This window comes from Coleofasciculus sp. G1-WW12-02 (assembly GCF_040219735.1).
Taxonomy (GTDB): domain Bacteria; phylum Cyanobacteriota; class Cyanobacteriia; order Cyanobacteriales; family Coleofasciculaceae; genus Coleofasciculus.
In genome coordinates this window covers 1-57,671 of record NZ_JAVJRX010000031.1, presented here as the reverse complement: position 1 = coordinate 57,671, position 57,671 = coordinate 1, and the positions used below count along the sequence as shown (strand labels likewise).

Below are 57,671 nucleotides of genomic sequence, written 5' to 3'. Positions count from 1 at the left end.
GAAAAGCATAGCTAACGGATAGAGTTTGACCCACGCTTGCACCCCCTCTACCTTGTAGTTTCAGTGAATCTTGGATATCTTCTAACCATACCGGATCTCTGGATAATAACTGGGTAATCCGCTGATTGGTTTCCTCGATTATAATTTTCCGTAGTTCTTCCCTGGCTTGCTGATGCGCTTGATTAAGAATGCGGCGGATAATTTCGGTTTTGCGCTTCAGGGTTAAGGTATGGGTGGCTTCCGCTACATCGTCTTCGGCTTTTGTGATCAGGAATTCTAACTCCTTCAGACAATCCGTATCCTCACTCGGTTTGCTGTGAGGCGATCGCTCAATTTCTTGTAGGCGTTGGTTACACTGATCCAATTGTTCTCGTAGCTTATCTAGATGCTGCTTTTTCGCTTCTAATTCAGAGTCTCCTTGTTTAAGACGTTCCTCTTCCAGAGAACGCAATTCGGTTTTGAATTCATCTCGCTTTCTGATTAATTTTTGTAACCCTTGCAACTGTTCCTGAAGGTCTTGGTGGTACTGTTCTGGATTTCCACCACAATAATCCGCAATATCCGATTTAATCCGATTTAGCACCCCAACTTCATCCTCTCCCAGATATTTCTTGGCGCGATCGCGAACCGCTTGACGAGTCATATCATCCATCTGGCGTCCACAGACACATTCTGGCGCCTCAGCTAGTTCTTCAAAAAATTCCTTGGATGTGGAGGTAGGTAATTTAAGATGGTCTAAATTAGCTTTCAGGTTAATTAAAGATGCAGCTAAACCAGGAATGAGTCTTTGCGGGTCTCGCATTTTCTCCGTTGTTTTTTCCACTTCCCTCTCGACAACTTTTTCCGCCTGATCAAGCTGAACTTTTATCCTTTGCAAACGAGTGCCTATATTTTTATCTTTGCCCAATGCTTGGTCATAGTCTTGCTCCGCATTCTGTATACCTAATTTCAGTTTAGACTGTTGTATCTGTAAAGCGTCTCGCTCCCTTTTAATTTTATCCCGCTTAGTTTTCAGCCGATTTAAGTTATTTCGACGCCGAGTTAATCCTTGAGTCGATTTCGAGCTAGAATTTTGAGCTAGAATTTTGAGCATGACGTTCCCAATTGTCCTGAAAGTGATAGGCAGCTTTTTCCAGTAACGATAACTGAAATAGAGAATCTATGGCATCCCGGGCGCGAGTTTGTTTCGGATTAAGTAACGTGTTGGCAAGTTCTCCATCAAATACAAACAGATTGACAAACTCTGGATTGAGAAACTTTTTAATTTCTAGGGGCGGTAAAAAGCCATCTCGAATCCCAGAACCATGACTGGAACTGGTGCGGTAGGTAACTTTTCCTTGAATGAAGTCAAGATTTAACTCAAATGTGAGTAAGTTGTCATCTATCCCTAATTTGACTACAAATTGACCCGATTGAGTTGAGTCACCACTACGCTGAAATTCGCGAATCTTTTGGCTATTCCACTCTCGTGCAGCCCCTGAGAGTGTAGCCCGTAACATATTCAGTGTGGTCGTCTTACCCGTCCCGTTAGGCATCTGTACTAATGTCACTGGATAAGGCGTAGTGTTATTCTCTGGACAGAGATTTATTTGATGATCAGGACATCGTAAACCGGAAGCAGACCAACCTAAGAGAGTAAGTTGTAGACTCATTCTAATTCCTCAGAAGTATCAGTTTCAATGGCATCTAATATGGTTTCTAGGAAAACTACAATATCATCTGGTTTTGATATGCCATCAGATAACTCTTCTAGCAACTTCATTGTCCCAACAACCAAGCTAAACAGGCTAATCTATCGCGCACAACTTGCTCAAACTCTTGGTCTAATTCGCGCAAAAGCGTATCAGTAATCACATCCCGGCGTTGCTTCAATCCTGTCGCGATCGCATCAGCATCATCTGGCGACAAATAGGGAGAAGCCACCAACTGCATCGTTCCACCCGAACGAATAAGCGCCGTAATTCCTCTCGCCGCCGCCGCCATTGAGGTACTGGAGAAAAAGCCAACGGCTCGTTTGTAAACAGTAGCATTTTCCAGACAGGGGAGATAGAAATCGCGAATAATATCAACGCGATCGCTACGATATTCATCCTGAATCGATAAATCGCTTAACCCCACTGTCATAGCCTCTCAATCTAGACTTTCTTCATATCTTCATATATAGCAATTCTATTGGAGATGTGAAACTCACGGGTGTAGACAAAGGGAACAGGGAAGATTAGGAGTTAATTTTGCACCGTTTCCTTATAATTTAGCGATCGCGTGGTATAACAGAGACGATTATCCACCGTAAGCTGACTGTTCAAACCAATGAATCCTCTCATCCTCGGCTTTGGCGTCAAAGGAGAAAAGGGTGCTTTGTCCTAGACATCGCCGATAATATAATTAATTCAGTTGGCTAACACAGCGATGGAAACTCTAACCCTGAACGTACCCCCTACCGTCGGCTTAACCGACGAACAATTTTATCAACTTTGTGTGGCGAATGAACAATGGCGCTTAGAACTCACCGCTGATGGAGAATTAATTATTATGCCCCCAACAGGTGGAGAAAGTGGCATTAGCAATGCGGGTTTGACCGCTAAAGTTTACAATTGGAATGAGCAAACCCGACTGGGAAAAGTTTTTGACTCCTCCACTGAGTTTCGCTTACCCAATAATGCCAAACGTTGTCCCGATGTATCCTGGGTAATTCGGGAACGATGGGAAGCATTATCTCCTGAACAACGGCGACGTTTTCCTCCCTTATGTCCAGACTTTGTAATTGAACTTCGTTCTGAAAGCGATTCGCTGAAAAATTTACGTGCCAAAATGTTAGAGTACCGGGATAATGGTGCTCGTTTAGGTTGGCTGATTGATCCGCAAACGCCCCTAGTGGAAATTTATCGACCTGCTGTTGATGTAGAACAAATCAATTTCTCTATTGACGAACCGCCTACCCTTTCAGGGGAAGATGTTTTACCAGGATTTGTTCTCGATTTAACGGTTATATTGAATCCTTAGATTTCTGCTTCAATCCGCTTTATAGCGTTTCTCCTTCTGTGGGCGCAAGCCTTCATCTGTGTCAACTTAAGCCATAACTCGTTGCCCATTCTAATTTTCAGCCACCGGAGAAGGGCGGGTTTAGTTAAGTTATCAGTTTTTGCGATAAGTTATCTGTAAAACCCGCCCCTACAGCACCCTTTGTATGGGTTCACCTCACGGATTTAGGAACCGTTATAGAAATCGGCTTAAATCAAACTCATCTTCAGGAACTTCTTGTTTAAACCGTTGTGCATTCAAAACTAATAATAATCGCTCTGAATAATTCACCGCCCCCCGCAACTCGTCTCGCAATATCTCCAACCCCCCATGGGCATATTCTTCAAAAATATGAATCCTTTCCTCCTCTGCTTTGGCGTCAAAGGAGGATAGAATCTTAGCATCTTTGGTTTCGACAAGTGCCAAAAGTTTAATCAATGCGTCATATCCCCTCGACACAAATATCTCTAACCCAATCGGTGCGGGTTCTTTCTTCGCAATCGTCCCCAGAGGCGATCGCTTCTTGCGCTTAACCCCCAACGCCGCTGCAAATGCGATAACGTCAGCATAAGTTTGAAAGGGTCCGGTTGTCTCGGCTGATGCGGTTAACGCTTTGACTAAATCGGCTTGATCCTTGGCAATTCGGATGCGATTGACACCCATTCCCGTGACATCCTCTTTCGTCAGTGAACAGTGAACAGTGAACAGTGAACAGTTAGCAGTGAACAGTGAACAGTGAACAGTGAACAGTTAGCAGTGAACAGTTAGCAGTGAACAGTGAACAGTTAGCAGTGAACTTCCCCTGCTTCCCCTGCTCCCCCATCTCCCTCATGGGGATTGGGCGAAGCATTTGCGTTGGGATATTGGCATAAAACCGAGACATCTGAGCGCAAATGCTTCGCCCCTACTGGGTTTGCTGAATGTAGAGTAAAATACCCCGTGCGATCGCCTGGGCGATTTGGCTGCGAAATTCTGGTGTGGCGAGTCTCGGCGCATCCTCAGCCCCGGTAACAAACCCCACTTCCACTAACGCAGAAGGCATAGAGGTTTGCCGGATCACATAAAATCTGCCTTGTTTCACGCCGCGATTCCGCATCCCTGTACTCTGTAATAAACTGTTTTGAATCGCTTCGGCTAGCCCTCGCCCATTGCTATAGTAATAGGTTTCCACGCCATTCACATCGGGACGACTCATGCTAATCGCATTCGCATGGATACTGACAAATAGGTCAACATTCGTTTGTTGTGCCAGTTGAACTCGTCCTCTGAGGCTAATAAATCGGTCATCCGATCGCGTCAATATCGTTTGTACACCCTGTTGTTCTAAAATAGCGGCAACTTGGAGAGAAATAGGCAAAATCACGTTTTTTTCCTGCAAGCCACCAATCCCCACAGCGCCAGGATCTTTACCCCCATGTCCCGGATCAAGCATTACCACAACGCGACTATTGCGAACCCCAGGAAATACACTCGGCGGCGGTGAAATCTGTGGCGGTAACCGTTCTGGCGGCGGTACAGGAAGCGAACCCGTTGGCGGTAAAGAGACTCTCGTCTGTCGCAGGGGAAGTAACAAGAGTTGATCGCTGGGTTGATTGAGTTCCCCAACCTGGGTATTTCTATCCGGTTGGATGACAATCACAACCGTGCGCGGATCTTGCTGGCGCAGTCTCACCTGGGATAACGGACTATTCACGCCTAGCTGAGGTCCTTGAACTCCTTGTGCAAGTTGAGCATCTGGGATGGTAATTTGGAACTGGTTGGTGTTGGTATCCCAATTGCCCCTCGCCCGAATCCGTCGATCCGCCCGGATTAACAATTGAGTGCCGTTTTGGGCGATATCCACCGCTTCAATGGTGGCGAGAGTCGTAGCCGCCGTCGGTTCCCGATCGGATCGTCGCGCTGATAAGCCATCAAGCTGCGACGCCGAAACTCCCCTGGGTAGTAATACCAAACCCCCAACGGAGCTATAATTCATCTGCCAGTCGGGACTCTCGCGATTCACGTTTAGCGTGATGCGAGTTGGGGATGAGGAACCCGACGGTTGAGATAATTGAATTTGGTTGACCCCATACCGATTCACCGACACCGTTTGATTTAGTAACGCTGGGGGTAGGGTAATTCCGTCCACCTCAAACTCAATTGTCCCGCGATCGCGACTCCGTTGCACCTGAATCTCTTTGGCTTCCCCTTGATTGGTGCGAATAAAAAACCCATCCCGTGTCACCTGAATCGGATCAAGTTGCACGCTTGACTCTGTTGTGTCAGCAGAGGATTCTGGTGGTGTGGGACGAGGTGCGGCTTGGGGGGGAGGATTTGTCGGCGGTACGGGACGAGGTGCGGGTGCACTGATAAGCTGCGGCGTAGGTAGTTGCACAAACCACTGTCTCGGTGACGCCCCACGAAACTGAATCTGTTGGGGGTCTATAGTATAACCCGGTGCAATTTCTACCACAATCCGAGTCGTCTGGCTGTCAAACTGTCCCACCCGAATTTCGCGAATCCCTCCTCCCACAGACTGGGTGACGCTGGGACGTCCCAACGTCGTACCGGGTAAATCGATAACCAGGCGCAGGGGATTAGGAATCAGTTGGGCTGTGGGTTGAACAGTACCATCTGTGGTAAATTCCAGTTGATTTTGACTTGCATCAAATCGCCACAACAGAAGTCTAGCGGCTTGTGCAGGTAATGAAACCAGAATTGTACTCCAGAAGCTAATAAGTAGCAGTAGCCACTGAATTTTCCTCATTCCCCTACCCTCACGATTAATCGTTTAACTGCCAATTGCTTGTTCAATTTCAGCCTGGTCTAGTTTACGTCCAATTAGCACTAACCGAGTTTGGCGAGATTCGCCGTTGTGCCACAGTCGATCATAGAATGAATCGAAGCGATTGCCGACTCCCTGCAAGACTAGGCGCATGGGTTTATTGGGTACAGACACAAAGCCTTTGATCCGGTAAATCTCCTGCTGTTGCACTAGCTGTTGCAGTTTCGCGATTAGGGTTTGGGGTTCAAAGGCTTGATCGGATATAAATTGGACTGAATTAATCTCCTCGTCATGGTCGTGGTCTTCCTCGGTATCATGATGACTGGGACGGCTGTCTAAATTATCTTCGACGGCGGCGTTAAAACCAAGCAAGAGTTCAGGCTGAATCTGTCCCTGATCACAAGGGATAACCTTAACGCCTGTGGGTAATTGATCCTGTAACCAGTCTTTGATCTGAGTCAGCGTCGCCTCATCAACTAAATCAACTTTCGTCAGTAAGACTAAATCCGCACAAGCCAATTGGTCTTCAAAGAGTTCCTCAATCGGGGTTTCATGGTCTAAATTCGGGTCAGCTTTGCGTTGGGCTTCTAGGGCGTTGATGTCACCGACTAACGTTCCTGCGGCTAACGCCTGACAATCCACTACCGTGATTACTCCATCCACAGTAGCACCGTTGCGAATGGGAGTCCAACGGAAGGCTTGAACTAAGGGTTTGGGTAAGGCTAATCCAGAGGTTTCAATTAGCATACAATCGATGCGATCGCGCCGCTGCAACAGTTGCTGCATTGTCGGGAAGAATTCTTCCTGAACCGTGCAGCACAAGCAGCCATTGGTCAGTTCCACAATATTATCGTTAGGATTGTCCTCCTCATCGCAAATTTGACAGGAACGCAATAACTCGCCATCAATACCCACTTCACCAAACTCATTCACCAGAACCGCTATTTTACGTCCTTGGTTGTTTTGGAGTAAATGGCGCACCAACGTGGTTTTGCCAGAACCGAGAAAGCCGGTAATCACAGTTACGGGAATTTTATGCATGATTATTTAACCTCAGGATAGGGGTGGAATTCGTGCCAAAATGCCTTTTTTTAGGGGTTCAGGTCGTTTCGACCAAGGCAATAAACCGTCGGGTTGGCTATGGTATAAACTGGCACAGTCTAAGATAGCTGCTGCTGTTTTGGGTAATGTCTCTACATCTACGGGTAAATCTCCAAACAGGTAAGTGTGTTTAGATGGTGCAGCTAAAGAAACAGCACAAGGACGACTACAAGCACTCATACATTCAACAGGTTGAATTTTAAATTCATCCCGGAGTGACCAGTTTTGGTAGAGTTCCTGCAAGGGTTCTAGCAGTTTTTCGCCACCACTTTTACCAATGCGCTTGCCGTCTTTCCAGGTACTGGCGCAGGTTTTACAAACAAATAAAGTGTGTTGATTCATGTTGATTCATGTTGATTCTACATTCGTACATTCGTACATTCGTACATTCGTAGGGGAGAAGCATTCGCGCACAGATGTTTCGGTTTTCTATCAACCTCCCAACGCGAATGCTTCGCCCAAACTTAACCCGCAATCTGTTGTAATTGTTCTTCCAGTTGACGAATCGTTTTCGGAAAATGCATAGTGTTGGGTAAGGACAGACTTGACACCAATACCTGCCAAACCTCCCATAAAATGGGGACATCCAGGTGTAATTCAGCTAAACTACTGCGTTGGCTAAAAATATCTTGTGCTTCTCCTGACATGACCATTTTTCCTTCATGTAAAATCAAAATCCAATCTGCCCATTGATAGGCAAAATTTATATCATGGGTAGCAATCAATAGAGTGGTTCCAGCGGCGTGAATCCGTTCTAACTCCTCCAGAAGATTGCCCGTTTGCACGCTATCTAAATAGGCAGTCGGCTCATCTAATAATAATAGTTCAGGTTGTCGTGCCATCACCCCCGCAAGAGCAACTCGCCGTTTTTGTCCTAAACTGAGGTGATGTAAGGGTTGATCGGCTAAGTCTTGTAAGCCAAATTCGGCTAAGATTTGCCCAAGCCGCTGCTTGATTTCTGCCTGAGATAATTTTAGATTATACAATCCATAAGCAATATCCTCTGCTACCGTTCCGGCGACTAATTGTTGTTCTGGATCTTGAAACGATAGTCCGATTTTTTGTCGCCACTGATTTAGGGAATAGCGGTCGTATTTTAATCGCTCCCTTGCCCAGCTAATTTGTCCCTTCTGGGGTTTATAGAGACCATCGGCTAAGAATAATAGTGTTGATTTTCCCGACCCATTTTGACCCAGTAAGGCGATTTTTTTTGTGGCTGTAATGGAAAAATTTAGTCCATTAAGCGCGGGTTTTTGTCCACCTGGATAGGTATAATAAACATTTTCAAATTTTAGTAATTTTTCGCTCATACAGTTATCATTTCCTTTTAGCTGGTAACCTGGATCTTGCCCTGGAGCCTTGTCTCTACCACAGTCTAAGTATTCAAGTTGTAAATATACAGGTGAATCAAGGGAAAACAGAATAGGGAACAGGGAATAAATAACGAATGACATAAGACGAATGAAAACTAACAAACTCAACTCCTAACAATCCCCCACAACCCAAAACTGCCTCCAGCGCGTAGCGTTTAGAGTAGCGATAGTGATGGAGTAAGCCGACGGGGAATTCCCCAGTAAAGCCCCGTGCGGCTAATCCCAGTGAAAATTGATGATAGCGTTGTAATGTCCGCAAAAATAGTTGTCCAACCAGTAGTCCTAAACTGTGCATAGTTAAACGCCAGGTGCGATAGCCATTTCGCGCCTGTTGTGCCAATTTCAACTCTTTTGCTGTTTTGAGTAAGATAAATACAAAGCGATACATTAATAGAAGTAGATCCGTGAGGATAACTGGTACGTTCAGCCGTCGCATAGTCTGCACAATTTCGATAAAGGGAACAGTACAAAGGATAAAAAATAGACAAGACATACAAGCAAGCGATCGCATGACAACAACGCCAGCTTGTTGACTACCGCTGCGACTGATATAGAGATACCAGGAACCGAGATTAATACCACCCCATTGATCAGTTTGGGCAAACTCAATTTGAGTCATGGGGGCGATATTCACGACTAAAGCAGGTAAGCCCATGAGTAAGAATAGAGAAGCTAGTGCGATTAACCTCAAGTAAACTCGGCAGCGAATTCCGGCATAACCTACTGTCCATATCCCCATCCATAGAATAATCAAAAATTGAGTCGGTGCATGGCTAAAAAGAGCAATAAACAATACCACCAACGCGAAGATCAATTTCTGGGCGGGGGGAAGATAACGCAGACGATTCCGGTACGCGATCGCATCAATTTCGAGAGTCATGTTAATTTATTCAGACTTTTGATTCCGTTCCGATCGCCCTTTATATCGTCCAATAACAAAGCCGACAATTCCCGAACCAATTGCCCCCTGGGAAACAAATAACAGAGATTCCGTTTCGCCACCAGGCAGTTCAATTAAGGGTTCAAACCAAGGTTCATAGTCAGGATTAACCTCGCCAATTACGGCTTCAGCTTCACCATCAGCCCCGCCAAATTCCGAGTCCTGAACAATTAACAGTGGCACAACGGCTAGAACGACTACTCCCAATATCAATAACCAATTATTCCACCCTATTTTTTCCATCCTCACGTTTTAAGATCCTCCTTTAACCAAATTCAACAGGGCTAATTCCTCGCGACTATAAGACATTAGCCAGTTCCACACCAAAACGGTTAATAATCCTTCACTAATTGCTAGGGGAATCTGAGTCACCGCGAAAATTCCGGCAAACTTGATAAATGAAGCCATAATACCCCCAGTTGCGGCTGGAAATGCCAGCGCTAACTGGAGAGACGTAACCAGATAAGTGAGCAAATTCGCCAAAGCGGCGGCTAGAAAAATAGCGAATTTCTGCGCCCCACTCACTTGCATAATTAAGCGATAAGTGCCATAAGCCATAAAAGGTCCGACAACTGCCATAGAAAAAGCATTCGCCCCCAATGTTGTCAAACCACCGTGTGCCAGCAGCAGCGCTTGAAACAGGAGAACTAAACTCCCCAGTACACTCATACTTAATGGACCAAACAACACCGCGCCCAATCCCGTTCCTGTGGGATGGGAGGAACTTCCCGTCACCGAAGGAATTTTTAAGGCTGATAAGACAAAGGCAAAGGCACCCGACAGCGCCAGCAGCAATTTCAATTCCGGGTTTTGCTGCGAGATTTGTGTCATTGAACGCAGTCCGAGAAGAAAAAATGGCAGAAAGACAACCCACCAGAAAATTGCCCAACCTGCGGGTAAAAAACCTTCCATGATATGCATAGCAAAGGCAGGCTGTGGGGCGAAGATAATTAAACCCAAACTCAACCCAGCGATGAAAACTAGATTGATTGTCCGTTGTTTTCGCTTCATTGACAACACTGTTTTCCTCACTGATGTTGCCTGCGGTGAAGGCTTTTTCACCGTTTTATTGTTCATCATAATTTTCTTGGTTTGGTCAATTGACCAAAAGTTTCTTTTTCCCTAGGGCGATAGCTTCCCTAGTCGTTGAGAGAGCAGGTTGTAAATAGCTTGATGCTAGGTGACTCTAAATCTGTAACTATCTAGCGATGGAGTCCCGATTAGACGGAAAGGGTAATCCTACCTCAACCTATTGGTCATTAATTCAAATTCAAGCCACCTCAGTTTATCTAATCGTGCCTCTGGCATTAGGGCGTTCTGTAGCGATCGCCTCACCCATTCTAATTGTGGCAAATTTAGACTATGCACCATCCGTACCTCGCAGATGAAGGTTAATGTTTCTTCCACGTCGGCGGGCATTCTGACTCAGAAACCCTAGCGAATTTCATCACAGTTGCGGGACAGCGCCGGATTTACACCGAACTTTCCCCATTACCTCTAATGGCTGATCCCCATTAGAACCGACTTAGATTAATACTCTACCATGTCGGTTCTGCGATTTGGGGATTGGGGATTGGGGATTGGGGATTGGGGATTGGGAATTGGGGATTGGGGATTGGGAATTGGGGATTGGGGATTGGGAATTGGCGATTGGGAATTGGCGATTGGGCGAAGCTTATGCGCTCTTGTGTTGGCATAAAACCGAGACATCTGGGCGCAAATGCGAGAGCCCCTACAAATCTGCCAGACGTAGCATGCTACGTCTGGAACATTGCTCCCTCATCTCCCTTGAATTACCACAAAACCTGTGTCAAAAGTATAAGCTGGTTTTATAGAGATGATTAGCTCAATCTATAAAACTTGGGATTATCACTCTAGAAGAGTAGTGGGATTTTGACCGGGGAAGAACATGATTAAATCCTGGATGGTAATTGGGACTGTAACCTTGTTAGTGGCGTTGGCTGGTAGCTGGTTAACATCGGATGATGTCCGATGGTTCAACCGCCTGCGCCGTCCCCGATGGTTAACCTTTGAGTCGGCGATTCCTTTCATCTGGACAGTTATTTTTATTTGTGGGGGATGGTCAGCTTATGTGGTATGGGATACTAATCCAGGGCGCCCTCAAACGTGGCAGATTTTGGGGTTATATTTGCTGGTGGAAATAGTAACAATTGCCTATACGCCAGTGATGTGCCGACTTCGCAGTCTCAAGGTGGGTACGATGATTGGGGGGACGGGGGCTATATTGAGTATTATTTTGGCACTTTTGGTTTATCCTATCTCAGTTTGGGCATCGGTTTTGCTACTACCTTATATGATTTGGAGTCCGATTGGAACCTATACGACTTGGGCGATGATTCGGCTGAATCCCGAAGCAGAATAGGTGTGGATTGAAGCGTATTTGATTGGAAATATATCACCTTTGGTTATCGTGTAGGGGCGGGTTTCACTACTATCTTTTCGGTGACACCCAGATGTGACTAAACCCGCCCATACTTGACCCTTCGCTTCTCGTGAAAAGAGCTGTAGGGTGGGCAAGAGGTATCAAGTTTTAGGAAGTTGACGAGAATAGCACAGTGCGCGATCGCACCATTCGTAGTCGCCACTGTCTTCGCCTCACAGGACATGGATTGCTGCTAAAATTCAGCGGTTAACGATTACCTTGTGCAAATGTTAGCGGTTTTGGCAAATAATAGTTGACCAGGATGAGTCTAGGTATTGTCAATAAATTCTATTTAATGCAAACTTAGTTGGGTATTGATCAAACCATTCATCCGACTTAATTGTCGTACCTTGACCCACCCTACCTTTGACGACTCGATTGGAGCATTCTTTGCTGATGAATTTACTCAGAGGTCGATTGCAACGCTTAACCCAACAGTTACCTAATTTAGTTGATCAACTCCCTGATGAAAGCTTGGCAGACGCCTGGAAAGTTCTACAACCGCTCTATTATGACTTGTATATGCTCTCCGCCATGCAAGAGTCCATGCGAATGATTCGACCCGGAGATGCGATGACCCGCGAAGAGGCGCTGCGACTGCTTAATCTGCCCTAAAATCTTCGCAGAAAGATTAGAATGATTCGTGGGGAATCAGAATATATCCTGTGAGCCTAGAAGTACGCTATGCGCGGTCTTTCCTACAAGATCTCAAAAACTTAGAGTCGGCTGCCTATCAGCAGGTCTATGAGATGGTTTTTGAGAAGTTCATGCATCTCAGAAGCATTCACGACCTGCCAGGGCTTCACCCCATCGGCTCAGATGCTATTTTTTACCGATTTACCATCGATAACTATATGGTGGGGATTGAAGTGACGGGTCACATCGTCAAGTTTTTGCGCGTGTTGCCCAAGCCGTATATTTGAGGACGCAGCAGGCTTTCAGAAGGCAGGGGCAGAGGGAGCAATGTAGAGCACGTAGCATGGCACGTCTGGGAGCAGGGGAAGAAGGGGGAGCAGGGGGAGCAGGGGGAGCCATTGGAACACCTGTTGGTAGGGGAGGGTTGAGGAACGTAGGCGAAGTATTCTCGAAGAGTTGCAACCTAGTAACCCAACTCTTCATACGGCTCATAAGACTAAGCCACTGAAAAAGGAAAACTGACAACTGATCCCCGGACAACATACACTTGTGATTGGTAAAAACAGGAATTTGAGAAGCTACTTATGGACGCCGCTGCACTCTGGCAACGCTATCAGGACTGGCTCTATTACCACCAAGGGTTAGACTTTTACCTCGACGTCAGCCGTATGCGATTTGATCATGCCTTTGTCGAGGCGATGCGACCTAAGTTTGAGAAAGCGTTTCAGGATATGGAGGCATTGGAGGGGGGCGCGATCGCGAATCCTGATGAAAATCGGATGGTGGGTCACTATTGGTTACGAGATCCTGACATAGCGCCAACCCCCGAACTGCGTCAAGATGTCCTCACAACCATAGAGAAGATTGAATCCTTTACCTCGAAAGTCCATAGTGGTGCGATTCATCCCCCAGGTTCATCTAAATTCACCGATATTCTTTCCATTGGCATTGGCGGATCAGCATTAGGTCCTGAGTTTGTCGCTGATGCCCTTGCCCCTAACATCCCACCCCTAGCAATTCATTTTATAGATAACACTGATCCGGCGGGAATTGATGCCACAATTGCTAAACTGCAAGACCGTCTGGCTAGCACACTCGTCTTAGTCATTTCTAAGTCCGGAGGAACGCCGGAAACCCGCAATGGTATGATTGAGGCAAAAAAAGCTTACGAATCCCAGAAACTAGACTTTGCTGCCCATGCCGTGGCGATTACGGGTGAAGATAGTACTTTAGAGAAACTGGCAAAATCCGAAGGGTGGCTGGCAACTTTTCCCATGTATGACTGGGTAGGAGGACGCACCTCAGAAATGTCAGCGGTGGGACTGTTACCCGCTGCACTGCAAGGGATTGATATCCGCCAAATGCTGGCAGGTGCGAAGGAAATGGATAGTGCCACCCGTGTCCATGATCTCCACGAAAACCCGGCGGCGTTGCTGGCACTCTCCTGGTATTTTTCTGGGAATGGTAAGGGTGAAAAAGATATGGTGGTTTTACCTTACAAAGATAGCCTGTTGTTATTTTCCCGCTACCTCCAGCAATTAGTCATGGAATCCTTGGGTAAGGAAAAAGACCTCGATGGTAATACTGTACATCAGGGAATTGCAGTTTACGGCAATAAAGGCTCAACGGATCAACATGCTTACGTGCAGCAGTTGCGCGAAGGGGTTCCCAATTTCTTTGTCACCTTTATTGAAGTATTGCACGATCGCGAGGGAAATTCCCCAGAGGTAGAAGCGGGGGTAACTTCCGGTGACTATTTATCCGGTTTATTACAGGGAACCCGAAAAGCCTTGTATGACAATCAACGGGATTCAATTACCGTGACAATTCCCCAAGTCAATCCTCGCACGGTTGGAGCACTGATTGCTTTATATGATCGGGCTGTGGGATTATATGCCTCCCTGGTTAATATCAATGCTTACCATCAACCTGGAGTAGAAGCGGGTAAAAAAGCCGCCGCTGCGATTTTGGATTTACAGAAACGGGTAATTCAGGTTTTGAAAGATCAAGGAGAACCCATGTCTTTATCAGAGTTGGCACAAAAAGCAGGGGCGAGTGACCAAATAGAAGCCATTTATAAAATTCTGCGCCATCTCCACACCAATCAACGGGGTGTGGTTTTAGAAGGAAAACTGGGAGAACCGAGTAGCTTAAAAGTGTCTGCTGTTTAATGCCCAAACAACCACGTCCCCGTAATAAACCTTCTGCCTTTTTCTATATAGCAGCAGACAGATAGCTTGAGACAAATGAACTTGGGTAGAGACGTTCCGCCGGAACGTCTCTTATTTTTGTAGTTTGCTTAGAGTTTAGGTTGAATAACTTCCCCTAACCACTGCCACCAGCTACGATTAGCCTTCATCTTAGTTCTGAGAATGGATAAATTTTTCCGAAAAATAGCCGTATTAGGATGATCATCTCCTAAATGCTGTTCACTCAAACTTAATGCCTGAACCAATAGTGATTCCGCTTCTCTGTAGCGTTTTTGAGAATTGTAGAGTCCCGCTAAATTGTTGATGCTAGTCGCGACACCCGGATGGCAATTGCCTAAGAGAGATTTTCTTAGCTCTAAGGATTGCAAGTAAAGGGGTTCAGCTTCACTGTAGCGACCTTGAGTATAGTACAATAATCCCAAATTGTTGAGGCTACTGGCAACATCAAGATGGTAATTGCCTAAGAAAGATTTTCTCAGCTCTAGGGCTTGCAAGTAAAGAGGTTCAGCTTCACTATAGCGACCTTGAGCATAGTAAAGTCCTGCCAGATTATTCAAGCTAGTAGCAACATCGATATGATGATTACCTAACAGATGTTTTCTCACCTCTAAGGCTTGCAAGTAAAGAGGTTCAGCTTCACTGTAGCGACCTTGAGTATAGTACAATCCTGCCAAATTATTCAAGCTAGTAGCAACATCAAGATGTTCCTCGCCAAAAGCGGCTTGGGCGATGAATATGCAGTGCCTAAACCAGGATTCTGCCTGCTCAACCATTCCCTGATGCTGATAAAATCTGCCTAAGCGATCAAATAGCCAAAGTAAATCTGTTAATCCTTGACTATAGAATTTGCCCAAACTATCAAATAAGCAGAGTGAATCCTCATCCCTTACGGCTGATTCTAGGGTTTGAACTATTTCTTGAATGTGAGGCAGTATCTCTTCCAAGAACGTGATCTGTTCTGGGGTAGGAGAATCAGGAATTGGCTGAACCAGTTCAACAACAATAGCGGTAAAAGCCTGCCTGAAGTCATCAGCATGGAGTTTTTTGAAGGGTGGTGCTTTGTTCTTGCTTTTTGGGGAAACTCCTGAATTGGTAATTTGAGAGTTGTCTCGTTGACACGAACAGGTGGGATTCGTAATCGGAAAATGGAGTTGCTGATCAATAGGGCAATTTTCACCGGAACCAGGGACGTCAGCATAAGAGGAGAGGAATGAATGCCATTCTCTGGGAGGTGGCGTCTGCTGAGTTGAGTAGTCGTGGGAAATTGGTTTTGGTAAAGGCTGACTATCCGGTTGAGGTGGCTTGGGGATTGGCTGGGACAACGGTTTGGGAAAAGGATAAGGAGGATGAGACACAAAAATGGCGGGTGAATCTAACGCCTCCAATTTTTTGCGAAAAAACTCCCGAATTAAGGGCTGAACTTTGTAGCAACCTTGGCGATTTGCCACCGACTCAATCAAACGCCACTGATCAAGTTGAGTTTGAGCTTGGTTGAGATCTGCCTGTCTCCAGTGCAAGAAGTCACTAGCAGATTCTAACCATTGCCAACGCCAGAGGGTTGGGGCAAATAAGCTCAAAAGTTGACTTACTTGTTGGGTGATGGGATTGAGTTCTCTCCAGACGTATTCCAAAAGGGTATTGATTCCCCACTGGAGTGTCGGCTGGCTTGGCGGTTTAGTTGTTTGATCAGGATATCGCTGCGCTTCGAGGCGTTTGAGTATATCGGTTAAAGACAAATCGGGGTGTTGTGCTAAGTATCGCCCGACTAACTCTATGCCTAACGATAGATATCCCAGCCATTCACACAGTAGAGGTAAAACTTTCTGTGCGCCCCGATCCTGCAACATGCGTTCTTTACCCAGTAAGGCTGTCAAAAGTTTCCACGCTTGTTCTGGTGACAGCACATCTGGGGAGTGATCCCCTTTCCCGCCTTGATCTGGCTGCTGCATTGTCATATTTAATCGTTCAGATAGAGTCTGAGCGCCATTTGGGTACTCAATGAGCTTGTGCGATCGCATCCTCTGGGATAGCCATGCTGGTGTCTGAATTGGATGAGCTGAACCTTGCTTAGCTAAACCGCGTCCAAGCATTCTCCCCTACAAAGCGTGACAATCTACTCAGCAAGGAGTAAGGGTTCTGGCTTGCTGTTACACGATGGTAACTCGCTCTTTTTTAGTGATGAGTGGTTTCCATTTTCCAGCAAACGCGGCGAGCCTCCCACCCTTTTACCCGCTTTTGTGCCAAGCGCTAGAGGAGTTGCCCTCTCAAAGGCGCTCAAAACCGTAAGACACTGTAAAACAGGTAATACAGTTAACATTGTATGATAATTTACTCAAACGCTGCAATCAACTTCGCGCCGAGAAGCCATTCAAGTATTCGGGAAGAATCAATACAGCACTTTTCAGTTGAGTAGAACACAACCTGAGTCAGCTTGTATAAGGTTTTAGACTATAAATTTATGTGACTGAATACTTTGAATTAAATCTATTGGCGATCGCGCACAAACGCTGATCAAGAATAGTCAAGCTTTGTTGAGCTATTTCCTGAGGAACACCGCCATAAAATGCCTGAGCAATCCCACCTGTAATACAGGCAAGCGTATCACTATCCCCGCCGATAAAAATAGCATTCCGAATGGCATCTTCAAAATCAGTTGATTCCAGAAAAGCAATCATTGCTTGAGGGATAGAACCCTGACAAGAAACCGTTGCAGGTTCTAGCTGCTCAATCTGACGATTCAAGTCATAGTCAAATGTGGTTTCAACATAAGACTTTATCTCTACCTTACTATGACCTGTGCGTGCTAAAAAAATAGCAGAGGCTGTGGCTTGTGCGCCTTTAATCCCTTCAGGATGATTATGAGTCACCTCAGCACTGCGTTTAGCTTCCTGTAACACAGTATCGAGATCATCAAAGGCAAAACCAATCGGACTAACTCGCATGGCTGAACCATTACCCCAACTATTGTAAGGTTCAACCTTATCCGACATTCCCCACGCCTTAAAATTCTTACCATATCCGGCATTCGGATACAATCGGCAGTATTCCTTGAGTTTCTCGGCGTACTTTCCTGATGTGAGAAGGGTATCAGCTACGGCAATAGTGAGTACAGTGTCATCGGTAAAATAACGCCTCGGATTAAACAGATCAAAATTTTTAGTTTTGATACTGTGTCCTTCATAAATTGAGCCAACAATATCTCCAGTAATTGCACCTAACATACATGGTTTTTCCTAATTGCACAACTAACTCACCTAAAACCAAAATATTAGGTTTCCCGATTCAATGCGGACATCATCGCCTGTTGACTAACCAGTTGATAAACTTCCCGAAAATATTGCATGACACGACTATCAGCCGCTGCTAAGGGGAGCGCCCCTAAAACATCCAATACAGTGCGATTGTCTGGAGGAGGAGTAATTACAACCAGAGAGGGATCAAGAGGTTCTTCGTATTGCCAAAATTGCTCAAGTTTAACTGGAACAGAAACGGCTGGTTTTCCTTCATTTTGCTGATTATCATCTAATCGACTGGATTTAACCTCTGATTGACTTGATTTGGACTCAACCTCTGCTTTCTCCTCAGGTTTTAGTTCTACACCCCCCGTACTGCGTAAGCGACGCAAATCATCCAGAATTTGCGCTTTAGTGCGTCCCCGTAACTGGAATAATACAAAGGGATCTTCACTAAATCGATCGCCTAATTGATAGTAAATTGCACCAATATGTTTACAGGGGTTTTGCGGATCAGGGCAACTACATTTTGAATGAATATCCGAAAGGGTGAATGGAAATAAACTCAACCCATTAGCGGTGAACACCTGTTCAATATTTTCCGGCATTTCTCCGGCTAATAATTGAGCCGAATAAATACATTCTTGCGCCATAGTTTCCACCACATAACCCCAGTCTTCATCGGTAAACGGGTCAATTGATAGAGAAACTTGATAGGGATCGGGTTCTGTTCCTTGTACCCGTGCCAACACCTGAGGACCTTCAAACTCAATACTGAGGACATTGCCTTCTTTGGCGTATTTGCGGGCGCGTTCCAAACGCTTTTTAAAGCGATAGGAATTGAGTAAGTCTATCCAGCGTTGCACCCACCAGGGAGAAGTTTCAATTTCGTAGGACTGCATGATTTATAAATACCGTAGGGTGGACACTGCCCACCAGCCTGGCAGGAGTGTGCCATTCAGCTTAAGAGTATAATCACTAATATCATATCAGTTTGGGTCCTTCGTCTATCATGCCCATAGTTATGGGGACAAAAAGTTACCCTTCTATACACAACTGATATTACCGAACGTGGTATGATTCATGAGAATTTATGGAAACCGACAGCTAAAAACTTTACCTGGACTAGAAACCCGCCCGACACCCGCACGGGTACGGGAGGCGGTATTTAATATCTGGCAAGGTGCGATCGCACAATGTCGTTGGCTGGATCTCTGTGCGGGTACAGGTGCTATGGGCGCTGAAGCCCTCTGTCGCGGCGCATCTTTAGTGGTGGGGATTGACATAAAGGGCAAAGCCTGTTCTATTATGCAACAGAATTGGCAGTACGTTGCTCAGCCTGAGCAAACTTTCCAGGTGGTGCGGGGAAATGTGGTGGGGCGATTAAAAACCCTGGCTGATCAGCAATTTGACCGGATTTATTTTGATCCCCCTTATGCCAGTGATTTGTACAATCCGGTTCTAGAAGCGATCGCCCATTATCAACTCTTGGCGGATCAAGGTGAATTAGCGGTGGAATATAGCCCTAACTACTGGACACCTCAACCCATTACCCCCCTAGAAATTTGTCGCCAGAAAGTCTACGGTAACACAGCCTTAGCTTTTTACCGTCTCAGGGGGAAGGATGAGAGTTTTGACCCTTGACGACTTTCGAGGGCATGGCGCGTGAGTTAACTCCCCCATCTCCCCCATCTCCCCCACCTCTCCAACCCCTAACCCAAGGGCTGGGAGTGTTGTTGATTATAATCCCAATTCGTTCCCCCGCTTATATTGGAGGTAGGCGGCGACAAATAATCCAGCCAAAGTCACAGGGATTAAGCCGAGAACAATTCCCGACAGCAGTGGTTCGATCATGATCGTTCTCCAAAGACTAAGTTTTTTTACTTGTTTCTCATCCTACTAGGTGAGATGACCCAATTGCTACTCAATACCAGCAAGACCAGGAATCAGCCACTTCCAGATTGCTGGCTGCACTACATCCATGATTCCAACTTGCTTACTTAGTCTGTAAATTTTAAGCTATGTTTATTAATCGACATACTTCTTTCCAATCTGTTACACTATTACCCTCCTGGGTAACTCTACCTGTGTTGCAGTGTAAGTCCAGTTTAACTTTGTTCAGAAATTCTCAACTTGGCAGGAGATCCCTTGGAGAACCAGCTTGACCAACCTCAAGTCTTAGTTCGGCGGATTACCATGGTGGTACTCGCGCTACTGTTCGTGATCGGCATCAGTATCTTCGGATTTCAGATGCTGCAAGTTTCCGATCCTTATATGCAGAAAGTTTTGTCCCTCAACGGTGATCCAGTTCGAGGACAGGCTATTTTTGAAATCAACTGTGCAGATTGTCATGGTATGCAAGCTGATGGCAAGGTAGGACCTAGCTTACAGCATATTTCTAAACACCGATCGCCGAGTGGTTTGATTGAGCAGGTGATTAGTGGTCAAACCCCCCCGATGCCAAAGTTCCAGCCTAGTCCTCAGGAAATGGCAGACTTGTTAACTTATTTGGAAAAACTGTAGGTTGAATAATGAATTCCCTTGTCTTTTGTGTACTACGTCTGTACGGATGAATAGCCTTTGTTTTGATGACTTCTGTAAGCCGTCACCCCAGCGATCGCGGATAGAAGTAGCCATCCTAAGGTATTCACCCGTAGGTCAAAGAGCGTGACATCCAGCATATTGAATAGGATACAGCCACCGAATGCGACTAAATAACTAAAGACGATTAATCGATCGCCACTTGAGAGCGATCGCGCTTTGTTGATCCAGAGAACGCCTTGCCCGAAAATCCAGCCAACTAAGCCACAAAATAGGATTGTAGCCGGAATACCCGCTTCAGCCGTCAACATCAGGATAAGATTATGGGGATGACCTAGCCACAGATCCATCTGCTGTTCGTAAAGTAGCGTGAAATTCCGCAATCCCCAACCAGTCCAAGGGCGCTGCTGAGTCAGGGACAAAGCAAAGCGCCATTGGGTTATCCGCATCAACGCCACGGGGCGATCGGGATGAAGCTGATCGGTGAGTCGCGCCCAAAAGTAAGCCGGAACAATCATTCGCAACCTTTCCCGTAAGGGTGAGGGACCAAACGCCGCTGATGGTACAGCGACAGCCGCAGCGACGACTATCCCCACTAAGAGGCGCCAGCCTTGGTAAAGTGCAAAAGCCAGACTCGCGACAATCACCCCACCCCAAGCATTTCGGGAATGAGTGAGGATAAGCGCGATCGCATTAGCAATTTCCACCCCAGTTAAAAATAAGAGAACTCTCCCTGCTTCCCCCAGAAGGGCGGGTTTAGTTAAGTTATCGGTTTGGCGCCATAAGTTATCCGTCAAACCCGCCCCTACACCGCCTGCTTCCCCAGCTCCCCCAGCTCTCTGCTGTCGCCAAGCTTGAAACGTCTCAATCCAGAGCCCTAATCCTAAAGTAAAGACAATTTGCAGATAAGCCGCCAGGATATTAGCGTACATGAATACCGAAGCCATGCGCCCCGGTGGATTTCCTTGGGCTTCTAATACCCAACCCAACAAGGCGGGAAACTGGGGCGGATGCGCCCAACCGAGAAATAACTGCCCGAAGCCGAGGATGACAACCAGTACAGAAGGAATCACCAGAATCCAGGCGAGACGCCGTAGCTGGGCTGGTGTTTGAATTAAGGCACTGAATGCGGCAAAAAAAGCCAAGAATGGCAGGAAATTGGCTAAACCGAGGAATGCTTCCGTGGGGTTATAGGCTTGCGTCGCGCTGAAAATTAGCCAAAGACTCAAGATTCCCAGTCCCCAGTTTAGAGGACGCCGAATAATCCGGCGATAATCTTGCCACCAGGTTCCGATTAAGGCAAAACCCACACCCACAGCCCCCACAGCGGGAAACCAGGGAAAGATAAAAAATCCGATTTGGGCGCAATTCCAAGCGCCCTGCAAGCGGGGTTGCGGGTGGCGAGTGAATAGATATTTATCGATTTTTTCCAACACAAGCCAGAGGGCAGACAGCCAAATAAGCTTACTGTAGCAAAATTGTAGACACAACTCTACACAAACGAAACCCGCCTTCGCGGGTTTCAAAACTTAGCTTTTCGTTAGTCCGCGTAGGCGGACTTTGTTTGTATAGCCGTGATTTCTAATCGCCATAGCTTAAGGGCTGTGGTTTTTCCCGGCTCTCGTTTCCAGGCATAGCCTGAGAATGCCTCTCTTGAGGCTCCGCCTCCTTTGACAAGCGGCTCCAGCCGCTTAAGGAGCATTTCCACCCTAAAGCTGGAAACGAGAATGGGTAAGGGTTGTGACTTAAGTTGACACCAATGCACGTCAATACGCCCCTACTATCGTTTTTTGACGACGCCGATTTTCTAACTGATGATGGTAAAATCCGCTTCTGTCAAGAGGTTAGCATTCACTCCCTGGAGAATGGCTAACTATGAAATGGGAGGCAGAGCCTGGGAACGAGGCTAAGCTAAACGGGTTCCCAACATTCGCTCCGCAGCAGGCGAATTTGTGCTAACGCTAAGATAGTTGGGATAATCCGACCGTAATTTGTCGCGATCGCACGCCAGCCTAAGTCGGCAAAAAAATAGCCCCACAATACCGGTCCGACGAAGGCAAATAAGGTGCGAGTTGCCCCATAACGCGCTGCATTCGCTGCCATTCCCCGCTTCGCCGTTTGCAGCACCAGATAATTCTGAAACTGAGTCGCCGCTGCTGCACCCCCCTGAACCGCTGCTTGTTTTGCCACTTGATACCGGGCAAAATGGATAGCAAACTGACGCGCCACCTGTTTAAGAATAATCGGCTTAACAACAGAAGACACGGCTAACGCCGAACCGCCCTTAATCAACAAATCCATCGGATTGTGCTGGATATGCGCCGGTAAGGGTTGGGATTGATTCGACTGAGCTAATGAGCGCTTTACCTGCACAGTAATCGATTTTTGTTCAGCGGGAGGTAATTTTTTCCAGGCGCGACTCATCAGGTTAAGAAATATTTCTTCCTCGATATCCGTGGTTGATAGTTTTTTTGAATAAGGGATCTTCAGGTAACGGCAAACCTGAATCAGCGCTTGTCGGTACGTAAAGTCCTTCGTGCGTCCCTTAAGTACCGTCACCCCATCGGCGGCTAAAAAGCGAAACCGTTGCTCTAGAGCATCCAACCACGCCTGCCGATCTTGACTTTGAACCTCGATGGGTTCAGGAGTTTGAATATAGTCTAGAGGATTAAACTGACGACGGAACAAAATTTGTGTCAGTTGCTGTAATTCGTCTTCCGTTGCCAGTTCTAAGGCGCTTCTGAGTTCATCCAATGGTCTACCCTCCAACCCCTATAAACCCTACTGCTCTCTATTCTACCTGTATACTTAACTTCAACCGGACAGGAGAATCTGTAGTGTTTGATATTGCGATTATCGGTGCAGGTATGGCAGGACTAATCTGCGCTCAACAATTGTACCAAGCTGGGTATCGAGTCGTTGTGTTAGAAAAGTCTCGTGGCGTTGGTGGGCGAGTGGCGACTCGACGCATTCAGGGAACTCCGGTTGATCATGGTGTACCGTTTCTCTTGGCTAAGGGCAAGTTATCACAGCAACTGATTCAGACATTGTGCGATCGCGGCATCCTTCACCTCTGGGGGGATAATCAAGATGAGTCTGAATACCCATCTCCTCGCTATATCGCCCCCAACGGAATCACCGCCGTTGCTAAATATTTGGCTCAGGGTTTAGATATCTGGTTCTCCTGTCGTGTCTATGCGATCGCGCCTACCCCTGAACAAACCTGGCATATTACCTACCATACACCTGACGAGACACACAACGAGTTGACCGCATCTGCCGTCGTTATGGCGATTCCCGCCCCCCAAGCCTTAACATTGCTCGAACCCTTGGATCAGAGGGTGTTCTCCTCAAATTTAATAGAAAGTCTACAGGCAGTTAAATTTGACCCCTGTCTCAGTGTCATGGCGGGTTATGCGAACCCCCAACAACCCTCATTAAAGTCATACTCGATCAAATGTTCTCCAGATGATAATTTAGCCTGGATTGGTTTAGACAGCAGCAAACGTTCTGATGCAACTTCACCGATTTATGTTCTTCATAGTACAGCTAAGTTTGCTCAACATTATCTAGATGCTCCCGATTTACAAGAGGCGGGTCAACAATTACTTGCTCATGCGGCTCAATTACTCGTTCCTTGGCTCAAGTCCCCGGATTGGTTCCAAGTGCATCGCTGGCGCTATGCCTTTCCCCGAACTCCCGCCCATCAAGATTGCCTTGTGACAACAGCACCTTTACCCCTGGTCTGTTGTGGCGATTGGTGTGGGAATAATTTAATTGAAAGCGCCATGAAGTCGGGATTCGCCGCAGCGCTTAATATTAATCAACAATTGCGGCAACTTTCCTTGCCCGATCACGTCATCACTCATCAGCCATAAATTGGCAAAAAACGACGGATTTTCAAGGAGAAAGAATATATAAATTTTTCTCTCCTGATAAATAAATTCATTAGGTATTTATCCTCTGATCAAATTCTTCATGAAAGCTTTATATACAATCGTCGAAATTTAGATTAAATTAAATAAAAGAAAGAGCAAACTCAGTTAAAGACAGACAACCTTCATCTATCAGGTGAATTTTAGACGGTTCCAATGAATAGCTCTTTAAATCAGGTGCGCTACAAGTTTATACTCCTTGTTGAAGCCGTCTATTCACAGACAGGGGTAATCTGCAAAACCGTTGAATACGGTTGATACTCCAGGAGTATCACAACAAACGCAGGTAATTTTTAGAGGGAACTACCAATGACGACCAGTGCGACTGCCCTAAAATTCATTCTCACACCCGTGGCAATTTCAGCAACCGTATTTGCCGCCTTGACCCTACCCCTCAATCTGTTCGGCTCCAAGCCCGTGACAATTCAAGTTCAAGAAGAACCGATTTTTTTTGGCGAATTGAAAGAATTTGCACCTCAATATCTAGGAGTGGCAGGTTTACTAAGCGCAGGCGTAGGACTAACGAGTGTGGCGATGATGGGGTGGCAAAAGTCTTCCCGGAAATCGGCTGAAGTTGAACAAAAACTGGCAAACTTAGCCCAAAATCTAGAAGACAAGCAAAAACTGCTAGACAAAATCAGAAGCTCACAATCCCAGTTGGATGCTTCTGGGCTACAAAACTGGTTGGATAAACAGACAACCCAATCGACCAGTACAACGCCCCTCCCAGACATTCAGACACTTCTGTCTCTCGAATCAGAAGCCCCAGAGACAGAAGTGTCTTTGCAAACCCGATTAGAGCAACAGGTATCGCCGACAGCAGATTCAGCATCAGTGGATGTGACTGAGGCGCAACCGCAAGTGGAACCGCAGGTGATTAATGAAGCATCGATTACCTCGGCTCAAGCCAACTCGATGCAAGCACTCGCCGCATCGTTAGCGTCAGCTCAAGCCGTCTTCGGTAATACCCCAGCCCAGAATGCACAACCGTCATTATCAACAACAACCTCAGAAGTCGAGAAAATTGACCATCAACTCGAACAAATGATGGCACAGATTATCTACATGCGACAGGCATTACAGTCAAATCAGCAGGCTGTTACGAGTAGCGTTGAGGAGGATAGCCAACGGCGTCACGGTTTAAAGTTAGTCAGTTAGCTAGCTTTCGGGGCAATTCATGAATTGCCCCGACTCGTTCTAAGTTATCAACTGGGTGGCAAATGCTAACGCCTCGTCACGAGTTGAAACCTTGCCTTCAATCCTGGCGATTTGAATCTGTGTGAGTAACTGTCCAATTTGAGGACTAGGCGGTAACTGCAACTGTTGCATCAAATCATGACCGGTTACTAACGGAGTCGGATGAGCTACTTGATCCTCAGGGGTTAGATAACGATTAATCAAGGGAGCTATTTGATCAACAGATAGTCCTGCGGCGACGGCTAGAACGGCTAAAGCTGGGAAAACTGACCCGACACTTTGAAAGAAAAAATACTGATGTCTTAAGGTCATTGGCGAGGTAACGTGAGATAAAAGTTGGGGTAAGTATTGAATCATAATTAGCACCGCCCGAATTTCGGCGCGGCTATACTTTAACCGTAAAAGTTGGGCTTCGGCTGCTGCAACCGTAGAGGGTAACAGGTTTGTCAATTTGGCTAAACTCAGCCAAGATAAGGACTTGCTACTGACTCGGGTTTCCAGTTGGCTGCCTAATCTGTGCCACCTTTGAGCCAGAACACTCGCGGCGTTGTCAGTTGCCGCGATTTGGGCTAAATTCTCAGTATTCCCATGACTGAACCAGTGGTGAAGTAATTGATCCTGCCAAGCGGCGGTAAGCCAAGGTGTTCCTTGTGGAGATTGGAGTAGATAGTTCAACTCTACCTGTACCCGTTCGGCTGCCATTTTTGCCAGTAAGGGAGCAAATTGGCGAATTGTGGATTGAGTCGTCGGTTCTATCGTAAAACCCAGTTGAGCAGCTTGGCGATAGGCTCGAAGTAATCGTAAGGGATCATCCTGGAGATTCGCCGGGGATACCATGCGGATAATCCCTGCACGGCAATCGGCTACACCCTGCAAGGGGTCAATGATTTGGCGGCTCTGCGGATTATACGCGATCGCATTAATGGTAAAATCACGTCGATACAGGTCAGTCTCTAGGCTTTCTCCTTCCTGTTGAGCGATATCAACGGTTGCGGTATCAAAAACGACTCTGGCAATCTGTCGCGCCTCATCTAGCACCACAAACCCAGCTTGATAATGACTTGCCAGCTCTCGTGCGATTGTCACCGCGTCAGTTGGAACAACAAAGTCCAAGTCCAAATAGTCAGCCTGTCGTCCCAGCAACGCATCTCGTACCGCCCCACCGACTAAACAGGCTTGAGGTGATAACCACTCTAAGCTGAAGGGAAAGGTTTCAGGAGACAGAACAGATAAGTCAGAGTTCATCTTAACACTCACCCGGTTAAAACGCGGGTGATTCTTGGGCTGATTTCGCCTCTGGTTACTCGCTTCACTAATGAATCGGTTCACCTTTGGTCTTACAGAGCATACTTGAGCCTTTTCAACTCACTCCTCAAGCTTAAATTCCCGTCTGTCCTACGGTATCCCATTGCCTTCACAGGTCTTACATGTACGAGTCCATCTTAATGTATAAAGCTGCCTCAAGCTCCACACCTTATACAAATTTCAGCTAAAACAGCAGGAACCCCGCGCTCTGGCGAAGCCGAGCGTCGGGAGGAATGCGAGTCCGGCGTAGGAACGGAGCCGGACAATAATCTATCGGACATACAGACAGCCTCTTTCTGATGAGATACAATAGGGCTATGAATCAAGTCCTGACTATCTCCTGTAAGCTCAAGGTATCTGAGTTGCAACCCGTGAAACTGGATGCAACGCTGGATGCGTTTGTGCAGGCGTTGAACTGGGTTAACCAGAACACGCCGGAGAAGATAGTCAATGCAGTGAAGCTGCAATCGCTGTGCTACTACGAAGTTCGCGCCCGATTTGGCTTGTCGAGCAATTTGGCGCAGCAGGTATGCAGGAGAGTAGCAGGTTCTCGCAAGGTTGCCAAACAAAAGAATCGTCCGGTCAAGGTCTTCAAGGCTGGCTTTGTTACCTATGACGCTCGAATCTTCTCGTTTCGGCAGAAGGACTGGACAGTTTCGCTCACCACCGTTGAGGGTCGTGAGCGTTTTGAATTGGCAATTGGCAACTATCAGCGAGGGATGTTGGCAGGGGCTAACCCAAAATCGGCAACCCTAGTAAAACGGCAAGACGGTTCCTACTACATCCAAATTTGCCTGGAGTCGGAACCGCCAGAGCCGCAAGATGGGGATGAGGTTTTGGGTGTGGACTTGGGACGCACAGATATTGCACACACATCGGAAGGTCAACACTGGGATGGGCAAGACATAACCAAAGTTCGTGACCACTTTGCCAACTTGAGAGCCAAGCTCCAGCACAAAGCCAGTAAGGGCACACGCAGTTCGAGACGGAGATGCCGTCAACTGCTGCAACGGTTGTCTGGTCGTGAGCGTCGTTTCCAGAGTTGGGTCAATCACAATGTTTCTAGACGCATCGTTGAAACCGCAAAAAGTATTGGAGCCAGTATTGCTCTGGAAGATTTGACGGGAATTCGGGAACGCACCAACCAGCAACCGCGAAACAAAACAGAACGCAGACGCAGTAATAGTTGGGCATTCCATCAACTGAGGCTGTTCATCGGGTACAAAGCCTTGGGTGCTGGCGTGAAAGTTGTCACCGTCAATCCTCGCTATACGTCCCAAACCTGTCACCAGTGCCTGCACATTCACCCTGACCCCGATAAGTCCTATCGCAGCGGCAAGCGGTTTAAGTGTGGTCATTGCGGCTGGCATGGTGACGCAGATTTCAACGGTGCGATGAACATTAAAGCAATCGGGGCGCTTGTAAACCGCCCTGAAGGCTCCTGGTTGTCTTGCGAGACAATTGGAGGGCTCTTGAAAGCCCGCACTGTACGCGATAGCGTCAGCGTCGGGTAGTTTACTCCTCTTCTCTCGTCGGAGGGAAGCTGTAACGAATACTGGCGGACAAAGGACATAAGACATCAGACAAATCAAAAAATCACTCTAAATAGTGGTCAATCTATGGCTTGTCTGAGTTAGGCTAACAAAAAGGACTTGGAGTTTGGGCAATGTGTATTTGCGTTAACTGCCACTATGTAGACCGATGCACCACCTATAATGCGGTGGAAACCCAGCATGAGCAACCCCATCTGACGGAAATGCCAGATTTTGAGCCGATTGAACCAACCATCAATGTCAATATCCGTCCTCAAGAGGATTTTGTGGAGATGGAATGGGATGTAGTCGGATGTAACAGCTTTAAGGAAGAAAAGGGCAAATGGGCAAAACTGCGTCCGGGTGAGTTGGTGCCAACTTAAGCAGTTGTATCAAAACAACTTCGCTTTTGGGTAGGGTGCGTTATGCTTGGCTAACGCACCTACCAAGGCGACACCCGACAGCCTGAGTGCGTAAGCCCTGTTCGAGTTGACATAATTTGCCAGATTACGTCAAAATGTGATAAGGGATAAATTTTTGTAAAGGGTTTACTGGATGTCTTTTGAGCTATTATCACTGGAGACAATCCAGGAACTGGCACATGAGTACGGCTATTGGGTCATTTTCTCGGGTATTGCCTTGGAAAATACTGGAGTTCCCCTCCCTGGCGAAACCATTACCCTGGTGGGTGGTTTCTTAGCGGGAAGTGGTGAACTCAATTATTGGTTTGTACTGGCAAGTGCCATTACTGGAGCCGTCCTGGGTGATAATTGTGGGTATTGGATTGGCAAAATAGGGGGTTGGTCATTCTTATTGCGATTAGGAGGTTTCTTTCGCATTCCAGAACCCCAGCTTGTAGAAGTCAAGCGGCAATTTAGTGAAAATGCCGCTAGAGCGGTGTTTTTTGGGCGGTTTGTGGCACTCCTACGCATTTTTGCCGGACCCATGGCAGGAATTGCAGAAATGCCCTACTCTCAATTTATCTTGTGTAACCTAGCGGGGGCTGCTGTGTGGGCATCCGTAATGGTTAGTTTATCCTTCTTTGTCGGACGGATTATTCCCCTAGAAACTTTGGTCTCTTGGATGGCGAAATTCGGCATCGCAGTACTGCTGTTGGTGATTGCTTGGATAGGAGTTTCAATTTGGTTGGAGTCACGTAAAATCAAAGATGTCTCGATTAGTGATCAGCCGTCTGAATGACCGCTAAGCTGGCGACTCTCTCCTGATTAATGTGATTATAAAAAGTTATCTTCAGCCACCCAATTCACCCCAGATCCAAAATATTCAGCAATTTTACTGAGACCATTTACGACAGATGGCTGATGAAATATACACCTAAGGATGAATAACAATTAAAGACAAGCCGTGTATAACAAAACAACGAAAAAGCTTGTGAATATTAATCTAAGTGGCAAAGACCTAAGTGGTAAGGATCTAGTGGGGGCTAACCTTAGAGGTGCTATCCTAGAAGGAACTGACCTAAGTGGTGCTGATTTAAGTGAAGCAAACCTTCAGGGTGCTAATCTCAATGGTGCAGACCTCAGCTTAGCCAACCTCAGCTATGCGAAATTGACCCGCGCTCAGCTAAGTGGTGCTGACTTGCTAGCGGCTGATTTAATCGGTGCGGATCTCAGGGGTGCAGATTTGAGAAATGCAGATCTTAAAGGTGCTGATTTGACGGATGCTGACTTAAGAGCTACTGATTTGAGGGGGGTCAAATTGAGCCGAGTGAACCTCAGAGGTGCTGACTTGAGAGGGGCAAAGTTAAGTAAAGTCTACCTAATGGATGCTGATGTGAAAGGGATTAAGCTGGTAAGCTGATGGCTCTGTTGAACAATAAATTTTAGATTTTAGTTCATGCAAAAGGCTAAAATCTAAAATTGGTTGGTTAAGCTGTCATGCATTTAAATTGGGTATTAGTAGCGAGCAAGATGCTCGCACACCAAGGATGAGAGCAATTCTTGACATTCAGGTTTAAATGCCGAACAGTTTATTGCCTAGCTCACCCAGAACGCCATGTTTCATTCCGTTCGTTCATAGTGAGTGACATCCTCCGACGATGAATCAAAGATTACATCGTCGGCTTCCCAACCTCACAATTGGGCATTGCTCCCCTACGCCAGTTATCTAGGCACATAGCCCCCGACACCTCGACTTGAGAGCCAATTTCTTGCTTCTCCAGAGTCCCTGGATACGTTTCGATTCCACGATTACAAATTTCTTGAGCAGAAGCGATATCTCTATCTACTTCATAACGGCACTCAGGACAGTAATGAATTCGGTCTGAGAGTTCCTTCCTAACCTCAACTCGGCAATTTGGGCAAGTTTGAGAAGTTCCCCGATGGTCTACTTCTCCAACAAATACCCCTCGTTTGTTGCCGACAAACTTAAGAATAGAGCGAAATTGACCAAAACCTGCGTCAATTGTATGCTTGCCTAAAAAACCCTTTGCCATAATGCGGAAATCAATATCTTCAACAAAGATAGTATCCGCTATATCACAAAGTTTATGAGCAAGCTTAAATTGATAATCCTTCCGTTTAAAAGCGATGTGGTTATACTGTTTCTCTACCTTTATCCTGGCTTTCTCATAATTTTTAGAGCGCTTTTGTTTCTTTGCCAACCGACGTTGTAGCACTTTCAGCCGACGGTGTTCGGTTTTGAAGAATTTGCGCCCAGGCTCAACAAAGCCGTCACTGGTTGCCAGGTAACAGAGCAGTCCCACGTCAACCCCAATAGCATGACCATGAGGGAAGGTTTTTGGAATCTCAATGTCTGAGTACAAAGTGATCACAACAAACCATCCCATTGCCTTTTTAACAACCCGTACTTGTTTGACTATAAAGCCATCAGGAACAGGGCGATGCAAATTAATTTCCACCTTCCCTAACTTCGGGAGTTGGATATGCCAGCCTGTTATTGGGTTACTCTTGAATTGCGGGAATAGCAGCGACTTTTTATGTCCCACTTTCTTGAAGCGAGGGAAACCATACCCTCTTTGTCTAAAGAAGTCCCAAGCGTCATGCAGCCTTCTAATGTTGGTTTGCAAAACTTGAGAGGGAACTGATTTAAGTCGCGGGAATTCCTTTTTAGCTTTAGGCAGATTGTTTTGTTGCTGGTGGTAGCTGGGAAAAGGGTAATCCGCACTCATGATGTACTCAGACTCCAAGCTACACCTATCTATTGGACACTTTCTAGAAGCTATCCAATCCTTGAGTTCTCTCAAAGCGTAATTGTAGGACACCCGCAACGTTTCCAACCACTCATCGAGGAGTTGGGTTTGTTGTTGATCGGGCTTAATTCGGTAGGTGTAGTTGAGAAGCATAATTAGATTCTACCACATCTATTTTAAGTGGTAAATGTCAATTTCCGGGGTATCGAACCCCCTCGATTGACTTGAGGAGTGAAGGCATCCCAACGCCACATTTCTCTCTATCTCTTATTACCCTGTCCTCGCCCAGATTCTACCCGATGGTTATTTGGCGTCAAAATTATGGCAAGTGGGAAAATATACGGATTAAGAACGGCGAACTCACCAGTATAGCAATCTCTAACACAGCGATTGTCCACCAGCGGATTTCTTGATAACTCATTCGCATTTTCTCAATTCGATTTACCCAATTCCCCTTAGGGATATAGTCTTCAGATGATCAGGGTTTGTTGAGAAAGACTATCAGTTTATTGGGGTATGTTCCTTTTTACAGAGGCGGCGAACCGTTTCAGTAGCGTGTTTGTGAAGAGTGCGTGAGAAATCAATAAAGATATTGACAACCACACCCGACACCCCACCTACTATTCAAATAGTTTAAGATATCTTTCCGGTACTCTGGGTACAAGGAAGCAGATTGCTTGTACAGTGATCTAATAGCCCCTGTGATTTGAACATTCTCATGAAACGTTGGATTGTCAGTTTATTCGGTACAGTGCTAGTGCTGGTATGCTCTGGATTGTGGATAACGCCATCGGTGATGGCACAAGCCCAAATCCCTGATTTAACCCAGGCTCAGATTGAGCGGCTCAACGAATTACGGCAAAAAGCGTTTACGGCGACAGAACTCGGTGAGTTCACCATGGCTGAAGAGTATTGGACGCAACTGATTGAACTGTTACCCGATAATCCTGTAGGCTGGAGTAATCGGGGAAATACCAGAGTCAGTCAGAATAAATTAGACGAAGCGATCGCAGATTTTAATCAATCGATTCAGTTAGCGCCCGACGCCGCCGATCCTTATTTGAACCGGGGTACAGCTTATGAAGGACAAGGAGAATGGAATCATGCGATCGCAGATTATCAGCGAGTATTGCAGATTAACCCCGATGACGCGATGGCGTACAATAACCTAGGAAACGCTAACGCGGGAAAGGGAGAATGGGAAGCCGCGATCGCATATTACCAGAAAGCCATTGATTTATCCCCTAATTTTGCCTTCGCCCGGGCTAACCACGCCCTCGCCCTCTATCAAATTGGTGAGGAAAAAGAAGCAATCTTAGAATTCCGCAAGCTGATCCGCAAATATCCCCAATTTCCCGATGTCCGGGCTGCACTCACCGCCGCCTTATGGGTTAGTGGGAATCCGGGGGAAGCCGAGAGTAATTGGGTTGCTGCTATTGGGTTAGATCAGCGCTATAAAGACATCGATTGGGTGAAAAATATCCGCCGTTGGCCCCCCGCTATGGTGATGGCGTTGGATAAATTCTTAAAGTTGGAATAATACTCAACCGGATTTGATATGAGTCGGTATATATGTCTGATCTTGTTTAGATTGTATCATCCGAAAAAATTTGTGCGACTTCCGAAGCAAGATTATTCAGCTAAAACTTAATAGGTGCAATATCTTAGTTTTAGTCCATTTTAATGGACTTGAGCTATAAGCCAAGAACTTGAGTTCTTGGCGGATGCTGAGGCTGACGGAAAATGAAAATTCAGCTAAATCTTACGACTGAATCCGTAGCCTTAACACCACAGTGCTATTAACCGCTTTAGAAGGACGCCACTTGATCAAATTTCGCTTAATTAACTCAATTACTTTTACCATTTTCAAGGTTGAAGCCTCCTCATCTAACATAATCCGCCCGACGCGCCCTTTGCTTAGAGTAAACTCGAAAACGATTTCACCACTCAAATTAGACGGTAAATTCACTCGTTGCAAATATTGGGTCAGAGATAGGGTTTCAGTTTGATCCAATCCGGTGACACTAACCACTTCCAACTGAGTATTTTTCGCCGATGGAGACGAAGGCTTTTGACCTAAGTTTTTCGGAACTTCATTAATACCTTTGCTTACACTTCCTTGGGATGGAGATGTCGGTAAAATTTGGTTTGGATTTCCTTGTTCTGGCATCGAAGAAAAATAACTTTTAATCAACTGAAAACCATCTTCATCTGTGAAGGCATCCGAAATAGAGGCACTTTCAAGCACCCTATTTGGCTTCCTGGCTGAATAGGGTCGTCGTTTTGATTGAATTGACAGTGCACGACGAGATGCTGTTCCACCGAAAACACCTCGATAACTAACATCCTCTGCCATTTCCACTGGAACATTCATGGAAACAGATTGGCTTCCCGGTTCTACCCGCACATCATCACTAACGGCAACAAACGCCGTATATTGGCACAATAATTGATAGGTTAACGCCGTATCCGTTACTGCCTCAACCCCAGATTTGGTTTCATAAGTAACCATTTGATTCATCAAGTTTTTAATCCGCGCCCGTCCCCACAATTGAGCAATGGCTGGATTTCCGGTTTCGCTAAAATTGAGGTGAAATGTCTTTTGATAGCGTTCACCGTCTGCGGTAGTACCATTAATCTGTAAATCACCCGCCATGCGATCGCGCTTTCGTCCAAATAGCACCAAAGGCTGTTGGGCAAATAAATCGGGGGCGACTGTAGGGTAAATCTCTGGGGATTCTCCTGTCCCTTCCCAGTTTATTTCAATTGTCGTTAAGACGGGATTATTAATTGATCGGAAAAACTTTTCCACTACTTTTTCCGTCGGTTCATCGTGACGAATAATCCGGCAAATTCCGCGTCCAATTTCAGCAATGCGATTGAGTAAAAAGCGGTTAACTGAACTCCCCGCCCCGAAACTATATAAACGATTTCCGGGTTTAAGTTCCTGCTGCACTTCGGCTAAAATTTGAGTTTCATTGCCAATATAACCATCGCTGAGCAAAACCACACTTCGCAACCGCCCCTCTGGTGCTGGAACATTAATCGCCGCCCGAATCCCACTGAGCATTTCGGTTGCGCCACTGGCATGTAATTGATTAATATAATTAATTGCCAATGTTTGATTTTCGGGTGTATTGGCGAGGGGGGTTTGGGATAAATGGCGGACGGTATGGGAAAAGTCAAGAATCGTGAATGTATCGTTAGGATTTAACCCATTAATAAAGCGTCGCATGAGTTCTTGACATTTGTGCAAGGGTGCGCCTTGTTGGGAACCGGATGTGTCCATGAGAAACACCATATCCTTGGGGACAATTTCATCAGGGCGATAGTCTAAGGCGGGGATAAAATAAAGGGCAAAATGTCCGCCACGTTGATCAGATTGGGTTAAGACGGTAGCTTGGGTATTGTCTCCGGCGACTTGATATCTCAAGATTAAGTCTTTATTGGGAATGGTATCATCACCGCGCAGTTGTACCCGGATAATTTCTTCCTGAGTTTCTATCTGCAACTGATGAGAGGGTGAATGGACATTTTGAATCGGTACACCTGCATCAATTTCCACCGTAACGCCGATATCATCTGCAGAACGCATTCCTTCGGGTACGATTGGCGGCGTAATCCGCGATGCATCAGGGACTTCATCGGTATCGCCACTATCATCAATAGCTGTACCCGGAATATATCGGGGTCCCACTACCATGGGGAAGACGAATTCATAGTCCCCTTGTTCAAAGTTCAAGCTATTGGTGTAGCGAATCGTGACATCAATTTGTTCACCGGGTTTGATATTGGCGAGGGATTGGGTAAAGATATTATCGCGTTCTTGTTCGAGTAATCCGGCTGTGCGCCCTTCTTGTTTGGCTTGTTCGTAAATCTGTTGGGCTTCTTCGCGTTTTTTAATGGTTCCTTTAATCGTGCGATCGCCGATTTTAATTTCCATGTCATCCACGGCGGCTTCATCGGGTAAAGGGAAGACATAAACGGCTTCTAACGCTTGGGTGAAAGGGTTCTCAAATCGCTGAGTTATCTCGACTCGTGACAGGTTCCCAGCAATTTTAGCATCAACCTCGGTATGCTTGAGCGGAAAAACTAGGGAATTCCCGTCGGGAGATTGACAGTATAAGCCGTTATATTTCGGCGTGGGAGATTGAACGGGTGTCATTGGTTATTTATCCTTTTTTATCGGAGTTTTTTGATTGAGAGGAATGTGGTTAAACTTAGCTGGGTTGTAATAGGGTTATGGTAGCCTGATTTTTGACCCTTCACAACCCTCGATACAAGGCGCGTCTGTGTGTAGGGGCGGGTTTGACGACTATCTTTTCGGTTGCACCCAGATATAACTAAACCCGCCCCGATATAGGTTTCTAGACTTCCGGTGAAACGTCAGGTTTCTTGACTGATACAGTAAGTGGCGCAAGTTCTCATGGTTGAGACGGGTTCAGATGTATGGCGCGAGGAAAAAACAGTCTCTAACTCGAAAAATTCAGAAATTCCTTATTTATGAGAGTAACCCAACTCTAAGGTTAACCTATTGGGTTTCGTTTACGCTCTACCCAACCTACTTGAACTAACGACTAACTGACTGAAATATTTCTTCAGCAGTTAAATTTAAGTCTGGAAAAGCAACCGACTGGATAGAGTCATTGCCTCGAAATTGACTAATTTGGTATTCTCCATCGACTAAAAGATAAATAGAAATCGTTGGTTGTTTCGGATTACCAATAAATTTACGACCACCCAGAGCCAAATAATCGACAATCCAATACTCAGGAATTCCTATCCCTTCGTACTCTCCATATTTTTTGTAGTAATCATCCCGCCAATTACGGCTAACCACTTCAATGACTAAAGGGATCGATTCTCCCAGAGTCAAAGTCGATTCTTTTTTCCACAAGGGTTCGTTGCTCAAGTTCAAACGGTTGATTAATAAGATATCTGGCAAATAAGCCGATTCACTTGAGGCTGATTTCACCAGCGCTGTTTTCGGAATAGAATAGGGACGATTGAGGCGAACATATTCTAATGTCAGCTTTTCGGCTAAAAATCCCACAACGTCTTCATGTTCTCCGGTAGGCTGGGGCATTTCAACAATTGCTCCATCATGAAGTTCATAGCGTTTATTGTCTGGCTTCCAGTGGATGAATTCAGCGAAAGTTATGGGTTTTTGTAAGGATTGAACCATAATTTATTGAGTCAGGAGAAAAAGCGCGGACAAACCACAGAGACACAGAGGACACAGAGGTGATAGGGGTCTGGAGTAGGGGCACCAGTGCTGTGTCCCTATAGGTGGGGTTGTAGACTGTTTATCAAATTCAAAGGGTTGATTAACACGATATCTGGCAAATAAGCTGAAGCCGGGATAATCAATGATAAGATAAAACTTTGTCGCCGGATCACCCTTGCCCAGCCGAAATCAACTCATTGAATCGGCAACATCGGGGAATTGAAACCTGAAAATCCCTCTTTTGCCAGCAGGCTTTCCCGCAGTGTAGGGGAAGGCAAGGGGATCTCCCAGTCAAGCTCACCCATTCTCGGTTTCATCGTTTACATGAATATTCTTAGTAACCTGCTTTCCAAACCCGCCCAGCAATCCCGTCCGAAAAAACAACGTCGGGGTATAGAAATTAAATCCGAGTCTGAACTTACCATTATGCGGCAGGCATCTAAAATAGTCGCCACTGTTCTCAAAGAAATTACTGAACAGGTTAAACCGGGGATGACGACAGCGGATTTGGATGTTTATGCGGAAAAACGCATCCGCGAGATGGGAGCAACCCCCAGTTTTAAAGGATACCACGGCTTCCCAGCTTCAATCTGTTCCTGTCTCAACAACGAAGTGGTGCATGGAATTCCCAGTCGGAAAAAGGTGATTCGGGCGGGGGATGTGCTGAAAGTTGACACCGGGGCTTACTATGAAGGCTTCCATGGCGACTCCTGTATTACCATCGCCGTGGGTAATGTTAAACCCAACGCCGCTAAGTTAATCGAAGTCGCAGAAGCATCGCTGTACAAAGGAATCGAACAGGTGAAAGCGGGGAACTACCTGATTGACATTGCGGGCGCGATCGAAGATTATGTGAACGCTAATGGTTTTACTGTGGTGGAAGATTTCACAGGTCATGGCGTGGGACGCAACTTGCACGAAGAACCCTCTGTATTTCACTTCCGCACTCGGCAAATGGCCAATGTTAAGTTACGGGAAGGGATGACTCTGGCAATTGAACCCATTATTAATGCAGGTTCTAAGTTTACCCGTATCTTATCTGACCGTTGGACAGCCGTAACCGTCGATAATGCCCTATCTGCTCAGTTTGAGCATACTGTGTTAGTGACAACAGATGGATACGAAATTTTAACCGATCGCACTAAGGTGTGAACGAGTCGAGTTAAAATAGATCAACTCAAAACTTAGCCGGGGCGGGTTTAGTCACATCTGGGTTAATCAGAAACGATAGTAGTAAAACCCGCCCCTACACAAATCGGTTCGGGCGGGTTTAGTCACATCTGAGTTAATCAGAAACGATAATAGTGAAACCCGCCCCTACACAAATTGGTTAGGGCGGGTTTAGTTACATCTGGGTTAATCAGAAACGATAGTAGTAAAACCCGCCCCTACACAAACACCAGGTTCCCTGAGCCTAGCGTTGGGTCAAAACTAATCGACATCCTAGAGGTATAAAATGTCGGAAATTGTGTCTATCCACTCATTCCGTGGTGGCACTGGCAAATCAAACTCCACAGCCAATCTAGCCGCAACTGTCGCTAAAGCTGGATATCGAGTCGGTATTGTTGATACCGATATCCAGTCTCCAGGAATTCACGTTCTTTTCGGCTTTGATGAGAACAAAATGAAAAACGCCCTCAATGATTACTTATGGGGGCGCTGTCAAATTGAAGATGCGGCGTATGATGTCAGTTCTATCCTGGGAGAAAACCGCAAAATCAATAGTAAACTCTATTTGATTCCCTCCAGTATTCGCATGGGAGAGATTACCCGGATTTTGCGAGAAGGGTACGATGTCAATATGTTAATTGACGGTTTTGAGGACTTAATTTCAGCCTTAAAGCTAGACTATCTCTTCATTGATACTCACCCCGGTCTGAATGAAGAAACCCTACTGTCTATCACTATCTCTGACGTATTGTTAATTATTCTACGTCCAGACCGCCAGGACTTTCAAGGAACGGCTGTCACCGTCGATGTGGCGCGGAAGTTGCAAGTGCCTAAGCTACTGCTGATGGTGAATAAAGCCCATGAATCGCTAGATTTTAAGGCATTAGAGCAAGATATGACGAAAACCTATCAGGCTAAAGTCGCGGGGATTTTACCCTTATCGGAAGAAATGATTCAACTCGCTAGTGGTGATGTCTTTTGTATCCGCTTTCCCAGTCATCCTTTAAGTCTAGAAATTAAAAAAGTGGCACAGCAAATTATGACGTGATGAAAATATCACTGACATAAGCTAGGTTCGTAGTTGCGCTTTAGCGCTAAAAATCCTAGCTGACTATAAACCTTTAAGGAGCGTGCCATTTTCCTTGAATTAGTACCATTCACCTTAAGTATTAGGTGGGTGGGTATACGAAGTTTGACGTGATTTTCCCTCAAATTCATTTGTTATTTTACTAGGTTATCTAAAATATAAAATGAACTGAATACTTCTCTTTAAGGTCAGAAAAAAGACATGAGGACAATGAAAAAATGCCCTAAACCCGCCTCGACAAAAAACTCCATACTATCACTCGGTTGGGGCGGGTTTATTTACATCTTTTGTGAGGTAAGAAACGATAGTAGTGAAACCCGCCCCTACAGACGAATAATGGCACGTCTGGAACATTAAATGCCTAAACGTTGATAAATCTCGTCGAGATGGCGAAAATGATGTTGGGGATTAAAACAGTCCTCAATTTCATCCGGTGTTAGCTGACTCTGAACACGAGAATCTTGGGCAATGAGTTCCCGAAAATTTCCCCCAGGTTGATTCCATGCCTGATGAGCGCAAGACTGAACAATACTGTAGGCGTCTTCTCGACTGGTTCCCTTTTCCACCAGGGTTAACATGACTCGTTGACTAAAGATGACACCCCCATACCGATTGAGATTCCGCTTCATGTTTTCCGGGTACACCAATAAGTTTTTGACTAAATGAGTCATTTCATGAATCATAAAGTGGGTCAAAATGCAAGTGTCTGGCAGGATAACCCGTTCCACAGAGGAGTGAGAAATATCGCGTTCGTGCCATAGTGCTATATTCTCCAGCGCGGCGACAGCATGACCCCGCAGAATCCGCGCCATCCCGCTTAGGCGTTCGGAACGAATCGGGTTACGCTTATGAGGCATTGCCGAAGATCCTTTTTGTCCTTTGGCAAAAAATTCTTCAACTTCCAAGACATCGGTGCGTTGTAAGTTGCGAATTTCTACCGCAAAGCGTTCCAGGGAAGCGCCTAAGAGCGCCAACTGCTGGACAAATTCACCATGACGATCGCGTGAAATAACCTGGGTTGATGCCGTATCCGGATCAAGTCCCAGCTTCTGAGTTGCGATCGCTTCCACACGAGGGTCAGTATTGGCGTAGGTTCCCACCGCACCAGAAATCTTACCCACGGCAATATGTTGGCGCAAATTCACCAAGCGATCGCGGTGTCGCAATACTTCCGCCAACCACCCAGCTAGCTTAAAGCCAAAGGTAATCGGTTCAGCATGAATCCCATGCGATCGCCCAATCATCACGGTGTAGCGATGTTGTTGCGCCTGATAGCGGATCGCTTGAATCAGTTGCTCCAAACATTCCACAATCAGATTCAGACTAGCAACCAGTTGTAGTGCTAAAGCAGTATCTAAAACATCAGAACTGGTTAATCCCAAGTGGATGTAGCGCCCCACATCCCCCACATACTCATTCACATTCGTCAGAAACGCGATCATATCATGGCGGACTTGAGCCTCAATTTCCAAGATGCGATCGACATCAAAATTTGCCTTCGCCTTAATTTCCTCAACCGCATCCGCCGGAATCTCACCCAATTCCGCTTTTGCCTCACAAACTGCAATTTCCACCTGAAGCCAGGTTTTGAATTTATAGGTATCCGTCCAGAGTTCGCCCATTTCAGGCAAGGTATAGCGCTCGATCAATGCCTGCATACGCCCAATACAACCGTCATATTGTACAACTGTGCTTTGGTTTATTCCATTTTTTTGGATGTTGGATTGTAGAAGCCTTATGACTTGGTTGTATTAGTCATCCTTTCTGGACAGGTATCTCCAGGGCTAGCAGGATAAACTAGTATAAGTACCTATTGCAATATTTCCATGTTTGATCTCACTTTTTTACTTGAATTCTCCCGCGCCCATTGTGTGGCGATTTGTGCGGGGTTAGTTCCCCTTAACTTACTGCTTACGTTGCAGACGATGATTTTGACGGGACTCCAGCGCTCTCAACGTCAGGTGCGACTAGCGGCTGTACTTGCCTATATTCCGGCTGGGGTGATGGTACTCCATGTTTGGACATGGTGGATGATTGGGGTAGTGATGGCGCCCACGTTCATCTTGTTAGCCTTAGCTTGTATCTGTGCGGGGATTAATGTCTGGGCAAGTCTTTCCCCGGAAACGATGGCTAGTTTACTGCGAGGAGGGTGGTTCTGGGTGATGGAACATATCCGCCATTCTGATAAGCGTCGTGATTCTGTCGTTGTTTCTTAAGTTCAAATGCTGATGGACAATTGTTTAACAAAGTTGTACTCAGCGAAACAGGTTCAGATGTTAGTATTGCCCTGGAAACTGATAACCATGCCTTCCGTGCTGTTCCCGAACCCCTCACCATTCTGGGTTCCGGCTTGGCTTTAGGATTTGGCGCTATCTTCAAGAAACAACAGTCACGGCGTCGCCAGTAAATTCACTCCTTTCTCATAACCTTTTGTTCGGTTCTGATTGTAGAGACGTTGCATGCAACGTCTCTACAATATCGTTCAAAGCCAGAGATTTACGCAGGATGAACCATCAACGATAAGCTTGGGAGTATATTCCACACAACTAAGAACTGCTATAGGTTATCACTTAGAAGCAGTGCTACAGTCTCAAGATAGGCGATGACCACACTACTAACGCTTTTTAGCAAACAACGACAGGAACTTCAAGGCGCGATCGATAAAACGACGAATCCAGAACAGGTGGTGATGCTGGTGCAAAACCAACTCAATACTCTCGAAAGCACTTATATTGGGGGACTGAGCGTTTCTCAGGTGCGTCTGGCGGCTTTTTTCCTGGATGCGCTGCGCCAGTCTGTCGCCACTCTAGCGGCGGCGAATCCAACCAATCCGATGCGGGTTACCACCCCAGAACCGGAGTCAGAGGATCAAACAGGGCGACGGTTGTCTCCCAAACGCCTAATTCTCAAAGTTCTCCAGGGACTTATCTGTATCGGTATCTTGGATTCCCTGTTCAACTTGAGTTCCGATGCGCCCGGAGCGTGGCTGGATATTTTGCTGATGGCGTTGCTTGTCGGGCTTGAGGTTGTCTCCCAACTCGATAAAGGTTCTCCAGAAAACCCTACAGACGCCCTTGAATCAACAGCCTCTGCGCTTTCCTTGCGAATCGATAGCCAAGTCCTGTTAGATAACCTAGCGGAGGCTCTCAATACCATTGATTTGGCAGTTGCTCAAGCCCAAGATGGGAAGAAAACCGTAGAGGCGAATGCAATTGAGGAACAACCCGAACTATTAAATCTGCTACAACGGTTGATAGGCGCATCTTTTCTAGAAAAGCCCCAGATGGCGCTAGAACTGACTAAACTTATACCCCAAATTTTGATCGAGCAGGGTATTGAAGCCAAACTCTATCAACCGGATGATGTTAAGAGTCAGCGGGAGTATTTTGACTTCGAGCCAAGTATCAACCCCAATGCTAAAGAGTATATTACAATCGCGCCGGCTTTAGTGAAAGGCGATCGCTTATTGCGGCGGGGACGGGTAATTGAACCGAAACCTTAATAAATAATCAATTATGAATGATGTATTGTTCCGACAAAACCCTGAGCAAACCGAGAGTATTTTGAACCTGAACACGTCACCCCTATCTTCTATTCTTCCCGATAATATGCCTGTTTTAGAAACCATTGGATTTGATTTAGGACACGGTGAAACAGCCGTGGCTAAAGCGGTAGTGGAGAGTATTGATCCCCCAGAAATGCTGGAGGTGAATAATAAGAAAGTTCAAGTCACAGCCCTAGGCTGGCATCCTGATTTAGGTTATTTGGTGGGGGAGCAAGCGTTAATTCAAGTGGGTGTAACCCAACTCGATATTGCCTTTAAACAAAAACCAAATGCCGATCTAAATTACCGCAAGACTATTCGTCATTTTCTGGAAACTTACTACAATCTTTTGCAAAAAAGCAAACAACTGGAAGGGGAAGAAAAGAGTCATTTTTTCGTTGGTTGTCCATCGGGATGGTCAAAGCGCGATCGCCAAGAGTACCAAACCATCTGTAAAGCTGCTGGAATTACCCGACTCAGCGTGGTTCCAGAATCACGGGCGGCGTTTATGCAGGCAAAGGAAGCGGGGAAGCTGGATTATGACAAGCTCAAATCGGCGGTACTGATTATTGATATTGGGTCTTCCACAACCGATTTTACGTTAGTCAAGAGTTTACATGAAATTCCCCTAGATTTTGGGAGTAATACGTTAGGGGCTTTCCTAATTGACAAAGCAATTTTTGAGCGAACCGTGGCGAACTATGAAGATACCGCATTATTAAAATGGGTGTTTGAGGAATATCCCCATCATAAAGCCCGTTGTCTATTGGCTAGCCGTAAAGCCAAGGAAGATTATTTTTCTAACGAACAAGTCTACAGCCATCCCCAATCCTTTGCCCGTGGTTTTGAATCGATTAACGAACAGATTTATTTTATTCCCCAAGTCAATAAAGCAGTTATGACGGAGATATTAAATCAACCGTTAACGGAATTGGATGGGAAAAGTTGGATTGAATCATTTAGGGAGTCAGTGATTGAGGCAAAAGAAACCCTAGCTGAACAAGGGATAACCCCAAAGGTTTTACTCATGACAGGGGGTGCATCGCGGATGCACTTTACCCGTCAAATTTGTGAAGAAATTTTCCCCGAACCTGCTACCCAAGTGCGTCCAGATCCCGAACCGGAACGGTGTATCGCCCTAGGGTTAGCACGAGTCGGACGCTGGGATTTACGGGCGGAAGCGTTTAAAAAAGAAGTGGATCAACGGTTTGATTCTCAGAAACTAAAATCGATTATTGAACGACATATTCCTGAGTTAATTGAACTGTTAATTAAACCGTTATCCCAGGGATTAATTGACAACGCGGTTAAACCCAGTTTGCAAGACTGGCGCATGAATAAAATTCGGACGTTAGGTGACTTGGAAACTCGGATGAAGCAGCAGGCACAGGCGTGGATTAAAAATGATTCTCTGGGGAAGAATGGTACTGAATCCGCACGACAGATTGTCAAAAATCAATCGATTACTTGGTTTAACAGCAAGATTCAACCTGAATTGTCGGTGGAAACCGACCCAATTTGTCAAAAATATCAGATACCCAGAAGCAGTTTAAGATTTGAGGAAGGGATTGATCCGGATGTGGTTAACCCAGAAATCTCTGTTGGCGATGCTATCTTGGCGGATACGGTGTTATTAATTGTCAATATCGTAATTGGTGGGGGAACGGTTGGGGGGATTATTGCCCTGATTTTAACTGGACATTTGACTTGGCCCCTTTTAGTCATTTATGGTATTTCGGTACTGGCGGCTGGTGTGGAAATCACGCGCAGCAAAACCCAGGAAGCGATTAAGACCAAGTTAGATATTCCCAGTTGGAGTCGTCAATTTCTGTTGAATGATAATAAGATTAACTCAACCTGTGAGCAAATGAAGCCGGAGTTAGAGAAGGTGTTTAGGGAACAATTGCTTGAGAATCAGGAGGCGTTTGATGAGTTAATTAATAAGGTGGGGCGAGAGTTAAAGAAAGCGCTTAATGCGAAGGCGCAAGAAGCGGTAATCTTGATTCAGTAGAAAATGCCAGGTAATAATCACGCCTTTGTTGGGGCGGGTTTAGCCACTCAATTAGATAGTCACCGATAAATAAACAACAAAACCCGCCCTGATTAACCGTAGCTGAGAATAAATTTGATACCAAATCCGCCTTTATCACCCCCTTTTTCTACGGCGATTGAAATCGCTGCTACACAAACAAAGTCCGCCTGCGCGGACTAGGTTATAACGGGGGTAGCTAACCCGGATTTGGTATGACAGGTTTTCCGGGCGCACGTCGGTGCGCCCCTACAATTGTCTCAATGTACGCCGTGTCAGATAATCTTAGTTTCACGGTATGTGGTGTAACGAAGGGAGGTAAGTTTTGAGTGGGAGATTGGGAGATTTATAGATTGTGTAGGGGCGGGTTTTACTACTATCTTTTCGGTTTCACAAAAGATGTGACTAAACCCGCCCCTACTCAAGGTCGATTTTATGGATATATGATTTTGGCGCTAGCTGGTTTGAAAAACCTCAAACCTTACTTTCCAAAACCACACTCTGAATGGGGAGCAGCCATAATAATTACTCCCGCTTATTGAATGGTAATGTGCAATTAGTTTTTGCAGTGTTGGTAGTAATTCTGTTACGGACATAGCACAAACATTAGAGGAGCTAACTCTAATTATAGAGAGTGCGATCGCACCGGCTCGAACCTGACTTTTCACATGAAGTCTAGAAACCTGCGTCGGGGCGGATTTAATTACTTATGGGTGCAAGTGAAAAGATAGTAGTAAAACCCGCCCCTACAAGATCAAAACTTATATACCTTCGTTGCACCACATACCCTGAAAAGTAAGAACTCGAACCCACAGGAAATCCTACTACTGCAAGAGTTGCAACGTTCCCTGAATTCGCTCAAACGCCTGTCGATACACCGCCTCATTGCCAGTTCCTTTAGCCAAACTAATCACAATAATATCTTCACCATCAAGACTGGGAAACACGATATTCTCGAACTCGTACAACCCTGTAGACTGGAATGCGATCGCGTCTTGATTGGCTACCTGTTGCTCTTTATAGTTCTGTGGGGATACAAAATAGTCAGAACGGCTTTCTACCCAGTCTTGTAACGAGAGGCGATTGGGATTCTCATAAACCCAAAGGCTAACGTTGGCTGGCAATTCCGTACCCTCAAATTCATTCGTCTGCATCGCCTGATAATCCGCCTGCGTCCATACCTCTACGGTTCCCCGCCTCACTTCAGACTCAGTATCTGACTCTTCACTGGTATCATCAACAACAAACCCCTCTGGATACTCGAAACTGATACCCAAAGACTCGTTTTTATAAGTATTTTGGCTATCCGTTGACGATGAGTTAGTCGGAGTGGCTGGTTCGGTGGAACTGGAGGAAGTTACAGATTCAGCAGACGTTCCCGGAGAATTCACCCCAGAGGGAGGTTCTGCTTGACAAGCGATAGTCAGTCCCAAACTCAAACAGCACAACACTCGACCCAAAAACCAGGATATGCGATTGTTAGTTATCCATTGGCGCTGCATTGACATAAATCATCCTTCTTATCTGCCTTTATCTGGTTTTTCTCGCTTGGGTGGTATCTGTCCGGTTTTTTGAGCTTCTAGTACAGCTACCTCAATCAAAAAGGCAGCTAAACTCGCTCTGGGTCTGCCTTGGGTGTCTGCCCATTGCTCTAAACTTTCATAAATATAGTCGGGAATTGTAACGTGAATACGTTTGCTCACTACCAAGAGTTGACGTTCATTATCGCTTTTAATCTTACAGGTCTGCACTTGTAAATAGCTTTTCTTCTATTCCTTAAAACTGATATCTTGTACCTTTGTCAGTAAGCCCCGACACCCGCCAAGAACTCAAGTTCTTGGCTTATAGCTAAAGTCCATTAAAATGGACTAAAACTTTTATACAGTCGTCTTTAGACGAATGCAAGCTTTGGGTTCCTTGGGTTGAAACCAATTCCATTTTATTGGAAAATACTCAATTGACCAGCTTAGAGATGTTCCACTAACGTCTTCTACTCCTCCGATAAGAATCATCAAGGATGCTTACTCCTATCTAGACCTCGTATTCAGTTCAATGCGACTGAGAAGGTCAACGATCGCGATCAGAGCTTGGGTGATAACGTAGACGGTTAAGCAGCCGATTATACCTTGCAACACCACCACCAGTAAGGGGAAGACTACAGCAAGGATGTTTGCTCCAGCCGTGCGAACCTGAAAAAATCCCGTCCCAAACAAAAAAATTAGACTGAAAGCAACAACAAGGAAATAGCCAAAATACTGAATTCTTTTCAGATTGGAAATAAATCTTGTATACAGTTTACCTTGCTCAGAATTACCCTGTGTCATTTTCAGCCAACCCCTACTTCTATATCAATGAGAGTGTCCCCAGCCAGGAAACACTCTCATGCTACTACAAGGTGTGCGATCGCGAAGTCCTTTCTCTAAGCGCCGACAGATTCCTTAGCGGCGTACATCACCTCAAGGGTAATTTCACTAAACCCTCGCTCCCGCGCAAACTTCTCTGTATTCCGCTTCACTTTACCGCGCACGAAACCTGGAACCTTATTCAATTCAGTTTGTGCTTCTTTATTCCAATTCAAATCAGAACCAGCGGAAATCCCTTTAGTAATCACTTCCTTTGTATCATGACCACCGAAGATTTCCAACAGGTGATCTTCCATTCCCAAGGTAAAGGAATTGTACACTAAATCAGCCATTTGATTTGTCCCCTCGTAACCCATGAATGGTTTATAACCAATGGGGAAGTCTTGGATGTGAATCGGTGCAGCAATCACACCACAGGGAATATCCAAACGCTTACCCACATGGCGTTCCATCTGAGTGCCAAAAATAGCCGAGGGTTCAATCCGCGCGATCGCATCGCCAATTTCACCGTTATCCTCACTAATTAGGATCTGATCACAGTATTCGCTCACCTGTTCCTTGAACCAGTCTGCATCATACTTGCAATAAGTCCCCGCTAGCACTACATGAATCCCCATCTCCCGTGCCAAAATCTTGGTCATCGCCGCCGCGTGGGTATTGTCACCAAAGACAACGGCTTTCTTCCCGGTTAAATTCTGACAGTCAATGGAACGGGAGAACCAAGCCGCTTGGGATACATACAGCGTCTGATTATTAATATACTCCTCGTAATCCACATCAGCGCCTTGCTGGTTGAGTACCTGCTGAATCTTGCGGATACACCGTGCTGTTTCCACTACACCCATCGGTGTGATATCCACATAAGGCATATCGAACTCGGCTTCCAGGTAACGCGCCGCCATCATACCGATTTCCCGATAGGGCACTAAATTAAACCAAGCGCGAGGCAAATTTTTCAGATTGTGAACTGATGCGCCTTCTGGGATCACCTCGTTCACTTCAATCCCCAAGTCAGCCATTAACCGCTTTAATTCGGTGCAGTCGTGCTGGTTGTGGAAGCCGAGGGTGGAAATACCAATGATGTTCACCGAAGGCTTTTGAGTCTTACCCTCTGGTAATTCCCCTTTCTTCTTCGCCTTGTTCAGATAATACTGGACAATTTGCTCCAGAGTGCGATCGGCGGCTTGTAGTTCATTCACCCGGTAGTGGTTCACATCTGCCAGCATCACATCACCGTTCGCTTCAAGTTGAGCGCGTTCGACGAAGTTAGCCAAATCTTCTTGGAGAATGCTGGAGGTGCAGGTGGGGGTCAATACAATCAGATCTGGGGTGACTTCCTTATCCTTGCGGATGATATTATCCACCACTTTTTCCTGAGAACCCCGTGCCAAAACGTGTCGATCTACGATGCTGGCGGTTACTGGGGTGTAGTCTCGCTCCCGTTCTAGCATCGATCGCATCACGTTGAAATAATCATCGCCCAGTGGTGCATGCATGATCGCGTGGACATTCTTAAAGGAACTGGCAACGCGGAGAGTGCCAATGTGAGCCGGACCTGCATACATCCAGTAAGCCAATTTCATACCGAGTTTCTCCCTTGTATTTGTTGCACAAAGCCCGATTGAGGACGAATGGGCAGTGTTATTGATGAGTTTATATTTTCAAGTCGCTTCTGATTGTCTCAGACTTTAAGCATTTCGTGAGTAGGTATTAACTCGGATGGTCATGGCGGAAAAATCGCCCAAACCTGCTTACTGACTGGGATTCAGCCTCCAATTTAAACAACTACACGGTTGTTTATTGCAATCATTCTTAAAATTTCGCGAAATTCCTCAATGTTTCCCATTGACAAGGAGACGATCTCAGATAAACTCTCTTGAATAATCACCTATCAAAAATTTTGGCAACCTGACACGTTAGCAGCGAGTAAAGAAATGGCAAAACTAGCACAGTTCATGAGCTTGGCAGGGTTGATAACTTCTTTTTCTGCCCAAGTCTACATCCTCGTGCAAGCCTTTCGTTATTCTGCTCTTGACGGATTGCTTTGCCTCGTTATTCCTGGATATATTGTCTACTACGCGAGAAGGAAACGGACACGACAAACCAAACCTCTTCTCGTTTGGATAGGCGGTTTGCTCTTATTTATCTTGGGGCTAGTATTGTCTCCTTAGCTTCTCGTTGCGCTCGTGTTACAAAACATTACTCATAATGAGTCCACATCCGCAGAATCTTTACGGTATTCTCTGACTCAATCACTTGATACACGAGACGATGCTGGATATTGATACGCCGCGAGTAAGCACCAGATAAATCACCCACTAGCTTTTCGTAAGGTGGGGGATTCTGAAATGGGTTAATTTCAATGATATCGAGTAGTGCTTGAGCTTTGTCTCGTAAATTACTTTGAGATAGCTTCTTGGCATCCTTCTGAGCCTGTTTCGTGTAGACAAGTTGCCAAGTCACCACTCCAACTCCTGATCACATTCTTCAAGCGGAGTTGCCAAACCAGCACGAATTGATTCCCGCATTCCCGGTATCGAAAGTAGATACAGCGTTTCCTGAATTGCTAACCAATCGGCTTCAGACAGTAAAATCGCATTGCTACTTCCTGAAGTAATCACAATTGGCTCATGGGATTGACTCACAGCATCGATCAAATCTTGCAATTGCTGTTTGGCTTTATTAATAGGAATCATCGCCATCAACTTAGTCAAGTTTAAACTAATTACACTTGGATCTATTATATTCATGATTTTAGCGTTCTAGTGGCGCAACGGCTTGTCGATTGGTGCGAAAACGCGGCAATTTAGGAGTCATCATTGAAGCCTAACGGTGTAATGTGCTGACTTTATTGATTTGCCTTCAGCGATTTCAGCAATTGCCTGGGTCGAAATAGTTGGATATCTTGATAGCGATTAGGATAGTGGATAAACATATAATGTTCGTACTCGTACCAGTGCATTTCACCTTTTTCCCGATTGCAGCTACGGCAGATTACCCACAGATTTCCAAAGTCTAAGGACAGCCATGGGTATTGCGATCGCGGAAGTTTGTGATCGATGGTTCTCCCACCCACATCAGCAAATCGACTACCACAAACTTTATCATCGAGGTTCATGGTCTATCTGATTCAGACTTGATTTAGCGATATTTGTTGCGAGATTGCCTGTTTTTTGCCGAAAAACGAGAAGTTTGACTGTAATCAATCACTTCAACTTCAGTTTCGGGAAATTGCTGGTCAACTAAGTCTGATACCGCATTCACTTCCGCCGCCATTTCTTGATTAAAAGCTTCTATTTCTTCAAGCGTTTGGTATTTTTGACCAATGCGATCAGCTTCTAAGAACAATTCTTCTAAGGTTGGTTCATCATCCGCGTCAGGCTGAGCCGGTAACTCATTAATTTTTTGATAGAGCTGAATCACATTATCCCAGCCAACGTTTTTATACCCGTTTTCTTTGAGCCAGATTCGATCAGTTTTCGGCAACTTATTCCGACGAATTGAATTTGATTGCTGGACTTCACGATAGCCCATACCGCTAAATGTGCGACTTTGGTGTTTTTGGCTTGCCATACTAATTTGCCCCTACCCTAACGTCCACCGAAACAGTCTGATCAACGCTTTGCGGATCTCACTATCCTCATATTCCAACAACATTTTGGTATCTCGCGCTAATCGTAGTCGAATTTGGTCAACAATATTCGTTAAATCTCTGTTATCTTTTTTGAGTTTTTCATTAGCGTCAACCAACTCATCATTGTGAGTAGTTAGACTCTGCACTTTACCGGATAATATCTTTTTCTGATCCGATAACTGCTTAATCTGTGCTTCGAGTTTTTCCTGTTCCTGGGAAAGCTGATCCCTGTGAGTGACTAGGGACGTATTCGACTTCTCTAGCGTGGCGATATCCTTTTCTAACTTTTCATGCTCTACCTGAAGAGATTTGAGCTTTTTCTGTGCCTGACTCCGCTGCTGACCAAAATTACGATTATTTTGGCTAAGTTCTTCATTTTTGGCAATGAATGACTCAACCAGCTTCATGGCGCTAGGTTGACCTTGTAGCAGGGTCAATAACTCCTCACACTCTACCGCAGACAGGGATTGGGTAATGTTTTTATTAATGCCGTATTTTGCTTTCAGTGTATCTTGAAGAGTACTCTTGGTTGGCATTCACCTTCTCCTTCAGAGGTTTATTTTCACTATACCTCACGCGGCGTATAGCAGAATCTGTGTACCTCAGTTACCTGAAAAGCGACCTAAGCTTACTGTATTAATTAAAAATCGTCAAAAAAAGATTCTATTTTTTACAAAAATACATGCATCTAACCTCTACGTTTTTTTGCGCCTATATGTGCTAATTTAGCGCAGCATTCTCGCTAAATCAGGCATTTCAGCGACTGGTGATCCGAATTAATTTTAAAATAAATACACTAAGCCACAAGTATTAATTTTACCAAATCGCTGAACTAACGCAAAATCGTTACTAATTGAGAATAATTCTCAGAGTTTTTTTGCCCGTAACGTTCTGTAAAGCAACAAATCTCTCATCTAAACCCACTCCTAAGAAAAGTTTCAATTATCACCGATAGACTATACTCTCTAGGAATCCCCAATCGGTGATAATTGATCAGGAGATCACCCAGTTGTCGAGGAAAGAGTCATCCGAGAAAAACCGTATCCAAGACTACGAAAAATCACCTGATGCGAATCTTATTTTTGCATTCCAACTTTCCCGCCCAATTCCGTCACCTCGCCGTTATCTTGGCGCAAAACCCGCGTCACCAGGTTGTCTTTGGTACAACCCGCAAAGAGGGTCAATTACCTGGTGTTGCCAAGGCAATCTATACACCATCGCGCCAAGCCCGTCCAGAAACCCATCACTACGTCCGCCCTTTGGAAAATGCGGTGCTACAAGGGCAAGGCGTTTATCGCCTGTGTGAACAACTTAAAGCCCAAGGGTTTATCCCCGATGTGGTTTACGGTCATTCCGGTTGGGGTCCTACCTTCTTTATCAAAGACAGTTTTCCCAAGGCGAAACTATTATGCTATTTCGAGTGGTTTTATCACGCTCATGGTTCAGACGCCGACTTCGATCCAGCAGAACCCCTCAACGCCGACGATGAAGCCCGGATTCGGATCAAAAATGCGCCGATTCTGATTGATTTGTACAGTTGCGATCGCGGACTCTCCCCCACCCATTGGCAGCACCAACAGTTTCCCCCAGAGTATCGGGATAAAATTACGGTACACCATGATGGGATTGACACCAACTTTTTTCAACCGAAACCGGGACACAAATTAGTCCTCCCTCGGTTAAATTTAGACCTATCTCACGTCGAAGAACTTATCACCTATGTCGCCAGAGGAATGGAACCCTATCGCGGCTTTCCCCAGTTGATAGAAACCATTGCCTTACTGCAAGAAAAACGCCCCCATTGTCATGCGGTTATCGTGGGCGAAAACCGTGTCGCCTATGGTAAATCGCTTCCGGATGGCAAAACCTATAAGGATGTCATGCTGGAAAATTTTCCATTGGATCTCAACCGTGTACATTTTACAGGCTTACTTCCCTATCCAGATTATCTGCAAGTGTTACAAGCCTCTGCGGTTCATATTTATTTAACCCGTCCCTTTGTTTTATCCTGGTCAATGCTGGAATCCTTATCAACAGGGTGTTTAGTTGTTGCGTCGAATACAGCACCTGTAACTGAGGTCATTCAGGATGGCGTGAATGGTTTATTAGCCGACTTTTTTTCGCCCCAAAACATTTCTGAACGGGTGGAAGAGGTGCTGAATCATCCTGATAGTATGGCGGCGCTGCGAGTTCAAGCCCGCAAAACGATTCTGGAACGTTATGACTTAACTCAATTATTGATGCAGCATATCCAGTGGATCGAACAAACTGTTGGAGATTAACTTTAAATTTTCCCACCTATTTACCTTTGAGAAATCGCTCTCACTTCCTGCACCTCAAACCCCAGCGCCTCCGCCACTTGTTCCACACTCAACCCCATATCCAACAACCGAGGGATTGCATCCCGTCGCGCCTGATGTTCGTGCTGGGCGCGTTCATCACCAATTAGCAAGAGATTTCCTTGTGCATCCCACCAGCGTAACCAGCATTGAGTTTGATTTTGATAGCATCCTTCCCATAGTCCCAACTCTACTCCCAACGGCGCGATCGCATAATGACGCCGTTCATTCGCTTTTAAGGGTTCATAAAACCCATTGACGAGGTGATACACTTCCAACCTTTCCTGATTGATTTCGTAGATACCATAATAGGGAATTCGCATAATCCTTTCATAGACCCAAAACTTCCCTGGTTTCGTTGTTTGGGCTTGATTTGAGAACGATAGTGGCGTGCGATCGCGTTCCTGGGAACCATCCCCTGAAGCAAATTCCAATGCGATTAATGGTGCGATAAATTCCCGCCACAACACATAGGAACGACGGATTTTTCCGCCTAACTTGGGCGGAACATTGGGGACATAAAACCAATCTGGTGCTTCAGCCCCTTGTTCCGGTGGATCAGTTTCTCGCCAGTAGATCCCACAATCTTGTCCAATGGCGTATTGTCCATCAGGATGCAGTCGTTGTAAAACTGCTCCAATTGAATCGGTTAGGATTAGGCTTTGAGGGTGTTCTTGAAAATTCTTCACAAATGTACCATCAGACTCAGGAAGTTGAGTATGGTCTGGAAAAGGTGGCGGTAGTAAATCAGCGATAGGACTCTGAGTCATGACTGTTTGGGTAATGATTACATCTATTACATATTAGTTTGGCAAAAGTTGCCCCTTGTCATCCAGCTATACCACATACCCAATCCCTTGTTTCATACTAACAACTGAAAATCCAGATTAGCTCAGGGCGTGACGTTGAGCGTCTAACAACTCCTTAATGCCTATTTCTGCCATATCAATTAATTGATTAAGCTGAGTCCGACTAAAGCTTTCTTCTTCCGCCGTTCCTTGAATTTCAATAATATTCAATTCGTCGTTCATGATAATATTGAAATCTGTTTGCGCGGCGACATCTTCTTGGTAGTTCAAATCTAAAAATGGTTCACCCTCCAACAGTCCCACCGAAACCGCCGCGATTTGGTGACGGATTGGCGAGCGCTCTAATTCTCCAGCTTGGACTAATTTATCCAAAGCCTCAGCCAGGGCGACGTATCCCCCAGTAATTGAAGCGGTACGGGTTCCCGCATCGGCTTGCAGGACATCCGCATCCACCATCACCGTGCGTTCACCCAAGGCGGTTAAATCTACAGCCGCTCTTAAAGAGCGTCCAATCAGTCGTTGAATTTCTTGAGTTCGACCGGATAGTTTGAGTAATTCACGGGTTTGGCGTTGGGGTGTGGCGCCAGGAAGCATCCGATACTCGGCGGTTAACCAACCACTCCCTGTTCCTTCCAGAAATCGAGGGATTCCCGGCTGAATGGTGACATTACATAATACCTGGGTATCACCGCACTTGGTTAAGACAGAAGCTGATGCAAATTTAGTGAATCCAGGGACAAAACTGATGGGACGGAGTTGGTTAGGTTGGCGATGATCAGGACGTTGCCAAGACATGGTAGTACTTCTGAGTCAGAACGGGGTTTAGTCAAAAAACGTTAATTGTCCAGTTCAAGTTTGTGCAAGATATTCGGCTGAACTTGCTCTGGCGGTTGGTCGCCGTTTATCGTCAACAGCTTTTGACGATAGTCATAGTACTCCAGGATGGGGACTGTGCGCTCGTAGAATAACTCGATGCGGCGCGGGACAATTTCGGGATGGTCATCCAGACGAGACTTGGCTGATGTGGTGCTATCTTTAGCATAGTTTTGCGATCGCTCCACGGAACGAGTCATCATCACGGATTCGGGTACGGTTAAGTAAATCGCCCAATCTAGCTGTTGATTTAACTCCTCCAGGAGAAAATCTAATTCCTCGGCTTGGAAAGCAGTACGGGGATACCCTTCTAGCACCCAACCTTTCGCCGTGTCAGGTTGTAGCAGGCGCTGGCGCATGAATTCGATCAGGATTTCATCAGGGACTAATTCTCCCTTCTCGACGTAGGGTTGCGCCTTTTGACCTAAATCGGTTTGAGATGCGATCGCACGACGCAAAATGTTACCACTGGAAATCTCCACGATCCCCAAATGGCGACACAACTGTCGCGCCTGTGTGCTTTTCCCTGACCCTGGACCTCCCAGAATCACTAGTCTCACGATAATAGCTCCTCTGTTCCTAGCCTGGACAAGTCTTTCATCAATGTTGCACAAATCCTTTGCATCTGGGCAGGTTTTGACGCTAGTGACTACTGACCGTCATTTTGCCACGAATCCCCCTGGATGAACATTCTCACCGACTTACTCTTGACGGACTTGTAGATATGGTGTTTGATTAGGGATGCCACTGAAAAAAATACGCTATATCTTGTTCGCTGCATTGATTGGATTTCGAGTTAGGTTTCTTGAAGTACTTGTGGATTTTGTGATACAGTGACAATGTAGGCAGGGATAGGGGAGAAGGAAAGAATTACTAAAATTGAGTTAAGTTGTAAACGGCTAGAATCCCCAACCCCAAAGGATTTGGTGGAATAGTAGCAGAAACAGGCGATCGCGAATCAGGCGTCAGGAACCTCAGCCTAAAGGCATGAGGCTTGAAAGAGAAATCTAACAAGCCATTCTGACCAGCTTAAGTCTTAACTGACTACGTTATCGGCAAGTGTTCAAGACATACCAGTAGATGCTCCCGCTAGTCTACTGCTCTAGAACCGAAAAGTTAAACAGTTTTAAGGTCACTGAAACAGTGCTTTTTGGATAGTTACCGACCGATAACATTGGCGAAGCTAACTTTACCCGAAAGGAGATTGAGGCAACCATACCTCAAAGGAGGGGCAACCATACCCCTCCACCCCGAAAGGGGTATGCTTCTTAAACCGCTACCGCGCGTTCCTCCCTGGTCTGAAGCTTGCCCGATAAGCGAAGCGAAGGGACACGGGGTTTCCCACAACGGAGGAGTTCTAATGATTGAAAGCGCGTTCTGCCAAAAAGCTGCACTGCCAAAAAGCTAGAAAAAGCGACCATGAGACACTGATCAAGGAAGGCTTGAAGGGTGTCTATCAGATTTATTTCTCTTTAATTGTTAACTATGGTTTCCCAGTTAGAAACTCCGACCCTTAATTCAGCGCCTCACCTAACCTACACCCTAGAAGGGCTGGTACAAGTGTTTACCAGTTCCCAGCGCAGCTTTTTTACCAATGTGATTGCCCAAAGCTTGAGAATCGCTGGACAGGGGACACCCGTGCTGGTGGTTCAGTTTCTCAAAGGGGGTATTGGTCAAGGACACAAGCATCCGATTCGGTTAGGACAGTATTTAGAATGGATTCGCTGTGATTTGCCACGATATATCGATACCCCAGAATTAGATGAGGCAGAACATAGTTCGCTCAAGCAGTTGTGGCATTATACTCAACAGGTGGTGTATGAGGGGAAATACTCTGTCGTTGTCCTAGATGAATTGAGTTTAGCCATCAACTACGGCTTAATCCCCCTAACTGAAGTATTGAGATTTCTGGAAAGTCGCCCCAGTTCAGTAGATATTATTCTCACAGGACCCGATATGCCACCAGAACTTCTAGAGGTGGCTGACCAAATCACAGAAATTCGTCGCAGTCATCAGCCTTAGTAGGGGCTTGGTAACCAAGCCCCTGTACAATGTTGTACAAGAAAGTTTTTTGTCGCTCATTCTAAGGTAAAGTGACATGGCAGCGGAAGCGAGAGCGGTTCGTTTCCAGCTTGGAAACATTGAGGTTTCTGGTTACCAGCTAACCTCTGATCAGGATCAGCGTTTGTTGTTCACCCACAGGCAAATCGCCGAAGTTGTGGGAAAAAGCAAGGGGACAGCGCAAAAATTTTGTAAATCAAACGAAAACAACTTGCCAGAAACAGTCAAGGCTGTGGTACCGGACAAGCCTAGACCGATCGCGTTATCATCCTGGGATGCAGCCGTAGCGTTTTGGCAACATCAAGCCCATGGTGGGAATGAAACAGCAACGGCTTTAGTGGAAGCGGCGAATTCTATACCACTAGAAACTCTTCAGATTAAGACAGCGAGTGATATAGAGCCAGATAACCCACCCTATCCTAAAGATATAGAAGCTGCGATCGCAGAATTACCCCAAACTGATGAATTTCCCCTCGATAACCAACTCCAGCAACTGGATCAGGGGTTACGGTTAATCGCCAAATGGTTAGAAGAAGCGGGATTGGATCAACGTGCGATCGCGTCTTGGAAATTGAATGTACTTACCCAGCGTTTTCCGGCTTTAGCCAGTGCTGCGAATCAAGCGCAGCAGCTTTTGGTCACCCATTCGGTTGAGGAACCATCGGGGATGATCGCCTCCCAAGTGGCTGAGAAGGTGTCAGAGCAATTAGGACGAAAAGTTAAAGCCGCTCAAGTCAACGCCGCACTCCATGAATTAGGCATTCAGGAATGGACAAAACCGGGTTCGAGGGAGCGACGACTCACCGAGAAAGGAAAAGCATACGGGCGAGCTCTGCTAGCCACATCTAAAACCAATGCCTGGAGTGGAGCGCAACTGAGATGGTTTGATAATGTTGTTCCTTTGTTATGTGAATATTTTGCAGCTTCCCAATAAAATAAGTCAATTGGTTCCCATTCAGGTTATCCTAGTAAGTCGGCTATAGTTACCTACGGTAAGCAACCCCGGTCTAAAGACACGGAGCTTCAGCTAATTAGCTGAGGTTATGCTTACCAGCCTAAGTGTCACGCGCACTACGTTATCGGCAAGAGTTAAAGACCTACCAGTAGATGCGATAGCCCGTCTACTGCTCTA

58 protein-coding genes, 1 pseudogene and 1 riboswitch (1 of these 60 running past the window's edge) are annotated in these 57,671 nt (G+C 45.9%); of the genes and pseudogenes, 25 read left to right on the top strand and 34 right to left on the bottom strand.

Annotated elements, in window-relative coordinates:
* The 3 genes from RID09_RS04465 to RID09_RS04455 form a co-directional block, all read right to left on the bottom strand.
* On the bottom strand, positions 1-1,093 hold the 5' portion of the coding sequence (locus RID09_RS04465) for a hypothetical protein (RefSeq protein WP_446334744.1). Its footprint begins 194 nt before the window's first position; only the first 1,093 of its 1,287 coding nucleotides appear in the window; its start codon is at positions 1,091-1,093; its stop codon lies off the left edge, out of view.
* On the bottom strand, positions 1,065-1,652 hold the full coding sequence (locus RID09_RS04460) for a hypothetical protein (RefSeq protein WP_446334743.1): 588 nt from the start codon (positions 1,650-1,652) through the stop codon (positions 1,065-1,067). The genes RID09_RS04465 and RID09_RS04460 overlap by 29 nt, the downstream gene beginning before the upstream one ends.
* Positions 1,653-1,758: 106 nt before the next feature.
* The gene (locus RID09_RS04455; RefSeq protein WP_446334742.1) at positions 1,759-2,124 is read right to left on the bottom strand and encodes a hypothetical protein; all 366 of its coding nucleotides are present in this window, start codon (positions 2,122-2,124) and stop codon (positions 1,759-1,761) included.
* Positions 2,125-2,409: 285 nt separating this feature from the next.
* Between RID09_RS04455 and RID09_RS04450 the strand changes: the two genes are divergently transcribed.
* Positions 2,410-3,003, top strand: a complete 594-nt coding sequence (locus RID09_RS04450) for a Uma2 family endonuclease (RefSeq protein ID WP_446334741.1) — start codon at positions 2,410-2,412, stop codon at positions 3,001-3,003.
* A gap of 213 nt (positions 3,004-3,216) precedes the next feature.
* On the opposite strand, the gene RID09_RS04445 is transcribed toward RID09_RS04450, so the two are convergent.
* From RID09_RS04445 to RID09_RS04410, 8 genes are all read right to left on the bottom strand, one after another.
* Positions 3,217-3,684 carry a DNA phosphorothioation-associated protein 4 gene (locus tag RID09_RS04445; protein ID WP_446334740.1) on the bottom strand — a complete coding sequence of 156 codons (468 nt, stop codon included), beginning with the start codon at positions 3,682-3,684 and terminating at the stop codon, positions 3,217-3,219.
* Between the two features lie 241 nt (positions 3,685-3,925).
* Positions 3,926-5,767: an N-acetylmuramoyl-L-alanine amidase gene (locus RID09_RS04440; RefSeq protein ID WP_446334739.1), complete on the bottom strand. Its 1,842-nt coding sequence runs from the start codon at positions 5,765-5,767 to the stop codon at positions 3,926-3,928.
* 24 nt (positions 5,768-5,791) lie between these two features.
* Entirely contained in the window at positions 5,792-6,826 is a 1,035-nt protein-coding gene (cobW, locus tag RID09_RS04435) for a cobalamin biosynthesis protein CobW (protein WP_446334738.1), read from the bottom strand.
* Positions 6,827-6,838: 12 nt separating this feature from the next.
* The gene (locus RID09_RS04430; RefSeq protein WP_446334737.1) at positions 6,839-7,228 is read right to left on the bottom strand and encodes a DUF1636 family protein; all 390 of its coding nucleotides are present in this window, start codon (positions 7,226-7,228) and stop codon (positions 6,839-6,841) included.
* A 122-nt stretch (positions 7,229-7,350) separates the two neighbouring features.
* Positions 7,351-8,196, bottom strand: a complete 846-nt coding sequence (locus RID09_RS04425) for an energy-coupling factor ABC transporter ATP-binding protein (protein WP_446334736.1) — start codon at positions 8,194-8,196, stop codon at positions 7,351-7,353.
* Positions 8,197-8,293: 97 nt separating this feature from the next.
* Entirely contained in the window at positions 8,294-9,139 is an 846-nt protein-coding gene (cbiQ, locus tag RID09_RS04420; protein WP_446334735.1) for a cobalt ECF transporter T component CbiQ, read from the bottom strand.
* A 6-nt stretch (positions 9,140-9,145) separates the two neighbouring features.
* Complete coding sequence (locus RID09_RS04415; RefSeq protein ID WP_446334734.1) at positions 9,146-9,442, bottom strand: energy-coupling factor ABC transporter substrate-binding protein; 297 nt, start codon at positions 9,440-9,442, stop codon at positions 9,146-9,148.
* 9 nt (positions 9,443-9,451) lie between these two features.
* The gene (locus RID09_RS04410) at positions 9,452-10,210 is read right to left on the bottom strand and encodes an energy-coupling factor ABC transporter permease (protein WP_446334764.1); all 759 of its coding nucleotides are present in this window, start codon (positions 10,208-10,210) and stop codon (positions 9,452-9,454) included.
* Between the two features lie 197 nt (positions 10,211-10,407).
* Between RID09_RS04410 and RID09_RS04405 the strand changes: the two genes are divergently transcribed.
* The 6 genes from RID09_RS04405 (at position 10,408) to RID09_RS04380 (ending at position 14,449) form a co-directional block, all read left to right on the top strand.
* Entirely contained in the window at positions 10,408-10,587 is a 180-nt protein-coding gene (locus tag RID09_RS04405) for a hypothetical protein (RefSeq protein ID WP_446334733.1), read from the top strand.
* Positions 10,588-10,592: 5 nt separating this feature from the next.
* A riboswitch (cobalamin riboswitch) is annotated at positions 10,593-10,739 on the bottom strand.
* A gap of 3 nt (positions 10,740-10,742) precedes the next feature.
* The gene (locus RID09_RS04400; protein WP_446334732.1) at positions 10,743-10,898 is read left to right on the top strand and encodes a hypothetical protein; all 156 of its coding nucleotides are present in this window, start codon (positions 10,743-10,745) and stop codon (positions 10,896-10,898) included.
* Between the two features lie 210 nt (positions 10,899-11,108).
* Entirely contained in the window at positions 11,109-11,582 is a 474-nt protein-coding gene (locus RID09_RS04395; RefSeq protein WP_446334731.1) for a TspO/MBR family protein, read from the top strand.
* A 456-nt stretch (positions 11,583-12,038) separates the two neighbouring features.
* Positions 12,039-12,257 carry a hypothetical protein gene (locus RID09_RS04390; RefSeq protein WP_446334730.1) on the top strand — a complete coding sequence of 73 codons (219 nt, stop codon included), beginning with the start codon at positions 12,039-12,041 and terminating at the stop codon, positions 12,255-12,257.
* A 50-nt stretch (positions 12,258-12,307) separates the two neighbouring features.
* Positions 12,308-12,565, top strand: coding sequence for a cytotoxic translational repressor of toxin-antitoxin stability system (locus tag RID09_RS04385; protein WP_446334729.1), 258 nt, complete (start codon positions 12,308-12,310; stop codon positions 12,563-12,565).
* A 297-nt stretch (positions 12,566-12,862) separates the two neighbouring features.
* The gene (locus tag RID09_RS04380; protein WP_446334728.1) at positions 12,863-14,449 is read left to right on the top strand and encodes a glucose-6-phosphate isomerase; all 1,587 of its coding nucleotides are present in this window, start codon (positions 12,863-12,865) and stop codon (positions 14,447-14,449) included.
* Positions 14,450-14,577: 128 nt separating this feature from the next.
* On the opposite strand, the gene RID09_RS04375 is transcribed toward RID09_RS04380, so the two are convergent.
* From RID09_RS04375 to RID09_RS04365, 3 genes are all read right to left on the bottom strand, one after another.
* Positions 14,578-16,335, bottom strand: a complete 1,758-nt coding sequence (locus RID09_RS04375) for a tetratricopeptide repeat protein (protein ID WP_446334763.1) — start codon at positions 16,333-16,335, stop codon at positions 14,578-14,580.
* Positions 16,336-16,944: 609 nt separating this feature from the next.
* Entirely contained in the window at positions 16,945-17,709 is a 765-nt protein-coding gene (locus RID09_RS04370) for an ADP-ribosylglycohydrolase family protein (RefSeq protein ID WP_446334727.1), read from the bottom strand.
* 47 nt (positions 17,710-17,756) lie between these two features.
* A complete protein-coding gene (locus RID09_RS04365; protein ID WP_446334726.1) occupies positions 17,757-18,623 on the bottom strand; it encodes an SWIM zinc finger family protein in 867 nt (288 codons plus the stop codon).
* A gap of 181 nt (positions 18,624-18,804) precedes the next feature.
* Here RID09_RS04365 and rsmD point away from each other — a divergent pair, with 181 nt between their 5' ends.
* Positions 18,805-19,365 (top strand): 16S rRNA (guanine(966)-N(2))-methyltransferase RsmD, encoded by a 561-nt coding sequence (rsmD, locus tag RID09_RS04360; RefSeq protein ID WP_446334725.1) that lies wholly within the window; start codon positions 18,805-18,807, stop codon positions 19,363-19,365.
* 96 nt (positions 19,366-19,461) lie between these two features.
* On the opposite strand, the gene petG is transcribed toward rsmD, so the two are convergent.
* Positions 19,462-19,575: a cytochrome b6-f complex subunit V gene (gene petG, locus RID09_RS04355; RefSeq protein ID WP_446334724.1), complete on the bottom strand. Its 114-nt coding sequence runs from the start codon at positions 19,573-19,575 to the stop codon at positions 19,462-19,464.
* 294 nt (positions 19,576-19,869) lie between these two features.
* On the opposite strand from petG, the gene RID09_RS04350 reads away from it, so the two are divergent.
* Positions 19,870-20,244, top strand: a complete 375-nt coding sequence (locus tag RID09_RS04350; protein WP_446334762.1) for a c-type cytochrome — start codon at positions 19,870-19,872, stop codon at positions 20,242-20,244.
* A 32-nt stretch (positions 20,245-20,276) separates the two neighbouring features.
* Here the strand turns inward: RID09_RS04350 and RID09_RS04345 are convergent, their stop codons facing one another.
* Together RID09_RS04345 and RID09_RS04340 are read right to left on the bottom strand one after the other, a co-directional pair.
* On the bottom strand, positions 20,277-21,698 hold the full coding sequence (locus tag RID09_RS04345) for an O-antigen ligase family protein (protein WP_446334723.1): 1,422 nt from the start codon (positions 21,696-21,698) through the stop codon (positions 20,277-20,279).
* A 475-nt stretch (positions 21,699-22,173) separates the two neighbouring features.
* The gene (locus RID09_RS04340; RefSeq protein WP_446334722.1) at positions 22,174-23,016 is read right to left on the bottom strand and encodes a YaaW family protein; all 843 of its coding nucleotides are present in this window, start codon (positions 23,014-23,016) and stop codon (positions 22,174-22,176) included.
* A gap of 83 nt (positions 23,017-23,099) precedes the next feature.
* On the opposite strand from RID09_RS04340, the gene RID09_RS04335 reads away from it, so the two are divergent.
* Both RID09_RS04335 and RID09_RS04330 read left to right on the top strand, forming a co-directional pair.
* A complete protein-coding gene (locus RID09_RS04335) occupies positions 23,100-24,140 on the top strand; it encodes an NAD(P)/FAD-dependent oxidoreductase (protein WP_446334721.1) in 1,041 nt (346 codons plus the stop codon).
* Positions 24,141-24,506: 366 nt separating this feature from the next.
* The gene (locus tag RID09_RS04330; RefSeq protein WP_446334720.1) at positions 24,507-25,355 is read left to right on the top strand and encodes a hypothetical protein; all 849 of its coding nucleotides are present in this window, start codon (positions 24,507-24,509) and stop codon (positions 25,353-25,355) included.
* Positions 25,356-25,394: 39 nt separating this feature from the next.
* Here the strand turns inward: RID09_RS04330 and RID09_RS04325 are convergent, their stop codons facing one another.
* On the bottom strand, positions 25,395-26,639 hold the full coding sequence (locus RID09_RS04325; RefSeq protein WP_446334719.1) for a CCA tRNA nucleotidyltransferase: 1,245 nt from the start codon (positions 26,637-26,639) through the stop codon (positions 25,395-25,397).
* 377 nt (positions 26,640-27,016) lie between these two features.
* On the opposite strand from RID09_RS04325, the gene RID09_RS04320 reads away from it, so the two are divergent.
* From RID09_RS04320 to RID09_RS04305, 4 genes are all read left to right on the top strand, one after another.
* Complete coding sequence (locus RID09_RS04320; protein WP_446334718.1) at positions 27,017-28,213, top strand: RNA-guided endonuclease InsQ/TnpB family protein; 1,197 nt, start codon at positions 27,017-27,019, stop codon at positions 28,211-28,213.
* Positions 28,214-28,365: 152 nt separating this feature from the next.
* Complete coding sequence (locus RID09_RS04315) at positions 28,366-28,614, top strand: Ycf34 family protein (protein WP_446334717.1); 249 nt, start codon at positions 28,366-28,368, stop codon at positions 28,612-28,614.
* 172 nt (positions 28,615-28,786) lie between these two features.
* Entirely contained in the window at positions 28,787-29,431 is a 645-nt protein-coding gene (locus RID09_RS04310; RefSeq protein WP_446334716.1) for a DedA family protein, read from the top strand.
* Positions 29,432-29,623: 192 nt separating this feature from the next.
* Positions 29,624-30,052 carry a pentapeptide repeat-containing protein gene (locus RID09_RS04305; protein WP_446334715.1) on the top strand — a complete coding sequence of 143 codons (429 nt, stop codon included), beginning with the start codon at positions 29,624-29,626 and terminating at the stop codon, positions 30,050-30,052.
* Between the two features lie 250 nt (positions 30,053-30,302).
* On the opposite strand, the gene RID09_RS04300 is transcribed toward RID09_RS04305, so the two are convergent.
* Positions 30,303-31,556 carry an RNA-guided endonuclease InsQ/TnpB family protein gene (locus RID09_RS04300; RefSeq protein ID WP_446334714.1) on the bottom strand — a complete coding sequence of 418 codons (1,254 nt, stop codon included), beginning with the start codon at positions 31,554-31,556 and terminating at the stop codon, positions 30,303-30,305.
* Between the two features lie 565 nt (positions 31,557-32,121).
* Here RID09_RS04300 and RID09_RS04295 point away from each other — a divergent pair.
* Positions 32,122-32,943, top strand: coding sequence for a tetratricopeptide repeat protein (locus RID09_RS04295; protein WP_446334713.1), 822 nt, complete (start codon positions 32,122-32,124; stop codon positions 32,941-32,943).
* A gap of 222 nt (positions 32,944-33,165) precedes the next feature.
* Here the strand turns inward: RID09_RS04295 and RID09_RS04290 are convergent, their stop codons facing one another.
* A complete protein-coding gene (locus RID09_RS04290; RefSeq protein ID WP_446334712.1) occupies positions 33,166-35,568 on the bottom strand; it encodes a VIT domain-containing protein in 2,403 nt (800 codons plus the stop codon).
* 405 nt (positions 35,569-35,973) lie between these two features.
* Entirely contained in the window at positions 35,974-36,588 is a 615-nt protein-coding gene (locus tag RID09_RS04285) for a Uma2 family endonuclease (RefSeq protein ID WP_446334711.1), read from the bottom strand.
* A gap of 366 nt (positions 36,589-36,954) precedes the next feature.
* On the opposite strand from RID09_RS04285, the gene map reads away from it, so the two are divergent.
* Complete coding sequence (map, locus tag RID09_RS04280) at positions 36,955-37,782, top strand: type I methionyl aminopeptidase (protein WP_446334710.1); 828 nt, start codon at positions 36,955-36,957, stop codon at positions 37,780-37,782.
* A 304-nt stretch (positions 37,783-38,086) separates the two neighbouring features.
* The gene (locus tag RID09_RS04275) at positions 38,087-38,848 is read left to right on the top strand and encodes a MinD/ParA family ATP-binding protein (protein ID WP_446334709.1); all 762 of its coding nucleotides are present in this window, start codon (positions 38,087-38,089) and stop codon (positions 38,846-38,848) included.
* Between the two features lie 392 nt (positions 38,849-39,240).
* Here the strand turns inward: RID09_RS04275 and purB are convergent, their stop codons facing one another.
* Positions 39,241-40,536, bottom strand: a complete 1,296-nt coding sequence (purB, locus tag RID09_RS04270) for an adenylosuccinate lyase (protein ID WP_446334761.1) — start codon at positions 40,534-40,536, stop codon at positions 39,241-39,243.
* A gap of 177 nt (positions 40,537-40,713) precedes the next feature.
* On the opposite strand from purB, the gene RID09_RS04265 reads away from it, so the two are divergent.
* The 4 genes from RID09_RS04265 to RID09_RS04250 all read left to right on the top strand — a co-directional run bounded on the left by RID09_RS04265 (position 40,714) and on the right by RID09_RS04250 (position 44,442).
* The gene (locus RID09_RS04265) at positions 40,714-41,103 is read left to right on the top strand and encodes a hypothetical protein (RefSeq protein ID WP_446334708.1); all 390 of its coding nucleotides are present in this window, start codon (positions 40,714-40,716) and stop codon (positions 41,101-41,103) included.
* Between the two features lie 20 nt (positions 41,104-41,123).
* A complete protein-coding gene (locus tag RID09_RS04260; protein WP_446334707.1) occupies positions 41,124-41,294 on the top strand; it encodes a PEP-CTERM sorting domain-containing protein in 171 nt (56 codons plus the stop codon).
* A 195-nt stretch (positions 41,295-41,489) separates the two neighbouring features.
* Positions 41,490-42,389: a hypothetical protein gene (locus tag RID09_RS04255; RefSeq protein WP_446334706.1), complete on the top strand. Its 900-nt coding sequence runs from the start codon at positions 41,490-41,492 to the stop codon at positions 42,387-42,389.
* 106 nt (positions 42,390-42,495) lie between these two features.
* Positions 42,496-44,442 (top strand): Hsp70 family protein, encoded by a 1,947-nt coding sequence (locus RID09_RS04250; RefSeq protein ID WP_446334760.1) that lies wholly within the window; start codon positions 42,496-42,498, stop codon positions 44,440-44,442.
* Between the two features lie 842 nt (positions 44,443-45,284).
* Here RID09_RS04250 and RID09_RS04245 read toward each other — a convergent pair.
* From RID09_RS04245 to RID09_RS04205, 9 genes and pseudogenes are all read right to left on the bottom strand, one after another.
* Positions 45,285-45,968: a hypothetical protein gene (locus RID09_RS04245; protein WP_446334705.1), complete on the bottom strand. Its 684-nt coding sequence runs from the start codon at positions 45,966-45,968 to the stop codon at positions 45,285-45,287.
* A 12-nt stretch (positions 45,969-45,980) separates the two neighbouring features.
* Entirely contained in the window at positions 45,981-46,211 is a 231-nt protein-coding gene (locus RID09_RS04240; RefSeq protein WP_446334704.1) for a ribbon-helix-helix domain-containing protein, read from the bottom strand.
* 276 nt (positions 46,212-46,487) lie between these two features.
* Entirely contained in the window at positions 46,488-46,784 is a 297-nt protein-coding gene (locus tag RID09_RS04235; protein WP_446334703.1) for a hypothetical protein, read from the bottom strand.
* A gap of 95 nt (positions 46,785-46,879) precedes the next feature.
* A complete protein-coding gene (gene bchB / locus RID09_RS04230) occupies positions 46,880-48,406 on the bottom strand; it encodes a ferredoxin:protochlorophyllide reductase (ATP-dependent) subunit B (RefSeq protein ID WP_446334702.1) in 1,527 nt (508 codons plus the stop codon).
* A 616-nt stretch (positions 48,407-49,022) separates the two neighbouring features.
* Complete coding sequence (locus RID09_RS04225; protein ID WP_446334701.1) at positions 49,023-49,286, bottom strand: Txe/YoeB family addiction module toxin; 264 nt, start codon at positions 49,284-49,286, stop codon at positions 49,023-49,025.
* Positions 49,283-49,519, bottom strand: a complete 237-nt coding sequence (locus tag RID09_RS04220) for a type II toxin-antitoxin system Phd/YefM family antitoxin (protein ID WP_446334759.1) — start codon at positions 49,517-49,519, stop codon at positions 49,283-49,285. Before RID09_RS04220 ends, RID09_RS04225 begins: the two co-directional genes overlap by 4 nt.
* Positions 49,520-49,671: 152 nt before the next feature.
* Positions 49,672-49,923, bottom strand: a pseudogene (locus RID09_RS04215) (HNH endonuclease); the annotation flags it as partial.
* Positions 49,924-49,964: 41 nt separating this feature from the next.
* Positions 49,965-50,396 (bottom strand): hypothetical protein, encoded by a 432-nt coding sequence (locus RID09_RS04210; protein ID WP_446334700.1) that lies wholly within the window; start codon positions 50,394-50,396, stop codon positions 49,965-49,967.
* Positions 50,397-50,408: 12 nt separating this feature from the next.
* On the bottom strand, positions 50,409-50,993 hold the full coding sequence (locus RID09_RS04205) for a hypothetical protein (protein ID WP_446334699.1): 585 nt from the start codon (positions 50,991-50,993) through the stop codon (positions 50,409-50,411).
* Between the two features lie 531 nt (positions 50,994-51,524).
* On the opposite strand from RID09_RS04205, the gene RID09_RS04200 reads away from it, so the two are divergent.
* The gene (locus RID09_RS04200; protein WP_446334698.1) at positions 51,525-52,739 is read left to right on the top strand and encodes a glycosyltransferase family 4 protein; all 1,215 of its coding nucleotides are present in this window, start codon (positions 51,525-51,527) and stop codon (positions 52,737-52,739) included.
* A gap of 20 nt (positions 52,740-52,759) precedes the next feature.
* Here RID09_RS04200 and RID09_RS04195 read toward each other — a convergent pair whose 3' ends face one another.
* The 3 genes from RID09_RS04195 to RID09_RS04185 form a co-directional block, all read right to left on the bottom strand.
* Entirely contained in the window at positions 52,760-53,566 is an 807-nt protein-coding gene (locus tag RID09_RS04195; protein WP_446334697.1) for a Uma2 family endonuclease, read from the bottom strand.
* A gap of 117 nt (positions 53,567-53,683) precedes the next feature.
* Entirely contained in the window at positions 53,684-54,400 is a 717-nt protein-coding gene (rph, locus tag RID09_RS04190; RefSeq protein ID WP_446334696.1) for a ribonuclease PH, read from the bottom strand.
* A 41-nt stretch (positions 54,401-54,441) separates the two neighbouring features.
* The gene (locus RID09_RS04185) at positions 54,442-55,038 is read right to left on the bottom strand and encodes an adenylate kinase (protein ID WP_446334695.1); all 597 of its coding nucleotides are present in this window, start codon (positions 55,036-55,038) and stop codon (positions 54,442-54,444) included.
* A gap of 925 nt (positions 55,039-55,963) precedes the next feature.
* Here RID09_RS04185 and RID09_RS04180 point away from each other — a divergent pair.
* Together RID09_RS04180 and RID09_RS04175 are read left to right on the top strand one after the other, a co-directional pair.
* On the top strand, positions 55,964-56,500 hold the full coding sequence (locus RID09_RS04180) for a P-loop NTPase family protein (RefSeq protein ID WP_446334694.1): 537 nt from the start codon (positions 55,964-55,966) through the stop codon (positions 56,498-56,500).
* A 76-nt stretch (positions 56,501-56,576) separates the two neighbouring features.
* The gene (locus RID09_RS04175) at positions 56,577-57,473 is read left to right on the top strand and encodes a hypothetical protein (protein WP_446334693.1); all 897 of its coding nucleotides are present in this window, start codon (positions 56,577-56,579) and stop codon (positions 57,471-57,473) included.
* Positions 57,474-57,671 lie beyond the last annotated feature (198 nt).

Coding starts and splice junctions, on each gene's coding strand:
- RID09_RS04460 (WP_446334743.1), bottom strand. CDS start 1,652: ATGAGTCTACAACTTACTCTCTTAGGTTGGTCTGCTTCCGGTTTACGA.
- RID09_RS04455 (WP_446334742.1), bottom strand. CDS start 2,124: ATGACAGTGGGGTTAAGCGATTTATCGATTCAGGATGAATATCGTAGC.
- RID09_RS04450 (WP_446334741.1), top strand. CDS start 2,410: ATGGAAACTCTAACCCTGAACGTACCCCCTACCGTCGGCTTAACCGAC.
- RID09_RS04445 (WP_446334740.1), bottom strand. CDS start 3,684: ATGGGTGTCAATCGCATCCGAATTGCCAAGGATCAAGCCGATTTAGTC.
- RID09_RS04440 (WP_446334739.1), bottom strand. CDS start 5,767: ATGAGGAAAATTCAGTGGCTACTGCTACTTATTAGCTTCTGGAGTACA.
- cobW (WP_446334738.1), bottom strand. CDS start 6,826: ATGCATAAAATTCCCGTAACTGTGATTACCGGCTTTCTCGGTTCTGGC.
- RID09_RS04430 (WP_446334737.1), bottom strand. CDS start 7,228: ATGAATCAACACACTTTATTTGTTTGTAAAACCTGCGCCAGTACCTGG.
- RID09_RS04425 (WP_446334736.1), bottom strand. CDS start 8,196: ATGAGCGAAAAATTACTAAAATTTGAAAATGTTTATTATACCTATCCA.
- cbiQ (WP_446334735.1), bottom strand. CDS start 9,139: ATGACTCTCGAAATTGATGCGATCGCGTACCGGAATCGTCTGCGTTAT.
- RID09_RS04415 (WP_446334734.1), bottom strand. CDS start 9,442: ATGGAAAAAATAGGGTGGAATAATTGGTTATTGATATTGGGAGTAGTC.
- RID09_RS04410 (WP_446334764.1), bottom strand. CDS start 10,210: ATGAAGCGAAAACAACGGACAATCAATCTAGTTTTCATCGCTGGGTTG.
- RID09_RS04405 (WP_446334733.1), top strand. CDS start 10,408: ATGGAGTCCCGATTAGACGGAAAGGGTAATCCTACCTCAACCTATTGG.
- RID09_RS04400 (WP_446334732.1), top strand. CDS start 10,743: ATGTCGGTTCTGCGATTTGGGGATTGGGGATTGGGGATTGGGGATTGG.
- RID09_RS04395 (WP_446334731.1), top strand. CDS start 11,109: ATGATTAAATCCTGGATGGTAATTGGGACTGTAACCTTGTTAGTGGCG.
- RID09_RS04390 (WP_446334730.1), top strand. CDS start 12,039: ATGAATTTACTCAGAGGTCGATTGCAACGCTTAACCCAACAGTTACCT.
- RID09_RS04380 (WP_446334728.1), top strand. CDS start 12,863: ATGGACGCCGCTGCACTCTGGCAACGCTATCAGGACTGGCTCTATTAC.
- RID09_RS04375 (WP_446334763.1), bottom strand. CDS start 16,335: ATGTTGCAGGATCGGGGCGCACAGAAAGTTTTACCTCTACTGTGTGAA.
- RID09_RS04370 (WP_446334727.1), bottom strand. CDS start 17,709: ATGTTAGGTGCAATTACTGGAGATATTGTTGGCTCAATTTATGAAGGA.
- RID09_RS04365 (WP_446334726.1), bottom strand. CDS start 18,623: ATGCAGTCCTACGAAATTGAAACTTCTCCCTGGTGGGTGCAACGCTGG.
- rsmD (WP_446334725.1), top strand. CDS start 18,805: ATGAGAATTTATGGAAACCGACAGCTAAAAACTTTACCTGGACTAGAA.
- petG (WP_446334724.1), bottom strand. CDS start 19,575: ATGATCGAACCACTGCTGTCGGGAATTGTTCTCGGCTTAATCCCTGTG.
- RID09_RS04330 (WP_446334720.1), top strand. CDS start 24,507: ATGACGACCAGTGCGACTGCCCTAAAATTCATTCTCACACCCGTGGCA.
- RID09_RS04325 (WP_446334719.1), bottom strand. CDS start 26,639: ATGAACTCTGACTTATCTGTTCTGTCTCCTGAAACCTTTCCCTTCAGC.
- RID09_RS04320 (WP_446334718.1), top strand. CDS start 27,017: ATGAATCAAGTCCTGACTATCTCCTGTAAGCTCAAGGTATCTGAGTTG.
- RID09_RS04315 (WP_446334717.1), top strand. CDS start 28,366: ATGTGTATTTGCGTTAACTGCCACTATGTAGACCGATGCACCACCTAT.
- RID09_RS04310 (WP_446334716.1), top strand. CDS start 28,787: ATGTCTTTTGAGCTATTATCACTGGAGACAATCCAGGAACTGGCACAT.
- RID09_RS04300 (WP_446334714.1), bottom strand. CDS start 31,556: ATGCTTCTCAACTACACCTACCGAATTAAGCCCGATCAACAACAAACC.
- RID09_RS04295 (WP_446334713.1), top strand. CDS start 32,122: ATGAAACGTTGGATTGTCAGTTTATTCGGTACAGTGCTAGTGCTGGTA.
- RID09_RS04290 (WP_446334712.1), bottom strand. CDS start 35,568: ATGACACCCGTTCAATCTCCCACGCCGAAATATAACGGCTTATACTGT.
- RID09_RS04285 (WP_446334711.1), bottom strand. CDS start 36,588: ATGGTTCAATCCTTACAAAAACCCATAACTTTCGCTGAATTCATCCAC.
- map (WP_446334710.1), top strand. CDS start 36,955: ATGAATATTCTTAGTAACCTGCTTTCCAAACCCGCCCAGCAATCCCGT.
- RID09_RS04275 (WP_446334709.1), top strand. CDS start 38,087: ATGTCGGAAATTGTGTCTATCCACTCATTCCGTGGTGGCACTGGCAAA.
- RID09_RS04265 (WP_446334708.1), top strand. CDS start 40,714: ATGTTTGATCTCACTTTTTTACTTGAATTCTCCCGCGCCCATTGTGTG.
- RID09_RS04255 (WP_446334706.1), top strand. CDS start 41,490: ATGACCACACTACTAACGCTTTTTAGCAAACAACGACAGGAACTTCAA.
- RID09_RS04250 (WP_446334760.1), top strand. CDS start 42,496: ATGCCTGTTTTAGAAACCATTGGATTTGATTTAGGACACGGTGAAACA.
- RID09_RS04245 (WP_446334705.1), bottom strand. CDS start 45,968: ATGTCAATGCAGCGCCAATGGATAACTAACAATCGCATATCCTGGTTT.
- RID09_RS04235 (WP_446334703.1), bottom strand. CDS start 46,784: ATGACACAGGGTAATTCTGAGCAAGGTAAACTGTATACAAGATTTATT.
- bchB (WP_446334702.1), bottom strand. CDS start 48,406: ATGAAATTGGCTTACTGGATGTATGCAGGTCCGGCTCACATTGGCACT.
- RID09_RS04220 (WP_446334759.1), bottom strand. CDS start 49,519: ATGATTCCTATTAATAAAGCCAAACAGCAATTGCAAGATTTGATCGAT.
- RID09_RS04210 (WP_446334700.1), bottom strand. CDS start 50,396: ATGGCAAGCCAAAAACACCAAAGTCGCACATTTAGCGGTATGGGCTAT.
- RID09_RS04205 (WP_446334699.1), bottom strand. CDS start 50,993: ATGCCAACCAAGAGTACTCTTCAAGATACACTGAAAGCAAAATACGGC.
- RID09_RS04200 (WP_446334698.1), top strand. CDS start 51,525: ATGCGAATCTTATTTTTGCATTCCAACTTTCCCGCCCAATTCCGTCAC.
- RID09_RS04195 (WP_446334697.1), bottom strand. CDS start 53,566: ATGACTCAGAGTCCTATCGCTGATTTACTACCGCCACCTTTTCCAGAC.
- rph (WP_446334696.1), bottom strand. CDS start 54,400: ATGTCTTGGCAACGTCCTGATCATCGCCAACCTAACCAACTCCGTCCC.
- RID09_RS04180 (WP_446334694.1), top strand. CDS start 55,964: ATGGTTTCCCAGTTAGAAACTCCGACCCTTAATTCAGCGCCTCACCTA.
- RID09_RS04175 (WP_446334693.1), top strand. CDS start 56,577: ATGGCAGCGGAAGCGAGAGCGGTTCGTTTCCAGCTTGGAAACATTGAG.